Genomic DNA, 46,732 nt, shown 5'->3' on the forward strand with positions numbered 1-46,732 from the left:
GCCTGCTCCAGCTCGACTTCACCATTTTGACCATCACCTGAGATGGAGTGCTCCACTTCCAGCTCGGAGAAGAAACGGGTGTCTTCGGTAAACTCATGGCCGAAGAAGAGCACGAAACGGTGGAAGTCGAACTCTTTCTTATCCTCGCCCAGCTTGTTGTCTATGTTGTTGTAGTGCAGCTCACCATAACCGCCGATAGTGGTGGCGGTTTTTTGCGGCGTGGCATCTACCACCTCGGCGGTCTGTTCAACCCGCTCAGCGGTTTGCTCGACACGCTCGGCAGTTTGTTGCTGACGCTTTTCGGTTTCTGCCAGACGGCGCTCCAGATCCTTGAGGACCTTCTGCTGCTGTTCGATGATTTTGCGCAGCTCCTGAGTCTCGTCCGAGGCGAATGCCTGCGGGCCGCACAGGGCTGTCAGTAGCGCACTGGCAATGAGAGTTTTCTTGATCATCTTGGTTCCCGTTGTGATGTTACTGTTGTTGAAATCGGGCGAATTCTAGCAATTGATTTAATAAATGCAAACGATTTGCATTTATTGTTGTGATCAAAATTAACAAATGTCAGCGTCTGTAAACCGAGTTGTTATTGTTGAGGTTTTGCCTGAAAAACTGGCTTTACAAAGTAAGCTTTTGATCTTTTAAGCAAAGTAGTAAGGCTGTATTTGAGTTATCCAGCAGAGCTTGGAACCATTTTCGGATAAAGTCGCTGAAGTGCGATTGCTTGATTTTTAAACATTTAACCTTGGCTGGAAGTCAAGGCCAACAGATCGGGTGAGTTATTTGTCAAAAGGCGGTTAAACTGATAAACCTTTTTATTCCGGTTAGCCTTGGCTTTGTGAGTGTTCGAACAAGATGTTTCTAGTTGATTATTTTAAAAGAGAAAATAACCAAATAACCATAGGCCGCAAGCAGGCCAGTGATTTTGCCAAGGGAGTAGCAGGGGATTTCAATCCTATCCATGATGAGGATGCCAAGCGTTTTTGCGTTCCAGGCGATCTTCTGTTTGCCCTGGTGTTGAACGATTATGGCCTTAGCCGCCGGATGCTGTTCAAGTTTGAAGGCATGGTCGGTGACGGCGTATGTCTGCATTTTCCTGGTGACCAGGGGGCCGAGCTGGCGATAGAAGATGAGCGCGGCAAACGCTACCTGAATGTCCATCGCGATGGTGAAACGCGCCACTGCGAGCGGCAACTGGAGTCATTTGTCCGCAGTTATGTGGCTTTTTCCGGTCTCAACTTTACCCATGTTTTGGTGCCTTTGATGCGCGAGCATCAGGTCACCATTAATCCGGCGCGGCCCTTGGTTATCTATGAAAGCATGGGTTTTGAACTGGACACCCTGGAGTTTGAGCAGGTTAAACTGGAGCTGATTAACAGCAATCTCAAAGTCGATGGCAAACGCGGCGATGTGACGCTGGATTTCGCGCTTATCAGTGATGATAAACAGGTAGGAACCGGACGTAAGACCTTGGTACTCAGTGGCTTACGTCCTTTCGACGAGGCGGCAGTGGAGGCCATGGTCAGTGAGTATCAGGCGCGCCGCGATGGCAGCTGGAATGGCGGCGGCTCGCAGACAAACGCCTGAATTCAAACTGCGTTGGCTTCTGAGTCCTGTGCCAGCTCACTTTCGACTCGATTACGCCCAAGCTGCTTGGCTTGATAAAGAAGTTTATCCGCAGTATCAGTCAGTTGACTGAAGCTTTGGCAGCCGTCGACGTCCAAAGCCACTCCTTGGCTAACGGTGAGTCTCAGTGGCTCGCCATTTTCCAGGGTGAATATGTGCTCGGCCACGCTTTGCCTAAGGGTTTCGGCAACAGACACAGCGTCATTCAAGCCGGTATTGGGCAGCAATAACATAAACTCTTCACCGCCAACCCGAGCCAGCAGATCATCCTTCCGCAGCAAGGCTTTCATCACCTTGGCCAGTTCGATCAGCACTCGGTCGCCGTTATTGTGGCCATGAGTGTCATTAACCTTTTTGAAACTATCTATGTCGAGCGTGATTAACGCCAGCGGGCCATGTCTGCGCTGGACTTTGGCCGGCAACAACAGTGATTTCAGTCGAAAAAGCAGTGTGCGCCACTTAGGTTGCGACTCCTGGCTTTGCTCCTCTGAAGCTTGATGGTACAGCAACCAACCTGCCAGATAACGGCGGTTATAGAGGCCGGTGAGGCTGTCAGTCTTGGCCAGCAGTCCCCACTTCAAGCGTGAGCGATTGAGCCAGAGAATGATGATAGTGGCCAGTAACAGCAGCAACAGGATGATGCTGCTGATGATATTGAGTTGATTCAGGGTCGTGCGGTTGGTTTCCAACTCCAGTTTTTGCAGTACGTTGTTCCAGTTGAGATCCTGGTTTTCAAATTCGAGACGTTCTAAGTTAAACAGTAACTGCTGGCGATCCAGATTACTGACCAACTCCTTGGAGCTGTATACGGCGAAGCGTTGCTGGTACTGATCCAATACCTCGTAAGCGCGCTTGAAATTACCCAATCCGGCAAAGCCTTCGGCGCTGACCTTTAACAATTCTATCTGGGAGCGTAACAAGGCTTTTTCCTTGGCAAAGCTGATAAGCAGAGGGTCGACATAGACGGCCATTTCGGCGTACTTATGCTTGTTGAGTAACTCTTGGGCCTTGAGCAGTTGAAAGCGGCTGGTATAGAGGGTTGAAGTCTCGCGATATTGCAACTTGTCGGCCAGTTGCAGGTGCTTTGCCATGGAAGACTCATCCCCGGAATCCCGGTACTTTAGCGCCAGTTCTACATTGATGCGAAAGCGATACAGGCCGTATCCCAATACTCTGGCCAGTTCCAGCGCCGCTTGATATCTATCTATGGCTATTTCAACCTGTCCCTGCTGCTCGGCCAACTGAGCCAATTCCAATTGCACCAGCATCTGATTGTAGGACATCCTTCTGTCCTTGAAGAATTTGAATGCTTTCTTAAGCAGTTTTTCCGAGCGCTCAAAGCCGTTGAGGCGCACCAGAAGGTGGCCCATGCCAAAGGAGATCCGCTCCAGCAACTCTTTGTTCTGGCTCTGTTCGGCGGCGTCCAATGACAGCATCAGGCTGGCATAGGATGCATCCAGCTTGCCTTGCTGTTCAAGCGCCTTACTTTTTAGTAGCAGGGCTTCAGCCTGAACCACTTTATCGGCCGAATTTTGCTGACTATCTATTATTTTTTGCAGTTCGCTGATGGCCTGCGTGACCTTGCCGGATTGCAACATCACCTGTACCAGTCTCAGTTCCAGCAGGGTATGTTCGCTGGTTCCCGGAACCGCCAGTTTCAGGCCCTCTTTGGCGGCTTGCTCGGCGGCGGGGATCTCATGCAGCAGCAGAGATACTGTCGCCTTGGTCAGATAAAAACGGGTCAGCAGGGGCTTGGGCAGGTCTTTGAGTTGCCCGCTTTCCATCTCGTACAGTTGAGCCTGCGACCGTTGCGGCAGTGAATAGAGCTGGCTTTCGGCCCCTTTAAGCAAGCGGGAGAATTGCTCTGCGTTGGTCGCCGACAGAGCAGGGCTGGCCAGTATCATTATTATTGCTATCCATGGCAGGCAGAAGCGTTTCTTCATACTTTTAGTGCTCTTTGAACCGAAAATGTCTGATAAAAGTGATATTGGGGAGGGATTATCGCGTTGGCGGCTTGGGTTTGTCTAATTATTCGCGGGTGACTACTTAAGTTTGGGAATTGTCCGATGGAGCCGGAGTGCCCGAAGGAGCTAGGTGATCAACAAATGGCGGAAAGGCGGGTTGTCGTAAAAACAGCGCCGATAACCGCAAATTTTGTTTGGCTATCGGCGCTTGTGGATCAGTTTTCTACTAGCGTTTGATAGGGGCCGTCGTTGGCAGGGCTGTTTTCAGTTTGCTGATCCAGACGGCTTATTTTGACTTCGGCTATCTGGTGCTGATTCATCTCAGTGACTTCAAAGCGCCAGGGCTCTATAGTCAGCACACTGCCTGCTTCCGGGATCCGGCCAAAGCGTGCCAGTAACATGCCCGCGAGGGTCACATACTCGTGATTATGGCTTTCGAGTTCATCGTAGCCCAGGAGCTTCCCTAACTGATGCAGGTTAATGCTGCCGCGAGCGCGCCAACCATCGCCATCGATGCGGATCTCTTCGGCCTCATCTTCCTGGGGCAGTTCGCCGACTATGGCTTCGAGAATGTCGTGGCCGGTGACCAGTCCCAATAGGGCACCGAATTCGTCTGTGACCAACGCCATGTCGGCCTTGGCGCGCTTTAGCTCTTCCAACAAACGGAACACGCTGATGCTTTTCGGCACTATCACCGGCTTGTGGCCGGGGCGCAGACTCTGCAGTGGCCGTTGTTGCTCTATGGCGGCCAGCAACTCCTTGGCACTCACCAGTGCCACGACCTTGTCTATATCGCCGTCACACAGGGGATACTGGCTGAATCTGTCGCCATGCAGTTGTTGTTTTATCTGCTCGGGGCTGTGGCTGAGGTTAACCCAGCTTATTTCGGCTCGCGGCGTCATAATGCTCTTGATGCGGCGCTCCGCCAGAGTCAGCACCTCGCCGACCATGTTGCGCTCGTCTTCAGCAAAGCACTTGCTCAGGGCACGCTCGTCGTTTGGCTGTTCTTCATCTTCGTCAATTTCTTCAAACTGTTTCTTGCCGCCCATCAGCTTGAAAATAGCGTTGGCTGTCCTGTCCCTCAAGGGTTTACGGGCTTCACGTTGTTCGAACCTGCGTTGCCCCAACTGGTTGAAGAACTCGATCATGATGGAGAAACCTATGGCGGCATACAGATAGCCTTTTGGAATATGGAAACCAAAGCCTTCGGCTACCAGGCTGAAACCTATCATCAACAGGAAACTGAGACAGAGCACCACCACGGTTGGGTGGGCATTGACAAAGCGAGTCAGCGGTTTGGAAGCCAGCAACATCACAGTCATGGCTACCACTACGGCTGTCATCATCACCCAGAGTTCATCCACCATGCCGACCGCGGTGATGATGGAGTCGATGGAGAATACCGCATCCAGCACCAGTATCTGGGTCACAACTATGCCAAAGCTGGCATAGGCGACTTTCTGGCCTATTTCCGGCTCTTTGGACTCCAGCCTTTCATGCAGTTCACTGGTGGCCTTGAACAGCAGGAATAGACCACCGGATATCAGGATCAGATCCCGTCCGGAAAAACTGAAATTGGCAAGGCTGAACAAAGGTTGGTTGAGGGTGACCAGCCAGGACACCACGGCCAATAGGCCAAGGCGCATCAATAAGGCCAGCGACAGGCCTATGACCCGGGCTTTGTCTCTTTGATGTTGAGGGAGTTTTTTAACCAGAATGGCAATAAATACCAGGTTGTCTATGCCGAGAACTATCTCGAGGATGATAAGGGTAAAGAGTCCGATCCATATGTGTGGGTCGAGCAAAAGTTCCATAGTGGTGAACCAAGGGCCTCAAAATGGGTTTAACTTGGGCCTATTGCAGCACAACTTGGGCGAAATGCTGAATTAATTTTGGTTAATCCTTTGCCGGTGCTGCAGCGCTTGAATGAGTGTCAAAAAACTGCCTTTGAGTCATAAAATTTACGCATTGATAGTTGCTTAAAAAGTTGATTATAAAGGTTTTATCTTTCCATGGCAGACTTTAGAATTAACCCGGAATAACAAATGGGAAACATCTGTGATGGCAAGAAAAAAACCTCTGTTGCTGCACTCGATATTACTGGGTAGTTTACTGCTTGGCGCTTGCGGCGGTGGTGATGATGAAAGTGGCTCCGGGTCAAGCGGTGATAATCTGCAGCCGCCTGCTGGCGTTAATCAAGCGCCTAAGGGTGACGATATTCAGCTGGCTTATGACAGCTTGCTGCAGAGCATTACGGTCAACTGGCAAGGTTATGTGTCAGATCCCGATGGCGATCCCTTGCAGGCCAGCATTGCCGAGCAGGGCAAGCTGGGGCAGTTCAGTCTCGATGGCGATATGCTGAGCTACAAAGCAGATAAAAATGCCAAGGGCAGCGATCAGGGGCTATTGCAGGTCAGTGATGGCCGTGGTGGCAGCGTCAGCCTCAAGTTGGCAGTTTTTGGCGTGGACGGCCAAAGCCCTCTGGAGCGAGCGCTGGCAAGCGGTGATGCAAGCGGGCTGGACCCGGATACTCTGCTTGAGGCGATTGCCGTGCAGATAATGCAGCGGCGCTCGAATGAGCAAGCTCTGCGGCAAAGGGTATTTGCCGATATGGCGCTGGCTTATGCTCCAGGCAACCGAACTCAATTGTTCAATATCATCGAGCCGGAAATCGCCACACCTCTGCTACGTGCCAACACGGGTCAGGTATTGGCCGTCGCCGGTGAGCAGTATACCGGGCGCTTTGCGGCCTTTGGTACCCATCTGTTTGCCCGTTTCCATGCCGGTGAACTCACCGCCATGGAGCCAGCCAATGATAATCTGCTGGCTTGGTTGCTGAACAGAGCACAAGTGGCAGAATTGCAGCAACCATTGACCGTGTCCTTGAGCTTTCTTGGTGGCCAGGAGAGTGCCAGTCGCAGTTGGCTGCAAGGGCGGTTTCCCAATTGGACCATCAAGAGTTGTAATCAGGTCGCCACTTTGGAAGCCTGTATCGCCGATGCCCAGTTGTTAATCAGTGGCTGGCGCGCGGCCGATACCGATGCCGGGCAGGTAGCCGGCGTCTATTCCCGGGCGCTGGCATCGGGCAAGGCACTCTATTATCAGCACAACTGGTATGAAGCGACCAATGCGGTGGCCGACGCCATTGCCGGAACCATGGGAGTCAGTTTGCCCTATGGCGGTAACTTCTGGGCCAGCGCCGCTGCCGATTGGTCTTCGGCCACGGCCATGGCGGCCGCTTTCCCGCTGCTTGGCAGTGAGCAGCGCCTGACACAACACTTTATTGATGATGACTTCAACTTTGACTGGTCCGGCTGTGAAACCTATGTGGGTAAAGTGAGCTGTGACAAGGTCAACGGCTTTGAGTCTGAGTTTCTTGCAGGTGCCAGAGCGCTTAAAAATTCACTTAATCAACTGGATAGCCGTGGTCAGATGTTGTTCGGCAACGAGGGGCGCAGGCTGCTGAAACTCTTTGTGTTGCTTGGCGATCTTTACCGTGCCGACATAGCTTATCCCATGGATAAGGACACCACGCCGCAAGGGCGTTTTCTGGCGGCCTATCTGGCCGACCACTTGGCGCTGTATTTGAGGGGGAATAATCCAGCGCAGCCGGATTTGGGCAATTTCAGCGATCCTTTGCCGCAAACGCTGACGCTTGAGAACGTCAGCCTGGAAATGGCACTGGGCAAAGAGAGTGGTTATCGCGGCAGCGGTTTTTACTTGTTGCCCGGCCAGAGTGTGCGTCTCGAGCGCAAAGACACACTGCCGCTGACGGTCAAGGCCTTTATCAATACCCAGAGAACCGGCTCAACCCGGGAATTCAATAACCAGGGATACCAGCGCCCCAAATTTTTGCGCTCGGTCGAGCTGACCTTGAAACCCGGGCAACCTCTGACCCTGAGTAGCCCTTATGGCGGGACTTTGATGCTGCAACTGCCGGCCGGTGAGGGCGTGGTGAGTGTTGAAGCGCAAAATGTACTGGCCTATCCCTACCTCAAGGATTTCAACCAAGCGAGTGGTTATTTGACGGCGCTTGAAACCAACCCGCTGAGCTGGGCCGGGCTGCGCACCGACTTTGTCGAAGTTAACTCCCGCAAACATATGATGAAACAGTTCATCTATGCTGAGCCGTACCGCGGCGATGTGGAGCAGGCCCTGAATGATGTTTGGCGCTATATGATCAAGGGGACCTACGATCTGGCCGGCTTCAGTGGTGAAGGACTGGCGCTGGCACCCAGCGTGGCCGCCCGCTGCGCCCTGCTGGGGTGGGATTGCCAAAATGAACAGATCCATGCCAAACCCAAGGTGCAGCACATCAATGTCGATGAGGCGGCACACTGCGGTGGCGGCTGCTCGGGTAACCCCTATGATCAAGCCTGGGTATTGAGTCCCTTCGGCTGGGGCGAGAGTCACGAGATAGGCCACAATCTGCAGCGGAACCGGCTGAAAATCTATGGTGGCCGCTCCGGTGAAGTCTCCAATAATATTTTCCCGCTGTACAAGGGTTGGCAACGCTTTAAAGATAGTGGTGAGCGGATCGCCAGCTGCGATCGCCAGTCGCCTCAAACCACGTTCGAGTGGCTGAAACAGGCGCAAAACAGCAGCGATCCTGTGACCTCTGTCTACGAAAAGCTCTGGAGTCAGACCGGCACTTATGACAACGCCGGGCCCAGGCTGGATTTCTATCTGCAGCTGGCGGCATTGGCCGAAGAGCATGCCGGTTTGGATAACGGCTGGCAGATTTTCACCTTGCTCTATCTGCATGAGCGTCTGTTCAGCCATGCGATTGCCGACGTCGCTCGCTGGGGCGAGATGAGGGATGCACTGGGCATGAGCAGTTATATCTATGCCCCGAACCTGGATGGCAACGACTTTATGCTGCTCAGCCTGTCGAAGTTGCTGCAACTGGATATGCGTCCCTGGTTCGATCTCTGGGGTGTGCGCTATCAGGCCCAGGCCGCCAACCAGGTAGCTGCCTATGGTTACCCGGCCGCCGAAGCCGTGTTTTATCGCCTTTCGAGCCAATGTGCTGAGCTGGCGGTGCCCAAGCTCACTCTGGATGCCAATTGGTAACTGAGAGGAAAGGGCGCTTTAGCGCTCTTTCCCTCTTTTCGGAGGCGTTGCGGTTGGGGCGTGATTCAGCCGCGGCTTTTTCCCCCAAGCACTTTGAAGCATATTAAAAATCAGGCATAGTGCACTTTGGTCATTTGCGCGAGACTCAAGGATGACTGTGAGAACTTTTCTTTCTCGATTAGGATGTTGTAGCCAATGAGTTTGTCTGTTTATCAGTTGAAATCCCGCTTTCAGGGCCTACTGAGGCCACTGGTTACCCGTCTGTATCGGCGCGGCGTCAGCGCCAATCAAGTCACAGTGTTGGCGGCGCTGGGTTCTATACTGCTGGGAACCCTGTTGCTTATCTGGCCTCATCCTTGGCTCTTTGCTCTCATCCCTATTTGGATGCTGAAAAGAATGGCGCTCAATGCCATAGATGGCATGTTGGCCCGTGAGTTTGGGCAGCAATCCCGTCTCGGCGCCTATCTCAATGAGCTCGCCGATATCGTTTCGGATGCGATACTCTATTTGCCTTTCGCCTTGCTCGGTGGTGTGGAACCTGCGCTGGTGATCGCCCTGACCTTACTGGCCGTTGCCAGTGAATACGCCGGGGTGCTCGGCCTGATGGTGGGGGCAGAGCGCCGCTATGATGGCCCCATGGGCAAGAGTGATCGCGCGTTTGTCTTCGGTATTCTGGGGCTGGCTGTCGCCTTGGGTTGGTTGACGCCATTCTGGCTCAATTTGATCCTGTCATTGGTGCTCCTGTTACTCTGTCTGACCATATTCAACCGGGTAAAATCCGGTTTGAAGCAGGCCGAGCGCGCAAGTTAAGTTGGTTATCAAAGGAATGAAATATATGGATAATGCCGCAAGGGTACCCGAGGAACACTTTTTTACTACCCATGATGGATTCCAGCTGTTTTATCGTTTTTGGCCGGCGCTGGAAACCAATGAACAAGAGGAATCCGGGGCCGTGTTGCTGTTCCACCGTGGCCATGAACACGGTGGCAGAATGGCGCACCTGGTGGATGAATTGGCGCTGCCTGAGCAGGCTTTTTTCGCCTGGGATGCCCGTGGTCATGGGCAATCACCGGGCGCCAGAGGCGACAGCCCCTCCTTTGGTACCAGTGTTCGCGACATTCAGACCTTTGTGGAACACATAGAGCGCAAACATGGTTGCAGCCAAGAGCAGCTGTGTGTGGTGGCCCAAAGTGTCGGCGCCGTGCTGGCCAGCACCTGGGTGCATGACTATGCGCCTGCTATTCGCGCGCTGGTGCTGGCGTCGCCGGCCTTCAGCGTCAAGCTCTATGTGCCTTTTGCTATCCCTGGGCTCAAGCTGCTGAGGAGCCTCAAGGGCAACTTTTTCGTCAACAGCTATGTTAAGGCCAAGCTGTTGACCCATGACCCCGCCAGACAATACAGCTTTGAGACTGACCCACTGATCGCCAGACCGATCTCGGTCAATGTGTTGTTGGGACTCTATGATGCCGCCGAAAGGGTGGTGGCTAATGCCCAGGCGATTACTGTACCGACTCAGGTACTGATCTCGGGCGCCGACTATGTGGTTCGGCGCAAGCCGCAGCAGCAGTTTTTTGAGCGCTTGGGTTCCCAGCGTAAAGAATTGCACCTGTTGCCCGGGTTTTATCATGACACCCTGGGAGAGCTGGAGCGGGCCGACCCGATAGCCAGGATCAGACGCTTCCTGCGGGCCAATATCGCCTCGCCGCAGGCGGCAGTGAATTTGTTGCAGCAAGATAAATTCGGCCCGAGCTGCGCCGAGAGTGAATCGCTCGCCGCCCCTCTGCCCGAGGCTTCCTGGCAGGCCAAATACTGGCAAGCCACCCGCGCGGTGATGAAGCTGGGGGAGAAATACTCAGAGGGCATCGCTCTGGGTTTCGAGCGCGGCTTCGACTCGGGCAGTACCCTGGACTATGTCTATCGCAACACCCCCTCCGGCAAGGGGGAGTTTGGCCGTTTTGTCGACAAACAATATCTCAATGCTATTGGCTGGCGCGGCATACGCCAGCGTAAACGCCATATCGAAGAGTTGCTGGCGCAGGCGCTGTCGACGTTGAGAAAGGAAGAAAAGCCGCTGCATTTGATGGATGTGGCCGCCGGACATGGCCGCTATCTGCTGGAGAGCCTGGCGAACAGCGATATCAAGCCCGATTCTGTGCTGCTGCGTGATTACAGTGATATCAATATCCGCGACGGCCGCGCCCTCATCGATGAGCTTGGCCTCAGTGACATAGTGCGCTTTGAAAAGGGCGATGCCTTCGACTTTGATTCGCTGGCGGCGGTCGAGCCCAAGCCAACCCTGGCGGTAGTCTCCGGCCTTTACGAGCTGTTTGGTGACAATGAGATGGTGTCTCGCTCCCTGGCGGGTATTGCCGCGGCGCTGGCGCCAGGAGGTCTGCTTATCTACACGGGCCAGCCTTGGCATCCGCAGCTGGAATTCATCGGCCGGGCCCTGACCAGCCACAGAGACGGTCAGCCTTGGGTGATGCGTCGCCGCAGTCAGCAGGAGATGGATCAACTGACCAAAGCCAACGGTTTTCACAAGTTGACTCAAAGAGTGGATGAGTGGGGCATATTTACCGTGTCTATGGCGCGTAAGGCCGACTGATGCCTGAGCTGCCCGCCCGTCGACGCGAGGTCGGCACCATTCGCCGGGGCCTGCTTTGGCTGGCCTTGTTGGCGCCGTTTTTCTTTGCCAGCTATGGTTTTGCCAATTGGTATGCCTCGCAGCAAAGTGAGGTTCCCAGTCTGGTGTTTTCCTGGGAACATGCCATTCCGCTCTGGCCCTGGACCATAGTGCCTTACTGGTCGATAGATCTTCTCTACGGCCTGGCGTTTCTGCTCCCCTTCAGCCGTAAGGGGATAGACAGACTGGGGCTCAGGCTGCTGAGCGTACAGCTTCTGTGCATCGGCTGTTTTCTCATCTGGCCCCTTAAATTCAGTTTTGAGCGCCCGCCGCTCGACGGCGTTTTTGGTGGTTTGTTCGATCTCCTGATGGGGTTTGATAAGCCTTTCAATCAGGCGCCCTCTTTGCACATCGCGCTCTTGGTGGTGCTCTGGAGTGAATACAGTCAGCGGGCCAGTGGCCCCTGGCGTTATCTGCTCCACGGCTGGTTTGCCTTGATTGGCCTGTCTGTGCTGACGACTTGGCAACATCATTTTATCGACCTGCCCACAGGGCTGGCGGCCGGTCTGTTCTGCCTCTGGCTGTGGCCACGAAATTCGTTCAGCCGCTTGAGTTTGGCGAGGGAACCTTGCAGGCTCAAGCTGGCAGCGGCTTATGGCGTGGGCGTCGTCTTGCTGCTGCTCGCGGCCTTGCTCTGGCCCATGAGTCTCTTTGGCATGCTGCTGTTTTGGCTGGCCTTGGCGCTGGCCATGGTGGCGCTCAATTATCTCCTGTTTGCCGCCGCGGGTTTTCAAAAGAGTGAGTTGGGCCATCCCAGCTTCGCCAGTCGCTGGCTGTTATTACCTTACCGGTTGTTTGCCTGGCTCAATATCCGTTTCTGGACCGCTGGCAAGGTAGCGGCGCAAGAGGTGCTGCCCGGGGTTTGGCTTGGGCGCATGCCCACCATGAGTGAAGCGCAGCAATATGATGCCATATTGGATCTCTGCGCCGAGTTGCCTTTCCCCTATTCGGGCAAGGCTTTGCTGACACCCGCCCGGGGGATGACCGAAGGCAGGCTCAAATGGTATCAGCCCATGCCCATGCTGGATTTATGCTTGCCGGATGAACAGGACTGCCTGGAAGCGGTCAGGCGGCTCGAGTGTTTGCGCACCTCAGGTACTCTACTTGTATGTTGCGCCTTGGGTTATGGCCGTAGCGCCTTGGTATTGGCGGCCTGGTTGCTGCTGAGCGGTCGGGCCGGCAGTGCCCTGGATGCCGCAAAGATGATTGCCACCGTTAGGCCCAAGGTGGTTTTCAAGCCAGAGACTCTGGCTTACCTGGAGCGGCTCAAGTCCGGTTTTTGCCCGCCAGAGGTGCAACATGCCTGAGTCGCAGCAGCGGGATCTGGCAAAATTGGTGGCCACTTTATTGGGCAATGCCGCGCCGCTGCGCTGGTTTAGTGCGGTTTTGATGTTGGCACCTTTGCTGCTTCTCTGGGGCGGCAAGCTTCAGGGATGGCCGGAACTGCTCAGTGCCCTGTTGATGGTGCTTTTAGGACTGGCCGGACAGTATTTCGGCCTCAGAGTGGCGCTGGATGCCAAGCTGTTTGCCGCCCTGGCAGGGGAGCATTCCTGCGAACGTTTGGATCACAGCATGCAGCAGCTCGGCTGGCTCAAAGAAGAGCAGGCCGGTCGCAGCATGCTGCTGCGCGCCCAAGGTGCGCAGGCGCTGCTAAAGCGTCTGTTCCTCTGCTTTGCCGGGCAGGCCGCCGCATTGGTGTTGTTACTCGTCTGGCGCTTTTTCCTGTAAGAGGAGTTTACCCTTATCTATGGATACCCTAATCGGCTGGCTCGCGGGATTGACTGCCTTTGGGATCACCTCGGCGGCCAGGTTGGTCACCGGTGCCCGCGCCCTGTGGCTTGGCTGCCGCGCCAATCACAATCAGCGGCTCTACTTTGCCAATCACAGCAGTCACGGTGACTTTGTGTTGCTGTGGGCATCACTGCCTGCCTTGCTGAGACGCAAGACACGTCCGGTTGCCGGCGCCGAGTATTGGCAAAAGACGGCGCTGAGGCGCTTTATTATTCAGCGGGTATTCAATGCCGTGCTTATTCCAAGAGAGAGCCATGGTGAGGGCAATCCCTTGGCGCCGGTGGAAAAGGCGCTGGCAGAGGGTGACTCGCTGATCTTCTTCCCGGAAGGTACCCGTAATCTGAGCGAGGCGCCATTGTTGCCGTTCAAGAGTGGAATCTATCATCTGGCGCACTCGCGCCCGGATCTGGAACTGATCCCCGTGTGGATTGCCAACCTCAATCGCGCCATGCCCAAGGGGCGTTATCTGCCGTTGCCGCTGCTCTGCACTTTGAGTTTCGGCACGCCTATCAAGCTGCAGCCGCAGGAAACCAAGGTGGCCTTTCTCGAGCGTTTGCGTTTGGCACTATTGGCGATGTCACGGGAGGAAGTATGAACCAGACACTGTGGTTGTTTGCCGGTATAGGCCTGTTGCTGGTGGTAGCGACCCTGATAGGTCGTTTGCTGGCCTGGCGTAAGGGCAACAACGCCGTTATTGCCAATCTCAATGCCAGAATCGATGCCTGGTGGATGATGGTGCTGGCCATAGGTATCGCTTTCCTGTTCGGGCTCTATGGGGTGATATTGCTGTTTGCCCTGGTATCTTTCTATGCGCTCAGGGAGTTTTTAACCCTGACACCGACCCGGGCCAGCGATTATCCTGCCCTGGTCGCCGCCTTCTATTTTGCCTTGCCGGTGCAGTATCTGCTTATTGCCATCCATTGGTACGGCATGTTCAGTATCTTTATTCCCGTGTATCTGTTCCTGCTGATGCCGATTCTGGCAGCACTTGGCGGCGATACTACACGTTACCTTGAGCGTACCGCCAAAGTGCAGTGGGGGCTGATGATAGCCGTCTATTGTGTCTCGTCAGTGCCGGCGCTGATGACCTTGAAGATAGAGGGCTATGAAGGGCGTAACTTGCTGCTGATCGCCTGGCTTATTTTGGTGGTGCAACTCTCCGATGTGCTGCAGTATTGCTGTGGCAAGCTGTTTGGCAAACGCAAGGTGGCACCCAAGCTGTCGCCCTCCAAGACCCTCGAAGGCTTGGTCGGTGGGGTGTTGCTGGCGACGCTGGTGGGTACTTCGCTGTTTTGGATCACCCCATTCACCCCCTGGCAGGCGGCAATCATAGCTTTACTGGTGAACCTGCTCGGCTTTGCCGGGGGACTGGTGATGTCGGCCATCAAGCGTGACCGCGGCGTCAAGGATTGGGGCCATATGATAGAGGGCCACGGCGGCATGCTGGATCGCATGGATTCTGTCTGTTTTGCCGCGCCGGTTTTCTTCCATGTGGTGCGCTATTGGTGGGTGTGACCTTTCTATAAAGTCGAAGACTCATAGCGGATAAATGCGCTTTTTGTTGTTATTTGTCGGCAGTAAGCTGGGGCTATTCCAAAGTGAAGGAGCCCAATGATGAAAATATTGCAAATACTGCCGGCGCAACCCACCTCTGACGGCGATGGGGTCAATATCAGCCGGGTCGCCGATTTTCAGGCTCTGGCGTTGGATCCCTATCTGATGCTGGATGAGATCCGCTCCGACGATGAACGCGATTATCTCGGCGGTTTTCCGCCGCATCCCCACCGCGGTATGGAAACTTTTACCTATATCCGCAAGGGCGGTTTTGAGCACAGGGATCAACTGGGCAATGTCCGCGCCATCCGCGAAGGCAAGGTGCAGTGGATGAGTACCGGCCGCGGCGTGGTCCACTCCGAAATGCCGCTGGCTGATGCCAAAGAGGGGCTGCATGGCTTTCAGATCTGGCTCAATATGCCGGCCAAAGACAAGATGCGGCCGCCCAGGTATCAGGACAGCGCGGCCGATGAACACCCGCAGCTTGAAACTGACGGCGCCAGCCTGAGACTGCTGGCCGGTGATTGGCGTTTCGCCGGTACTGAAGCCAGTGCTCCCTTGACCGGGTTGGCCGGCGATGCGGCGATTGCCGATTTAACGCTGGCGCCTGATGCCCAAGCCGAGTTGGATCTCAGTCATCTGGGGCGACTGGCGCTCTATCTGCACAGTGGTGAATTGCAACTGCCGGATGGCAAACAACTGGCGGCCGGTAATATGTTGCTGCTCGACAGTCGTTATCCTCTCGAGCTGCAAGCCGGTTTCAAGGGCGCGGGCCTGCTCATTCTGGCCGGTAACCCTATTGGTGAGACCGTGGTGCAGATGGGGCCTTTTGTGATGAATACCCAGGCGGAGATCCTGCAGGCCATTCGTGACTACCAAAACGGTGATTTTGGTGAGATCCCATCCGGTTCCGTTTAACTGATAGGCAACAGACGGCTGCTTTACTGCAGCCGTTTGCCATATTGCATCAGCTCTGCAATATCTTGAGTGGCAATCCCAGCATATCATCTCCGCTACCCGCCAGATGCCAGATAACCCCTACCAGGGCCGCCACGGTTAACAGATACCAGATAAGGGAAAACACTTGCCCATACCTGTCCAGCGGCAACAGATGGCTTTGATGACGCTGTTTCCACTCAAACAGAATCTCGGCGCTGCCTATCAGCAACAGGAACCCCAGCAGCGCTAGCCCCAGGCTGTAGCTGATAAATACTCCGATGGCGGCACCGAGAATACAGGCGATAAGGCCGATGGCGCTGTTCATTGAAAAGCTGATGCTCTTGAGAATATGTCCGCCGTCCAGCGGCAGAATTGGCAATAGGTTGAACAGATTGAGTAAGGCGTTGAAGGCCGCCAGACCGGCAAAGAAGGGATTGCCAGTGATCCAGTAGGCCACGAGTGCCGCCAACGACATCAACAGGCCAAAGGTTGGCCCCATGATGGAGATCACCACATCTTGCCAGCGGGTGTTGATCTTCTCATCGGATAAGGCCAGGCCGCCCATAAAGGGAATGAGGTAAATACCTTTGGTTTTCATACCAAAATACTTCATCGCCCGGATATGGCCGTATTCGTGAAACACCAGACAGGCAATAAGGGCCAGGGCAAACTGCAGTGAAAACAGCCAGGAATAAGCGGCAATACTGGCCCCGGCCAGTACGACTTTGATTACCTTGGCACTCTTGAGCAGCTTAAAGCCCAGAGACACCAGCCCCACCAGACTCAGTTTCTGTTGTTTCACCGGCGCTATGTCTGGTGTTTGCCGCTCAATATCTTTGCTATCGCGCCTGCCTTCAATCGTGACTTGCTCATCGATGAGCAAACGATAGCTCAGCTCAAAGGGTTGCCAGTTGAGCTGGGTTTCCAGGCGTACCTTGATGCTGCTGCCATCGGTGCGACTAAGACTGAACTCATGGCTGCCGCTGCCTTGGTCATTGGCGCTGGCGGCTTGTTGCGAGACCAATTGGTTATCCCAAAAGAGTTGTTGCCAACCTGCCATGGAACCTTCCAGCCTCAGAGGCTTCCCTAAGCAATCTATTTTCAGAAGTTGCAAATCTATGACTCCGGTGAGAGAAAACGCGCCGATTATACCCGTGGGCGCCGGGCTTTGTCAGAGATTGTCGAGATAACGCACCATCTCCAGCCCTTGTGGAAAAGTGATAAAGGCTAATTTGGCCACGCAGCAACTGCCGAGCGCGGCGGCGTGCTTTTGTACCAACAGCTTGAGATCTTTGAGTTCGAGCCGAGACTGGCTCGGGCCTATTTGCGGCAATGAAGCCAGTACAGGTTCGTCACAGCGAGTGGCCGGAAGTATGGGATAGCATAAGCCGTCGGAATCTATCAGTTGGTCGCCCTGGCAACTCAGGTGTTGATGTAGGCAGATATACTCCAACCAGTCTCTTTCATTCTCAAGGAACAGGAGTTCGTCTGAATCTGCCGGTTTTAGAATGGCGGGCCAGGTGGGCTGTGTCATAGGATATCCAAGCATAAGCTGTTGCCGATACCATAACACAGTGACTTGGTGTTGCTATGATTTCTTCCCGGTCAGATTGAACCATAACCGTGCGGCTTTGAGCTTAACCGCGATTGCTGTAATCGAAGTGGATTTCTCCATTTTGGTTTTCAATCACGCAGGGGCCGTGTTCCCTTTGAGTGCGCTGCTGGGCCGGGCCTATATGAATTTCCACATTGGAGTAGACATGCTTCAGGGCTTCGACAAAGTAATGGCGATAGTAACCTTCGGTTTCTGCTTTCAGTAGATCGAGTTCGGTTTCTTCCCGCAGCCGCTCATCATCGACACGATGTTTCTCCTGCAGCATCATTTTTACCTGTTCGACCATGGTAGGATCTGTTTGCCATTCACTCTTGGGCGGCAGTTTTCTCAGCCGGGCTTCCATTTCCAGCCCGGCCACTACCAGAACCCTAACACTCTCTTCGAGTTCTTTGAGGTTTTGGCGGTATTCCCCCAAACGCATGGCGCAGAAGAGCTCTGTCTTGGTATCGGCTGTGGCGCCTATGGCAACTGCCTTGATGCCTTTTTCTGCCTTGGCTATTCCGCCCACCAGGTCTCCGCGACGGCCGTTGCCATCGCTGACTATCAGTTTGCCATCGGTGCAACTGTGGCTGTGCAGCAGTTGCTTGGTTACCAGAATATCGCCTTGGCACTGAAGATCGGAATATTGCACAAATTGGGCCGAAATTTGCCCCTTGGCTCTTATTTGGGTCGACAGCTCATTGGTGCGGATCTGCCTGCCTATGATGCCTTTGCTGACAGTGATATCTCCCTCGGCCGTCAGGGATGCCGAGTCGACAAAGCCCATGACTGTGATATCGCCGCTGCTCGTGACTTGCATCCCTTCATGGACGTCGCCACTGATAAGAATACTGCCTTTAAAGTCGACGTTGCCATAGCCCACGTCGACATCTTTTATCTGCAGCACATCATCTACCTGCATGCCATTGCGGATTTCCACCGGCTGACCGGCAACTGTGGCGATAAGCTTATTGCTGTCCTTGGCGCTGAGTTCTGTACCTTTACCTATCACCATCTCCAACTCTTTACCTGGCTTGGCCGGTAGTACTTCACCGAAGACATTGTAGCCAGGGGTACCTTGGGTGGCGGGGATCTTCTCCATTAAAAGATCGCCGCTATTGACCATGATGACGGCGCCCAGGTTGCGCATATCCACAGTGCCATCCTCACGTTCTTGCGGATGCAATAGGCGTTCACGGGCCAGGGGCACTTTGCGGTCCAATTTGGCATGGTTGCCATTTACCGCCGCCTTGCCGCAGGCAATGATGCCTTCTATGGTTTCACCGGGTTTACTCTGCTTCAGGCGTTTGAGCATGGTTTCTATCTTGATTTTCGACAGCCCCATGCAGATCTTATCTTCCTTGAGACGGCGAAGGATATCCGGCAGGGTGATCTCCTTCCCCCCCCAGGCGGCGGTAAGGGTCATTGTGGCTTGCATCTTGTCCTTACTGGGCTGGAGTGATATCTGGCCGTCACGACGCTCGGCTATCTGAAAAAATTGCTCGAATTGGCCATCTTCTTCGGCATAGAGCTTGTTGATCTCTTTGACGGCTTTAACAATTTGACTGTCGAGGGGGTAAAGTTTGGCAAAGTCAGGTAATGCCAGCAGATGACGAATGGCTTCCTCGGTAACGGGACCATGGGTTTTGGGGATGAGCCTCAGCTCGGCAAATTGCATGTTACTGCTGAGTTCAACGAGATCCGGCGCCAGCATATTAGAGTATCCAGGTTAGTTATACCTTTCCTTTGGAGCTTGAACATGTTTGCCACTCGAGTAAGAAACTGTTTGTCCATGGTGCGGGGTGTGCCATGACATAACAGGAAAACAGGGGCTCTTATCGACTGAGTCAACTCCTGTGCGGAACGGTACTATTATTATTTTTCCGACTGCTATTGAGTATAACAACATAAGCTCGCCGAAACGAAGCCTGTCGTTAACATCCCATTAGCAGTTATTCAAAAGATAATAGCCCTGAATACTTATAAAAATCTTTGATCTCTTAGCGAAAAGTTACCAAAAATTTTCGGCGCTACTTTTTGTCACTGGTATTCCGGTAAAGCTTGTATTTGTTGTTTTCGGCGATGACATTCACCTTGCCGAAATGGGCCGCGATTGTATCGCTGTAAGGCAGGTGGCGGTTGGCTACTATCTGCCATACTCCTCGCTCTGTGAGTTTTTTGGTACTGTCGGCGATAAAGCTTTCGGCAATATGGGTAGTTGCCGCCAAACCATCATGAAACGGTGGGTTGGAGATAATGGCATCGAACTCGCCCTGAGTGGCGCTCAAGCCATCTGATGGATAGACTTTGGCGCTAAGGCCATTGGCCTTAAGGGTCAGCTCACAGGACAGCAGCGCCATGGCATTGATGTCGACACATTCAAGGCTCAGCTCCGGCTGGGCCTTGAGCAGGGCGGCCGCAATCACTCCGGCGCCGCAGCCAAAGTCCAATACCCGGCCCTTAAGCTTAGGCAGATGAGACAGCAACAGCTCAGTACCCAGATCCAGCCGTTTTTCACTGAATACTCCGGCCATATTGCAGATTTGCACATCCCCTTGGGGAGTAGGCAAGCTGTAGTGGCTGACATAGGTCTCAATATCCAGCGCAGTTGGGCTGGTGATGGCCTCGGCGGCAAACAATAGGCAGTGACGGGCGTTGTCCAGTTTGGCAGCATTGCTGAACCAGCGACTTTGCTGCTTGGCAAACGACTTTATCCCGCCTTTGTTTTCCCCTATGACCAGAAGTTGGCCTCCCGGTTGCAGGTGCAGCGCCGCCAGCTCCAGCAGATAAGCGAGCAGCGGCTTGGCCTTGGGGTAGTAGACAACAACGGTCTCGAACCTGTCTGTATGGGGCAATTGGTGGCCAAAGTAGCAATGAAGCGAGGCTGTGGCTTGCGATTTAAGCTGTTGGAAGTGATTGAAGTCCAGCGCCAGGGCATCGACTCTGGGGCACAGCTTCAAAAGCTCTCTGGCGCAGCTATCGCTTTCATGGTTGAGCAGCAGCAGGCTTTGGCCTTCAAATAGCGCACTGTTGCGCAGCAGTAATTGCGATGGCGGTGTCAGCAACATAGGAGAACTTCCAAGGATAAAATCTGCCGCGCATTATAGCCAATCAGTGGTGGCAGCGGGCAAGAGTTATAGTCGGCAAAGACAAAAAAAGCGGCCGCAGCCGCTTTTACCAGGCCAAGCCTTATTTGGCGGCGTGTTGCCCCTTGGGCAGTAGGCTGCTCAGTTTGGAGGCGATATCCGTGTTGTCCTGGTTGCCGATAAACAGCTCGGCGCCCGGGCCTGCGGCAAACACCTGCACATCTGTGCCCGTATGGCCACCTGTGGTCCAGCCTGTGTTGGAGCGGCGATCCACTTCCTGTTTGATAGCGCTGGCCAGCGTCTCTTTGCCTTGCATTCTGGCCTTGGCCAATTGCTCCAGCAAAGCGGGTTCCAGCTCAAAACCCAGGCCTTGAGCCAGCGGTGCTTGCCAGTCTTCTGCGGTCAACGCCGCGGCGGCCAGAGTGTCGATACTGGCAGAGAGCCCCTTGAGTACCTCTGGATTCCAGGCATATTTGCCCTTGCTGCCGATGGAGAGACCGCCGGTATTGTGATCTGCGGTGGCCACCATCAGGGTATTGGGGTTTTGGCGTACGAACTGCTCGACCACTTCCATGGTACGGGCAAATTCATCCATCTCCGCCATAGCGGCGGCGATGTCGTTGTTGTGACCTGCCCAGTCGATCAGACTGCCTTCGACCAGCAATACAAAGCCGTTGTTGTTTTGTGACAAGAGCTCCAGTGCCTTGCCTGTCATGGTGCTGAGGCGATGGCCGTCCTTGTCATCCAGCACCCAGGGCAATTGCACTTCGGCAAACAGGCCCATTACCTTGGGTTGTGTGATACTTTCAAGCGCGCTGAACTCCTGCAAAATTTGATAGCCCTTGGCATCAAACTTGGCCAGCAGTTCCTGATCAAAGTATTTCTGGCCGCCACCCAGCATTACATCAGCATCCGTCTCCAGATACTTGTTGGCCAGCTCGACATAGTGCTTGCGACTTTCGCTGTGAGACAAAAAGGCCGCCGGTGTGGCGTGATTTATCTGGGAAGTGACCGCCACTCCTGTGCTCATTCCCCGTTGCTTGGCCTTTTCCATTATGGTCGGGATCGGCTGCTTCTGGGTGTCGACCGAGATGGCACCATTATAGCTTTTTACCCCGGTTGCCAGCGCGGTTGCCGCGGCGGCGGAGTCGGTGACATAGCCACTGACTCTGGCGGGGTAGGTACTGGCCATACCGACCAACAGGCGATCGAATACCGTCTGTTCTATCTCTTCGGTATCCGGGTTGTCTTTGAAATATCGGTAGGCGCTGGTATAAGCCGGCCCCATGCCATCACCGACCATGATCACGATATTTTGGGGTCTGGAAGGGGCGGGATTGGGCAACTGATTGGCATCGACTGCCAGTGGCAGCAGCAATGACAGTCCCAGTAATGCGCCCGTGAGTTGGCTCAGTTTCATCAGAGTCTCATCCTTGTTGTTTTTGTTGCAGTCTTTGCTCAATGGCATTCATCAGCATGCCGGTGATATTGACATCGAAAGCCGCTTCAATCTCTTTGATGCAAGTTGGGCTGGTGACATTGATTTCGGTGAGCTTATCCCCAATCACATCCAGACCGACGAAGATCAGGCCGCGCTTTTTAAGCTCTGGCCCCAGGGCTCTGGCAATGGCCCAGTCACTTTCTGACAGAGGCTGGGCAACACCGCTGCCACCGGCTGCCAGGTTACCGCGGGTTTCGCCCTTCTTGGGGATCCGCGCCAAACAGTAGGGGACAGGCTCGCCGTCGATGACCAGAATACGCTTGTCACCCTTGGTGATTTCAGGAATAAATACCTGCGCCATGGCATAGTTTTGGCCGTAGTTGGTCAGGGTTTCTATGATGACCCCCAGGTTGGGGTCGTCCTGCTTGACCCTGAATATAGATGTGCCGCCCATGCCGTCCAATGGCTTGAGGATCACATCGCCATGCTGAGCATGGAAAGCGCGTAACCGCTGCGGATCGCTACTGACCAGTGTGGTGGGGGTGAATTGACTGAACCAGGCGGTAAACAGCTTTTCATTGGCATCACGCAGGCTCTGTGGCTTGTTGACTATCAGTACCCCGGCCTCTTCGGCGCGCTCAAGCATGTAAGTGGCGTAGATGTATTCGGTATCGAACGGTGGATCCTTACGCATCAGAATCACATCCAGCTCCTTGAGCGGCGTGTCGGTCGCTTCACCCAACTGGTACCAATCAGTGGGATCTTCCTGAACTTTGAGTGGCCGCATCTTGGCCCAGGCTTCGCCCTGCAGCAGCGCCAGATCCTGCATCTCCATATAGAAGAGCTCATAGCCGCGGGACTGCGCCGCCAACAACATGGCGAAGCTGGAGTCTTTTTTGATGTTGATATCCTTGATGGGGTCCATCACTATGCCGAGCTTGATCATGATGCCTTTCCTTTATTCGTTACGCCCACCGGGCGGAAAATGGTTAACCCAGATCGCCGAATCTGAGTTGCAATGCGGTAATGGCGGTTAGCGCCGCGGTTTCGGTGCGCAGTACTCTGGGGCCGAGCAGAACTTCGGTAAATGCCTGGGTTTCTGTCATGGCAATTTCCTGCTCCGACAAGCCGCCTTCCGGACCTATCAAGAGTCGCACCTTGTTGTTTGGCAGCTCAAGGCCATTGATGCCGTGAGCGGCTCTGGGATGCAGATTGAGTTTCAATGCTGTTGTTGGCTCGGCGCACCAAGCGGCCAGCTCCATGACTGGTCTCACTTCAGGAACCCGGCTACGGCCGGATTGCTCACAGGCGCTGATAACAATTTTTTGCCACTGCTGCAGTTTCTTTTCTAACCTATCGCCGCTGAGTTTAACGCCGCAACGCTCTGAAAACAGTGGCGTGATGGTGTTAACCCCCAACTCTACCGATTTTTGCAAGGTGAAGTCCATGCGATCGCCGCGGGAGATCACTTGTCCCAGGTGCAGATCCAGAGGGGACTCAGAGGGATTGTCCATGGCAGACAGCACGTTCACATCCACGGCCTTCTTTCCGGCGCTGACGATAGTGGCCGGATAGTCTTTACCATCGCCATTGAACAGGCTTATCTGCTCGCCGCTGGACATCCGCAGCACTCGGCCGACATGGGCGCTGGCATCATCATCCAATGACAGGACTTGCCCCGCAGTTATTGGACCTGGGTGATAAATTCTCGGCACTCTCATGCTCTGTGTTCCTTAGGCTTAATGTGTTCTGCCACTGAAGGCACTTTGGCTGCAGGCAGCCTGCACCCATGGATTGTGATTACCCTGAGAGGTAGCAATCGCCTGATCTCGTTGGCATTCAATAGTATCAACTGGATAGCTTTTGTCCCAAGCCTTGAATAACTTTAATTGGCTGGAGGCTATCTTGAGCCCATAGGTTTGTTGCATATAAAGGTAGGTTCGGGCGATGCGCCCCCTTGCCTGCGCCGGTGGCTCTGCCTTACGGCCTTTAAAGTCGACTGTCATCTGACACTGGCCATATTGGTTTGGCTTGGCGTTCCACTGGCTGAACCTGAAGTTGGACCTATCGCCGTTGACCTCACCTACGGCGGGCACCAGATTATGCAGGTCGGCCTCCATGCGCTTGAAGGTCTTGTCGTTACGGCTGCAGTTCTTGCGGCCGCCGTTTTGCCAGCACTGCAACTGATGGCCAAACTCCCAGGCAGGCACTATGTGCTCCCATTCGATGCGGTTGGCACGGGTCTGTTGTTTGCGGATTTGATAGCCGCAACTTTCCAAGTCAGGCTGCCATTTCTTGCCTTCCATTTTGATGGCGCAGCCACAGTAGAAACTGACCGCCGGCAGGGTTTGGCTGTAGATAGTCCTGGCGCGTTTTTTTGCTTCGGGAAAACTGCTTGGATGGCTGGGCGAAGCCAGCACAGATGAGGCTGCCAAAAGCAGCGGCAGGGCCACAAGCGGCCGCTGAAGGAATGAAATCACTCTGTTCCCTAAAATCATAGCTAAGGATGCCGACAGCCGATACTTCAGGTGTCAGACTTGGAATTGTTGCAGCAGATAGTAAAAGAAGCCGCCAGGCTTGGCAACTTGGCTCAGGATGGCTGAGGGCTTAGCAGTTGGCCGCAGCGGCGGCATTGATATTTAGCCTGACCCCGCATGACCTTGTTATGGCGGCGGATGCTTAGCTCCACCACGCCGCAGCCACACTGATAGGGTAGGGTTCTGGGTTTGACCGAACTGATATCCATTGAGTGAGTGGTACGCGGTGCCAGACCGTAGATCCGTCGCATCAAGCTCTGCCACTCCTTACCATGAGGTCGGGTTTTGCCATGCAGTTGGAAGCAGAGCAGGTGACAGATCTCGTGTGGAACCACCTCATGGGTGAAGGTGTGCAGGTTTTGCTCCAGCAGTACTGGATTGAAACGCAAGCGGTTCTCGGTTGGATGAGCGGTACCGGCGCTGCGGCCTCGCAGGGCAAAGCTGACCGAGGGGCGCTTTAGTGCATGCCCCAGCGCGGCCTCCGCCTTGAGATAGCAAAGCTCTATTGCATCGAGCACTGCCTGCTGCGCTTCACTAGCGGCAGCTTCAGGCTGCGGTTTAGACGCTTGGTTGTATTCAGAGGTGTCGGCGTTTTTAAGGGATCTGAACAACTGACTCAGCATGAGAAAACTCGAATTGGCATGAATTGGTGGCAAATAAGCAGAGGCGCAACCGCGCCTCTATGAGTAAGGAATTATAGGCTTTTGGCAGCCGCTGTCAGCATGGCTTTGACCTGCTCGACAATTGCCGTTTCGGTATCGGCTTCAAAACCGGCAATTCTCGGGGTGTGAATATGCCCGGTGGGAATGCGGCTGCCGAGTTGGTTCTGCAACAGGATAGCCCGGTAGGAGATTTCGTTGGACAGGTAACCGCCGCCAGAGCCCTCCACCGAAATGCTGTTTTGCAGTTCGCTCAGGCTACTTGCCTGAAACTCGCCCCGGGAAATAGTGCTGACGCTATGGTTGTCGTTGACCTTCCAGCGGCCATTTATACTTTGCATGGCCGCTACCGGCAGGGAGAACTCGACAAACTCAGGGCCATTGAGGGTATCGTTATCCAGCTTGGGGGGCAGAGGGCGCTGTATACTGGCGCCGGTGAAAATATTGCGGTTGTCCGGTGCTTCGGCGCTGCGGTTGCGGCCCGGGAAGCGCTCCAGATCGAAGTCGCTGCGCCCCATACTGACAGTGACCACCATGTCGACACTCTTGTCGCGATAAACCGGGGTCAACAGCGACTCTATGATGCCCTCATCAAAGTCGGCGAAACGCACCGGGATCATCACAGTCTCTATCTGCGCCTGACGGCCGTTAACCGAAAAGCGGTAACCATCCAATGCCAAAGCGACCAGACCTGAAGGGTTGCTCTGCTCTATATTGCGGTCGAGAAAGAAGGGGTCGAATCCGGTCAGCAGTATCTTGATGCTGACATCATCCTTAAAGTCGATATCGCTGAAACCTCGGGATGACTTTTCCACCGCCTTGGTGAGTATCTGCCGTTGCCAGGAGGCGATATTGAACTTGGGCGATTGTTTGCTTAGCTCTGCGCGCATTTGCAACCGGCTCCAATAAAGGGAGCGATCGTCGCTGTGACCTGACTGCACATCTCTGACTGCCTGTTGCCACAGGCGTTGCCCCTGGTGCGCCACCATCTGGGTAACCTTGAGCTCATCGGTATGTTGGCGGTATTTGGTTACCAGATCATCAGTCAATGCCTGATAGCGCTGGACCACTTGAGGCATTTTTTCGTTGGCGGCAGGCAGGCGATCCTCTTCGACACCGGCCTGAGCCGACAGAGAAACCAGAGTACCCGACAGCAGGGCTATGGCCAGGCTGGGCTTAAACATGGCAGTTCCTTTCGCTTATAGAGTTGTAAAGTAATGCGTTTGTTAAGTATGCAACACTCGTCAGCAACTGGAAAGCTATCTGTTACCTTGCCAGATTGTTGCCACAATTGAGCAGGGCTTTGCCAGACCATTATTCACTCCAGGGCTGTATGCTTGTTGCTTTGGCCGCCGGGAATAAAAGGGGAATGAGATGAATAAAGGTTTGCACAGAAAACGCCTGAGTAAGCGTTTGCTGCTGCCCATGTTGCTGTGTTTATTGGCTCAACAAACGCAGGTTGTGGCAGCGGCGCAGACCAAGGTCAGTGACGTCGGCTCTGAGGTCACGGCCGAGGGGTGGCAAGAGGTACGCCGCTGGGACAAACTGTTCGAATCCGCAGGTGTTAAAGGCTGTTTGCTGCTTTGGGATCAAAAGCGTTCTTTGGGGCTCTCCAACAATCTAAGTCGCGCCGCCGAAGGTTTTATTCCGGCTTCTACCTTTAAGATCCCCTCCAGCCTTATTGCGTTGCAAACCGGGGCAGTGCGCGATGAAACCAGTCGTTTTAGCTGGGACGGAAAGGTTCGTGAAATTGCTGCCTGGAACCGGGACCAGAGTTTTCGCACCGCAATGAAGTATTCTGTGGTGCCTGTGTATCAGCAGTTGGCAAGGGAGATAGGCCCCAAAGTGATGGCAGCTATGGTGCGGCAGCTGCAATATGGCAATCAGGATATCGGCGGTCAAGCGGACAGTTTCTGGCTCGACGGCCAACTTAGGATAACGGCGTTTCAACAGCTGGATTTTCTGCAGCAACTGCATGACAACAAGTTGCCTGTGTCCGAGCGCAGCCAGCGAATAGTCAAACAGATGATGCTGACCGAAGCGAGTACTGACTATATCATTCGTGCCAAGACAGGCTATGGTGTGCGGCATACGCCGGCCATAGGTTGGTGGGTCGGTTGGTTGGAGTTGGACGACAACACTGTCTATTTCGCCATTAACCTGGATCTGGCCTCGGCCGGCCAGTTACCGTTGCGCCAACAACTGGTGAAACAGGTGCTCAAGCAGGAACAGCTACTGCCTTGAGTATGGCTGGCACGGAATATAGAGAGCCAAAAAATAAGTCAGAGAAGGCCGACTTGTGTGCTGTGTTATTGATTCCTCAGCCTACTTTCATCTGCAAAGATTGGCTACATCATTAAAGATTGCAGTGACTCCTGACTGTTGAAGCGTTTGGTGAAAAAGTCCAGAAACACACTGATATTGGTCGCCAGTTGCCGACGGGAGGAGTAGACGCCATAGACCTTGAAGGGCTCTATGGGCCATTCCTGCAGCAGCGGCACCAGGGCGCCACTGGCCAGTTCGTTCTTGCATACCGAATGGGACAACATGGCGATGCCAAAATCATCCAGCGCCAGTTGCTTGACCATGATGGCACTGTTTACCCGAGTGCGGCGCCTGAAGCTGGCCATGGTTTTGCGGCTACCCTTTCCCAGCGGCCAGATGGGGGCCGAACGGGAGGTACCCAGCAAGATACCATCGTGGCGGGCCAGATCTCTCGGGGTTGCCGGCGTTCCTTTGGACTTGAGATAGCCAGGGCCTGCCACCAGAATCGGCTGACGTTCAAACAGGAGCCGGGCGACAAGATCCGAAGGCTGCAGCGGGCCATACTTGATGGCGATATCATAGCCTTCGCCTACCAAGCCCACATCGGCATCGGTAAACTGTACATCCAGTTCGACCCCAGGATAGAGACGCATAAAGCCGCTGCAGAGATTGGCGATTAACTCTTGGCTGAATGAAACCGGGATCGCAATCCGCAATGAACCGGAAACATCGTTATGGGTATTCTCGATTGTGGCTTTTGCCGCTTCCACTTCGTTGCAGATGCTGTCACAGTGTTGATAAAAGAGCGCGCCCACCTGAGTGAGGCTTATTGAGCGGGTATTTCGTTGCAGCAGACGTACCCCAAGCTGTTGTTCCAGTTGGGCGATTTTTCGGCTAATGGTAGATTTTGGCAGGCCGGTTTCACGGGCCGCCTGAGAGAAGCCTTCTGCTCTGACCACTGCTGCAAATAGGAGCATCCCATTCAAATCTGGCATGTTTTTATTACTGTCTCAAAAATGGAACATAGCGTCTAAGGCAGTTTAATGGCATTTGACGGGATAACAAAGGTATATTTACTGGCTAAAAAATTTCAGAGGCTTAGCAGAGGATCGATAGATGACCAGCAAGAAGCAGCCCGCAAACACGACTCAAGCCCAGACTCCGGATCCCCTGTTTTTGCAGGCGGAGCATTTGGCTAAAGATTTTTCGCTGTTCCCAGAGCACAGCAAACAGAGCCTTTCAGAAGAGATAAAGGGTCTGTTGGATGACGATGCCATCCAGAGTAACTTAAAGTCATTGGCGCAGTTGGATGTGGATGGCTATGTTGCCAAAGTTATCCAGCCTACCCAGGACAAGAACCGCCCAGGTGCCAAAAGGATCATTGCCGATCTGAAAGGCAAAATGATCGCCGAGAGCCACAACGGCCCATTCTACAGCGCCGAAATAGAGCTGAATTTTGGTGGTCGTAACCGCCGCATCGGCTTTATCGCCCAGGAGCGCACCACGGCCAACGGTGCCTGGATGCCGGAGCACCACCTGCAGGCCTGTGAGGCGATTCGCCATTTTGCCGAATTGTCCATGCCCATCGTTTACTTGATTGATACCCCCGGAGCCGATGCCGGTGAAGTGGCCAACAGCCACAACCAGGCGCATTCTATTTCCAAGGCGATCGCCGAAAGTGCCAACGTCGATGTGCCGACTCTGGGTATAGTGATTGGTGCTGGCTACTCGGGCGGGGCTATTCCACTGGCGGCGGCCAATATACTGTTGTCGCTGCGTGATGGTATTTTCAACACCATTCAGCCTCAGGGCCTGCAGAGCATTGCCCGCAAGTACAACCTTTCATGGCAGGAGTGTGCCAAGTCTGTGGGCGTGTCCCCGGAAGAGCTTTACACTTCAGGTTGTATCGATGGCATTGTGGATTTCTCTCCTTATGATCGCGATGAGCGTCAGCACAATCTGCGCCGCGCCATCATCAGCGCCATCGAAGCCATTGAGCGCGCTGCGGTGCAGTTTGTAAAAGAATCCGATGACCTGCGCGAACATTATGATCGCAGCCTCAAGCGTTTCCTCGAGCCTTCCAAGAGCCTCAAGGCGTTGGAGTCCAACGCGGAAATGTCGGTTGCTATCAGCCCGACCATGCACCTTAACCTGTTCGGCAGCGCCTACCGTTATTTGCGTTATTTGACCCTGCGTAGCCGTATTCACTCCATCTCAATGGATCAGTATGGTCGCCTGTCCAAGGTGAGTGTGCCGGAAGGGGATCTGTTGGCCCGGATCCAGAAAGAGCAGGAGAAGGTGTTCCAGGCTTGGCTGTCCAGTCCGGATAAACTGGTTTACGACGAAGAACTCAACAAACTGTGGAGTAACTTCATCTCCAAGCGTGATGATGTTTCCACCGAGCGCAACATGCTGACCCGTCTGATCCTGGGTGAGCCGAAAGAGAACTACAAGAAGGCCCGTAAGGCGCTGTTGTTCAACATTGGTTGGTCTTTGTATCACCGCTGGAAGAGTAATGCCGCCAACAACTTCAAGGGGCTTATCCACTATCTGGAAACTCTGCCGGCAGAAGTGACCCAGGCGCCTTGGCCTGAACTGAACCAACTGACAGTATTGGATGTCGTGGTCAATGAAGAACTGCGTGAAGACTTCATTTGGCAGTGTTACAACATCCTGATCTTTAACGCGCTGTACGACAATGTCGTGGGTAACCTGGCCTCTATCGCCAAGGAAGCCATGATGGCCAAGAGCCTGTCGCGTCAGTCTGTTGATGGCTTGCTGCACAAGTCTATCGACCGGGCGATTTCCACTCAGGATACCGCCAACGACAAGAGCAAGTTCTACAAGTGGCTGAAGTACTTCATGTCACAGTCCAACCGCGCTGAACTGCTGACCAAGACTGAGCAGTGGAAGAGCGTGGGTTTCCCACAGCTGAACGATTCGCTGTTCGTTATCCTGACTTACTTCTTCGAACGTCTGTTGCCGGAATACTTCGACAGTGAAGAGGATAAGGGCAAGTACACAGGTGCCATCAACCCGGTGCGTATCGGTCGTCGTAAGGACTTCTGGAACCGTTTGACCATGGGTTACCAGGATCTGCTGATCCAGAAGGTGCTGCGTGACGAGAAGAAAGCCGGCAATATGACCTGGGAAAATATCATCGCCAAGTTCTTCAAGAACTTCGATGAGCTCAACGGCGACAAGATGTCGGCCAACTTGCTCAACTTCCCAGGCTTCCGTCTCTCTATTGAAGATGCACTCGACAAGGGCATTCGCCCCTGCGGTTTGATCACGGGTCTGGCAGACTTTGAACATGGCGGTAAGGCGCTGCGTGTCGGGGTTGCCGTATCCAACACCGCCTTCCAGGCCGGTGCCTTCGATATGGCCAGTGCCGAGAAGTTCTCCGCCCTGCTTATTGAGTGTGCCAAGCGCAGGCTGCCGGTGATCTGCTTTATCAGCTCCGGCGGTATGCAGACCAAAGAGGGGGCTGCTGCGCTGTTCTCCATGGCCGTGGTGAACGATCGTATTACCCGTTTCGTGCGTGACAACGAACTGCCTGTGCTGATGTTCGGTTTTGGTGACTGTACCGGTGGAGCTCAGGCATCCTTCGTGACTCACCCTCTGGTGCAGACTTATTATCTGTCCGGTACCAATATGCCGTTTGCCGGTCAGATGGTGGTACCTGCTTATCTGCCATCCACTTCGACTCTGTCCAACTACCTGTCCAAGGTACCCGGAGCGATGAATGGCCTGGTCAACAATCCATTCAGCAATCAGCTCGATGAACAGCTCAAGAGCATAGATCCTCTAATGCCTATGCCTAACGCTGAGATAAGTGATGTGTTGACCAATGCTCTGTCGACTCTGGTGGTTGAAGTTGAAGAGGTCAGCGAAGAGATAGTTCAGGACGATCCTCGTGCCCTGATGAAGCCTATCGACAAGGTGCTGGTACACGCCCGAGGCTGTACAGCGGTGAAACTGATCCGCAAGGCACACGATAATGGCATTAATGTGGTACTGGTGGCGTCCGATCCTGATATGACTTCGGTTCCCGCTGACATGCTCAAGGAAAACGACAAGCTGGTTTGTCTCGGTGGTAATACTTCCGACGAGTCCTACCTGAACGCTTACTCAGTGTTGAAAGTGGCCGAGTATGAGCAGGTAGACGCGCTGCACCCCGGGATTGGCTTCCTGTCGGAAAGCCCACAGTTTGCTGCCCTGTGTGTGAACAACGGCGTGAACTTTGTTGGTCCAAGTGTGCACTCGATGACAACCATGGGTAACAAGTCCAACGCCATCAAGACCTCTCAGGCGCAGAATGTGCCCGTGGTACCAGGCTCTCACGGTATTTTGACCAATGCCGAGCAAGCGGTTAACGTGGCCAACGAAATCGGCTACCCAGTGCTGCTCAAAGCGGTACAAGGTGGTGGCGGTAAGGGTATCCAAGTGGTTAAGCGCCCCGAGGATATGATTGGCCTGTTCCAGAAAACCTCCACCGAAGCGGCTGCCGCTTTTGGTAACGGTGACCTGTACCTGGAAAAATATGTGACTTCCCTGCGTCACATTGAAGTTCAGCTGCTGCGTGACAAGTTCGGCAACACCAAGGTACTGGGTCTGCGTGACTGCTCGGTGCAGCGTAACAACCAGAAGGTGATTGAAGAGTCCGGTTCCACCATGCTGCCTGAAGAACTCAAGCAGAAGGTGATGGAATACACCCGTGCTCTGGGTGATGCCACCGACTATATGGGCGCAGGTACCGTTGAGTTCATCTATAACCTGGATGCCAACGAAGTCTACTTTATGGAGATGAATACCCGTCTGCAGGTAGAGCACCCGGTAACCGAAGCGACTTCCGGTATTGATATCGTCAGCGCCCAATTCGATGTGGCAGCCGGTCGCTCCATTGAAGATCTGCAGCCGCAGGAAATCGGTTATGCGATGGAAGTGCGGGTGACAGCCGAGAAGGCGGCACTGGACAGCCAGGGCGTTCTGCAGTTGGTGCCAAACCCGGGGCTTATCACTGAGTGCGTGATGCCTGAGCGCGATGATGTGGAAATCATCTCTATCGCGGCCGATGGCAAAGAAGTGTCGCCATACTACGACAGCCTGATTGCCCAGATCATCATCCGTGGTGAAAGCCGGGACGATGTGATTGCCAAGATGTATGACTATCTGGATCAGGTGGTCATCAAGGGTATCGCCACCAACATCCCGCTGCTGAAGCGGATCCTGGCCGACGAGACCTTCCGTGAAGGCGTGTATGACACCAACTATCTGCCGCGCCTGATGGCCGAGCTGGATATCCCTGCCCTGATCGCCGAAATGGAAGCCGCTGCCGAAACTCAAGGTGTGGATACCGAATCGCTGCGTGTGGGTGAGTCCAACGAGCTCAAGGTGTTGGCTCAGGGCGCGGGTATCTTCTATACCTCTCCGGCACCGGGCGAAGCCGACTTCGTCAAGGAAGGCGATATAGTGACTGTCGATCAAACGCTGGCACTGACCGAAGCGATGAAGATGTTCTCTCAGGTGACACTGGCAGGCTTTAACCGCAAAGGCGCCGAGCTGTATCCAGAGGACAAGAAATACCGCATCGAGCGGATCCTCAACAGTAATGGTCAACAGGTGTCCCAAGGCGATTTGCTGTTTGTGGTTTCCCCAGTGGAAGACTGAGGTTACAGATAGTCAGCTCAGGTAAATCGTGAACTGTTAAGCCTGAGCCTTTGCAGTTTCATTTATAAAGTTAAAAATCCGGTGGCTAACAGTCATCGGATTTTTTTATTTAACTCTCAGCATACCTTACACAATTGCCTAAGGTCTTGCTGAAAGCTTGTCTGCCATTGGCTTGTTTCCCATCATGCTGGTTTAAGTTCCTATTTGCGGGACATAGACATTAAATGACAACCAATATGATAAAAATCAATATGATAAAAAAATGCCAGCCGCCCTAAAGCTGACTGGCACTTGCCAAATGGTCAATAGTTGATGAATGAAGAAGAATGAGTTTAAAATTCCCGGGTACTTAAACTATCAGTACCCTTTGAAAACTATGTCAATACAGTTTAGAACTTGTAATCCAAGGTCAAATATACTTGCTGGCTGTCATTAATTTCGATGCCGTTCTTTTCATAGTCCTGGGCCAGGTAACGATAGCCAAGGTCTGAGGAGAAATGTTCACTCCATTTGTACTGGACACCGACTTGACCACCCCAGACGAAATCTGTTGAAGATTTGCCGGCAATCTTGTTGTCATTGGCGCCCATACTGACACCGGCGAACAGATTGACATCTTTATGCACCGGCAATAGGTAATCATAGGATACCAGCCAGCTGTATTGTTCCTGTTTGTAGTTGTTGGCGGCAACGCTGAACTTATCTTCCATGTAACCAAAAGTACCGGTAATACGGTGTTGCTGTTCAATCAGCATACCTATACGTGCCTGATAGCTCATGTCTTCGGTGTCTTTATTGACTGCACCCTCAATTTCATCAGCCTGGTAGCCCAGACCTGCCCCGGCGAAGTACTCTATCTCGACTGCTTGTGCACTGCTACATACCAATGCTGCTCCTGCAGCCATCATCATTATTTTGTTCAGTTTCATCATAGACTCCTAAGACTGCTAAGTCGTTTTATTAAAATGTTTATCGGGTTGATGAGTCATACTTTAAGGTAAGTTAAGCGCTTACAGAAGCCCGCAACTATGTGTCTCTTTGTCTCAAAAAATAGAACAATAAGAGCCTTGTCACAGAGATAGCTTCAGATCTTGTGTGATAACTATTAGGGGAGGGGATGATGCTGAGATTGCCGCCGCTAAAGTCTCTATCTACTTGATTATATTGTGTATTTTGGATTGTCCAAGTTGGAGTTGTTAGGCCGGTTGTGCACAAGTCCCATGCGTGCGTAGCGTCGGTTTACCGGCTTGGATGTAAGGTGTTTTAAGCCGTCGAAGCTCCAAGCTCATTCATATAATTTTATTATTTAACAGTTGGTTAGATTTTGTTTGGCGATTTGGTGAGTGCATGTTTTTACCCTTCCTGAACCTGAGCTGACTCATTGCCAATAATCCTTCGGGATATCCAACACCGCTGATATAGATGCTGATGTTTTCGCGGCCTTTACACCAGCCCTCAGGGCGAAAGCCCAGAGGGCTGTGATTGGAGACAATAACGGATTTTGGGAAGCGCTTGTTTTAAAGAGGAACAATGGGCAGCAATCAGGGGCTCTGATGAGAAAAGGCGAGAGCCCCTGAACAGCTCAGTTGTTCGCTTAAGAGCTTCTTTTACTCAGGATCATAATCCAACACCGGGGCCAGCCACTTCTCGGCTTCGGCCACTGTCATCCCTTTGCGGCGGGCGTAGTCTTCCACCTGATCTCGGCCTATGTTGCTCACCCCAAAATAGCGTGATTGCGGGTGCGCAAAGTACCAGCCGCTGACCGCCGCCGTGGGGTACATGGCAAAGCTTTCGGTGATCTTGAGGTCGATACACTCGTCTGGCTTAAGAAGCTGCCAAAGCAGGCCTTTTTCCGTGTGGTCCGGGCAGGCAGGGTAGCCGGGAGCCGGGCGTATGCCCTTGTACTTTTCACGAATAAGCGCCTCGTTATCCAGGTTTTCTTCTCTGGCATAACCCCAGAACTCCTTCCGCACCCGCTCGTGCATCCGCTCGGCGAAGGCTTCGGCCAGGCGGTCGGCCAGACACTTGAGCATGATGGCGCTGTAGTCATCGTGGGCCGCCTCAAAACGGGCAATATGGGCGTCGATGCCATGGCCGGCGGTGACCGCAAATCCACCCATATAGTCGGCCACGCCGCTCTCTTTGGGAGCAACAAAGTCAGAGAGACAGAAGTTGTGGTTGCCCACCCGCTCCAGCTGCATCCGTAGATGATGGGTGGTCAGCAACACTTGGCTGCGAGAGTCATCTGTGTAGATCTCTATATCATCGAAGTTGACGCTGTTGGCGGGAAAGAGGCCGATAACCCCCTTGGCGGTGAGCCACTTCTCTTGGATGATTTGCTCCAGCATCGCCTTGCCGTCGGCATAGACTTTACGGGCCTCAGTACCGACGACTTCATCATCCAGGATCTGCGGGAAATGACCGTGCAATTCCCAGGCGCGGAAAAACGGCGTCCAGTCGATGCGCTCGAGTAAGTCCTCCAGCGGATAGTCGTCAAACACCTGGATCCCCGGGGTGTTGGGCTTCACCGCTTGGTAGTTGGCCCAGTCGTGGCTGCAGCGGTTATCCCGTGCTACCTGCAAAGGCACTATCTGTTTGCGCTTGGTCTGCGACAGGCGCTTTTGGCGCATCATTTCATATTCGCGGTAGGTTTCGTCTATGGTGGCCTGGCGGGTTTCATTGTTGATGAGCTTGCTGACCATAGGCACGGCGCGCGAGGCATCGGCGATATAGATGGCGCCGTGGGGGTAATGGGGCGCTATCTTTACTGCGGTATGGATCTTGGAGCAGGTGGCACCACCGATAATCGCCGGCAGGGTCAGACCTTCGCGCTCGAAGGTTTTAACGTTGTGCACCATCTCATCCAGGCTCGGGGTAATGAGCCCGGACATGCCTATGATGTCGACCTTCTCGGCCTTGGCAACTTCGATGATTTTCTCCACCGGAACCATGACACCCAGATCTATCACTTCATAGCCATTACAGGCCAGCACCACCCCGACTATGTTCTTGCCTATGTCGTGAACATCGCCCTTGACCGTGACCATCAGCACCTTGCCGTTGCTCTGGCCTTCGACTTTTTCGGCTTCGATATAGGGATTGAGATAGGCGACCGCCTTTTTCATCACCCGGGCGGACTTGACCACTTGCGGCAAAAACATCTTACCGGCGCCAAAGAGATCGCCCACCACGTTCATGCCGTCCATCAGCGGGCCTTCAATCACATCCAGCGGCCGCTTGGCCTGCAGGCGCGCTTCTTCGGTGTCGGCGTCTATGTACTCGGTGATCCCTTTCACCAACGCGTGTTCCAGGCGTTTGTTGACCGGCAACTTGCGCCATTCGAGATCTTCTTTCTTGCCTGCGCCGCCCGGGCCACCTCGATACTTCTCGGCGACTTCGAGCAGCTGCTCTGTGTTACTGGAGTCGGCAACCGGGCAGGGCAGGTTGAGCACCACGGCCTCTACCTTCTGCTTCAGCTCAGGGTCGATATCATCATAGATGGCCAACTGACCGGCGTTGACTATGCCCATATCCATCCCCGCCTTGATGGCGTGATAGAGGAACACGGCATGAATGGCTTCCCGCACCGGGTTGTTGCCGCGGAAGGAGAAAGAAACGTTGGACACCCCGCCGGAAATCATCGCATGGGGCAGGTTGGCCTTGATATCTGCAATGGCGCCGATAAAGTCCACCGCATAGTTATCGTGCTCCTCTATGCCGGTGGCGATGGCGAAGATATTGGGGTCGAAGATAATATCTTCCGGCGGGAAGCCCACCTTATCCACCAGCACCCGGTAGGCGCGGGTACAGATCTCGGTTTTGCGCTCCCGAGTGTCGGCCTGGCCCTGTTCGTCGAAGGCCATGATGATGGCGGCGGCGCCGTAGCGCTTCACCAGTTTGGCCTGTTCAATAAACTTGGCCTCGCCCTCTTTGAGGGAGATGGAGTTGACTATTCCCTTGCCCTGAATGCACTTGAGCCCGGCCTCAATCACCTCCCACTTGGAGGAGTCGATCATCACAGGCACCTTGCTGATATCCGGCTCTGAGGCGATAAGGTTGAGGAATTTCTGCATCATCTCGACCCCGTCGAGCATACCCTCATCCATGTTGATATCTATGATCTGGGCGCCGTTTTCTACCTGGTCACGGGCCACCTCCAGCGCGGTTTCGTACTGGCCTTCTTTGATTAACTTGAGAAACCGGGCCGAGCCGGTGACATTGGTGCGCTCGCCCACATTCACAAACAGGCTGTTTGCATCTATGGTCAGGGGTTCCAGTCCGGAGAGGCGACATGCTACCGGCAGCTCAGGCAGCGGCCTTGGTGCATGAAGGCTAACAGCTTCAGAAATCGCCTTGATATGCGCAGGCGTGGTGCCGCAGCAGCCGCCGACAATATTGAGCAGCCCCTCTTCGGCCCAGGGGCCTATCACGCTTGCCATCTCTGCCGGAGTCTCGTCATAGCCGCCGAATTCATTGGGCAGGCCGGCATTGGGGTGCGCCGAGACAAAGCACTCGCTGATACGGGAAAGCTCCTCGACATAGGGCCGCAGTTCTTTCGGGCCCAGGGCGCAGTTGAGGCCTATACTCAGCGGCTTGATATGTCTGAGAGAATGGTAAAAGGCCTCTGTGGTTTGCCCTGTCAGGGTGCGGCCCGAGGCATCGGTAATGGTGCCGGAAATCATCACCGGCAACTTTTGGTCCAGTTTCTCGAACACATTTTCGATGGCAAACAACGCCGCCTTGGCATTGAGAGTATCGAAGATGGTTTCCACCAGGATGATGTCGGCGCCACCGGCGATCAGCGCCTCGGTGGATTCGCTGTAGGCCAACACAAGATCGTCGAAATGTATGTTGCGAAAGCCGGGGTCATTCACATCCGGGCTGATGGAGCAGGTGCGGTTGGTGGGGCCGAGCACCCCGGCCACATAGCGGGGAATACCGCTGGCGGCGGCCACTTCATCGGCCACTTCGCGGGCGATTCTGGCGCCTTGGTAATTGATCTCCGCCGCCAGGCTCTGCATCTCATAGTCGGCCATGGCAATGGTGGTGGCGTTGAAGGTGTTGGTTTCTATGATGTCGGCACCGGCCAGCAGGTATTCCCTGTGAATGGTCTTGATGATCTCGCTCTGGGTCAGTACCAGCAGATCATTGTTGCCTTTGACATCGCAATGCCAATCTTTGAAGCGCTCGCCGCGGTAATCGGCTTCTTCCAGCTTGTAGTCCTGGATCATGGTGCCCATGGCGCCATCTAAAATCAGGATCCGCTCTTTGAGGGTCTGTTTGAGCTTGAACTCTGTCTGGCTTGGGGAGTGCTGGGAAGTCGCCATAGGGTTACCTTTCATACCTGTCTTATTGCTGTTTTACATTCGCGGATGTTTGGCATCCGCGACATCATCTCTGCCGACCTGACGCCCGGGACACTATCTGGCATGATAGCCAAAGGCGTGTGTGGGCGCGGAAAGTTATTTTGGACATTTATACGTATAGACGTCCATAATATACGGATTCCGGCGGCCTGCGGCAAGGTTAAATTGGCCCGGTAACCACCGGGACTCTGACGGGAGAGGTGTGTGGCTGAACATAGGCAACTGAATATCTATCTGCTGCGGCACGGTGAATGTGAAGGCGGCGAGATTATCCGCGGCCGCAGTGATGTGGCCCTGAGCGATGAGGGCAAAGCGCAGATGTGGCGTAGCTGGCGGGCTATCAGTAGTGAGCTGGAGCAGTTGCCGAGTGCGCCCGAACGCCTGGCGCTGCTGAGTTCTCCGGCCCTGCGTTGCCAGGCCTTTGCCGCCGAGCTCAAGGCCGATATGCCCGACTATTTCCCGGCGCCGCTGCAGCAGCATGACTGGCTCTGGGAGCTGGACTTCGGTGACTGGGACGGCATGAAGGTGGCGAGTGTCTATCAGCAGCATAGCGAGGCGGCCGAAGCCTTCTGGCGTGACCCAGTGGCCAATACTCCGCCGGGCGGGGAATCGCTGCCAGCCTTTCGTAGCCGGGTGTTGGATGGCTGGCAGACTATGGTGCAGCGCTGGCTTGCGAGAGAGGTTAGTTGTTCCGAAAGCTCTGATTCAAGAGACTCTGGTTCAAAAGGCTCTGGTTCAAAAGGCTCTGGTTCTTCAGCAAGCGCCGATGCGGCACTGATCTTGACTCACAGCGGGGTTATCCGGCTGCTGCTGGCCGAGATTTTGCTGCCGGGGCAGATGCCGCCTGCGGCAGTGTTCAACGCCTTGGAGCTACCTTATGCGGCCTGGGTCAGAATAACCCTCTATGCCAGCCGTGATGCCAGCGGTGATGCCAGCGGTGAAAATGACCAGGAATGGCAGTGTTTCTGCAAGCTCCACTGGCCGCAATAGTGCTGCGCTATTGCGCCGGGCAATTGTGCCGGGCGATAAAACCGGGATAATAACCCCAAATGGCCGCCAAGTGCGGCAGCAGCCAGGGTGTTGGCGCCTTTGCAGGTGAACCAACCCAGGGAACCGGGAAAGCCCGGACTGTGCCCGCAACTGTGAGTCGCCTTTGGCGACGAGTCAGGAGACCTGCCCAGGCTGATAAATCAAACCAGAAACCCGGGCGGGTAAACCGGGGGAGCGAATAGATGATTCTTCCACTGCAGCCTGAGCCTTCTGCTGGTCACAGGCTCAATGTCGGGGGGCGGTTATGAGCCTGGCACTCAAGGTGCAACAGCTTAGCTGGCTTCCCGGTGGTCACAGCGTATTGGCCGATGTGGGTTTTGAGCTGCCAAGTGGCAAGATGCTCGGGCTCATAGGCCCCAATGGTGCCGGTAAGTCGAGCCTGCTGCGCTGCCTCTATCGTTATATCCGCCCGGATAGCGGCCAGATCCAGCTGTTTGGTCAGGATATCCATAGCTTGTCAGCCAAAGCCTTCGCCAAAGAGGTGGCTGTGGTGCTGCAGGATACCCCGGCCCAGTTGGCACTGGATCTGACTCAATTAGTGGCCATGGGACTGACTCCCCACAAGGGTTTGTTTGATATGCCATCGGCGGCCGACAAGGCCCAGGTGCAGGCGGCATTGGCGCAGGTCGGGTTGCAGCACAAGGCCGCAGAGCCTTTCGCGCAGCTTTCCGGCGGAGAGAAGCAAAGGGCCTTGATTGCCCGCGCCATAGTGCAGCGCCCCAAGCTTTTGATCCTGGACGAGCCCACCAATCATCTGGATATCCGCTATCAGATCCAGATCCTCGAGCTGGTGCGCAGCCTGGGGGTCACGGTGATCGCCTCGATTCACGATCTCAATTTGGCCTCGGCCCTGTGTGACGAACTCTTGCTGCTGGATAACGGCCGCCGTATTGCCCACGGCTCGCCCCAGAGCGTATTGACCGAAGACAGAATTGCCGGTGTCTTCGGTGTTTGCTGCCAGGTGGGAAAGCATCCGCAGTTGGGAAGGCCGCTGATCCACTACTTTTACGGCTATCAGTCGCCAGAGCCTGGTCACGGCAAGGCTGTAAGCTCGGCGGCGCTCGCCAGTGGCGAGGTTCAAGGCGCTGCGATAGTCGAGCCAATGGCAGGGCCTGCCTCGGCCGAAACCTGTGTTGCTCACAAGGAAACTGACCGGCGCCCACGCTCGGTGGGAGGTGGCGCATGAATGCTTCCGTGGCCGCACCGGGGCGCTCGCTTATCGGCTGGTTTCTCAGGCCCTTGCCCAGACTTTACTGGTGCTGGCTGCTGTTGCTGCTCGGCACTGTGTTGACACCCTTGGCCGCCGCCGGTTTTGGCGCCGCCGATATCAGCCTCTTCGATGTGGCAAGAGTGATTGGCAAACACCTGCTGGGCGTGGGTGAGCCTTCTGCCATCAGCGAGCGTATCGTCTGGGATCTGCGCCTGCCGCGTATCTTGCTGGCCTTTATCGCCGGCAGCGGTCTGGCATTGTCGGGTTATGTATTGCAGGCGGTGACCCGCAACCCGTTGGCCGATCCTTACCTGTTCGGTATCAGCTCGGGCGCCAGCTTCGGCGCGGTGGTCTCGGTCGCCCTGGCGACCGGCCTTGGGCTGAGTTCGGCCATCTCCGGGATATCGCTGCCGCTGGGAGCCTTTATCGGTGCCAGTTTGGCTGTGCTCATGGTACTGCTGCTCGCGGGCAGGAATATCGGCAACCAGATAGAGAGAATGTTGCTCTCCGGGGTCGCCATCTCCTTTATGTTCAGCGCCCTCACCAGTTTGATCTTGTATTTTTCCACCCCGCAGGCCACCACCTCCTTGCTGTTTTGGAGTCTGGGCAGTTTTGCCCGTGCCAGTTGGGATGGGCTTGGACTGCCCACTCTGGTGGTGCTGGCGGCCTTGCTGGTGATCCTGGCCTTCAAGCGCCAGGTGCTGGCGATGCTTGCCGGTGATGAAACCGCTCACACTCTGGGGATCAGGGTGCAAAGGCTCAGGGTTTCCATGCTGCTGTTATGCTCGCTTATTACCGCCACTCTGGTGGCCCACTGCGGCGGGATAGGTTTTGTGGGGCTGATGGTGCCTCATATTGTCAGGTTGTTGCTGCCGGGGCAGCATCCCATGGTGCTGACGGCACTGGCGGGCGGCCTGTTTATGGTTTGGGTCGATGTGCTGGCTCGCAGCATACTGCCCACCCAAGAGCTGCCGGTGGGGGTGATCACCTCGGCCATCGGCAGTCTGTTTTTCCTGATGGTGCTGCGTAAACGCGGCCAATAACGATAAGAGAGGGAAGGATGTACCAGGTTGCAGCAATCAATCACGCGCTGGATGACGCGATTCAGGCCCGCATAGACAACAAGACCAAACCCCTGGGCGCTTTGGGTGAGCTGGAGGCTTTGGCGCTGCAGTTGGGGCGCATTCAGCTCGGTTCCGCCACTGATGAGTTAGTCATCCGCCGCCCCGTGATGCTGGTGTTTGCCGCCGACCATGGTATTGCCGCGGCCGGGGTGTCGATTGCTCCCAGCGAGGTGACCACCCAAATGGTGCTTAACTTTGTTGCCGGCGGCGCCGCCATCAATGTGTTTTGTCGCCAGACCGGCTTCGAGCTGGAGGTGATTGACTGCGGCATTCTCAGCCCCTTGGGGATCCCCGAGGTTACAGAGCAGCGTCTGGGCGCCGGTACCGGGCCTATCCACAAACGCGCCGCTATGACTCTGGGCGCTGTGCGTCAAGGGTTTGCCATGGCGCGCACCTTGGTAAAACGCCATATCGATGCCGGCAGCAACCTGCTGGCGCTGGGGGAGATGGGAATAGGCAACACCTCTTCTGCCGCCGCCGTGATGGCTGCTCTGACAGGCTTGCCTGTGAGTGAATGTGTTGGCCGCGGCACCGGCATAGATGCCGCGACGCTTAAGCGCAAATGCCTGCTGATAGAGCAGGCACTGCTGCTGCACCACTGCGAGCTGACCGAGCCACTCAGTATCCTCGCCTGCCTCGGAGGCTTTGAAATAGTGCAGATGACAGGGGCCATGTTGGCGGCGGCCGAATTTGGCGTGCCCGTGCTGGTGGACGGTTTTATCGCGTCGACAGCGGCGCTGGCGGCTGTGCGTTTGGCGCCGGGGGTGAGGGATTATCTTATTTTTGCCCATGAGTCTGAAGAGCGCGGCCACAAGTTGCTGCTCGAGGCCATGTCCGCCAAGCCCTTGCTCAGGCTTGGGCTCAGGTTGGGCGAAGGCTCGGGCGCGGCGCTGGCGCTGCCTTTGGTGCAGGCGGCGGCCAACTTCTACAACCAGATGGCCAGCTTTGGTGAAGCCGGGGTCGACAAGGTGGTAGAGCCTGCTACCCAAGAGGTGCTCTGATGGGATTCTGGCTCGGGCAGCTGCGGCTATTTTTGATCGCAATAGGTTTTTTCACCCGTATTCCTGTACCCAGCGCCCTGACGGTGGACAGCGACAGCCTCAACAAGGCCAGCCGCTACTTTGGCCTGGTGGGCGTGGTGGTGGGTTTGATCTCCGCCTTGGTGTTACTGCTGGCCGCCGGCATATTGCCAAGCTCCATCGCCATAGTGCTGGCGATGATTAGCAGTGTGCTGGTTACCGGCGGTTTTCATGAAGATGGCCTGGCCGACACCGCCGATGGTTTCGGCGGCGGTTGGCGGGTAGAAGACAAACTGAAAATCATGAAAGACAGCCGCCTTGGCAGCTATGGCGCCTTGGCATTGGTGTTGGTGTTGCTGCTCAAGTACCAGTTACTGCTGGAGTTGGCACTTTACGACATCAACCAGGCGGCGCTGGCCCTGGTATTGGCGCACTGTGTCAGCCGGGTGACGGCGGCCAGCATTATCTTTAGCGAAACCTATGTTCGCGACGAGGGCAAGAGCAAACCTTTGGCGCAGCAGCAGGGGTTCAATGAGCTGGGTATTTTGCTGCTGACTGGAATTGTGCTGACGGCACTGCTGTCCACCACGCTGCTGTTCTGGCTGCTGCCGACCATGTTGTTGCTGCGTTGGGCCCTAGTGTTCTGGTTCCGGCGCCAGATTGGCGGTTACACAGGTGATACCCTAGGGGCGGCGCAGCAGGTGAGTGAGCTGGCGGTTTATATGCTGTTGCTGGCCTTGGGGGGCAGCCCGGCATGATCCATCTTATTCTGGGCGGTGCCCGTAGCGGCAAGAGTGGTTACGCCGAGCGGCAACTGGCCGACTTGTGCCCGGCCAATGTCCGCCCCTGGTATCTGGCAACAGCCGAGGCCGCCGATGAGGAGATGGCCCGGCGTATCACCCACCATCAAACTGAACGCCAAGGCGGCAGCCTCGAATGGCAGTTGGCCGAGGTGCCGCTCGATTTGACCAAGGCGCTTGTGCAGCGCTCAGGCTCTGGAGCGCCGGTATTGGTAGACTGCCTGACGCTTTGGCTCAGTAATCAGCTCTGCTTAGGTGCCGATATGGCTTGCGAACGCGCGGCCTTGCTGCATGCGGTAGCCGGGTTTGACGGCGATCTGCTGCTGGTGAGCAACGAAGTCGGCTCCGGCATAGTGCCGCTTGGGGAGCTGAGTCGGCGTTTTGTCGATGAGGCCGGTTGGCTCAATCAGGCGCTGGCCGCCAAGGCCGACAGAGTCACTCTGGTGGTCGCAGGTTTACCGCTGGCGTTAAAGCCTGTGAGCTCTGATAGCAGTGGCTCCCTGGGCTTGAGCGTTTCGGGTACAAGCCCGGATCAGCGGGGTAAGGTATGAGTAATCCAGTACCCCATAATGGCGCAGAACTTAAAGCTGAATTGTCGGCTCTGGCCCGGCCTGGCCGCAGCCTTATGGTGCAGGGCACCACTTCGGATGCCGGTAAGAGCACCTTAGTGGCCGGACTCAGTCGTGTGTTTCATCGTCATGGTCAGCGAGTGGCGCCCTTCAAGCCGCAAAATATGGCGCTTAACAGCGCCGTCACCCTGGATGGGGGTGAAATTGGCCGGGCCCAGGCGCTGCAGGCGGTGGCCGCCGGTCTTGAGCCGAGAATCGACTTCAACCCGGTATTGCTGAAACCCAGCTCGGATACCAAGGCGCAGGTGATTATTCAGGGCAAGGCGCTGACCAGCCTGGAAGCGGCCGCCTTTTTCGGCCCCGAGAGTCGTGACTATAAAGCCGCTGCCATGCAGGCGGTGTTGGTATCCTGGCACAGGGTGCAGCAGGAGTTTGACTGGCTGCTGGTAGAAGGCGCCGGTAGCCCGGCCGAAATCAATTTGCGCCAGGGCGATATTGCCAATATGGGCTTTGCCGAAGCTGTGGACTGCCCGGTGATCCTCATCGCCGATATTGACAAGGGCGGGGTATTTGCCCACCTGGTCGGTACCTTGGCCCTGCTGTCCGAGAGTGAGCAGGCGCGGGTAAAAGGCTTTGTGATCAATCGTTTTCGCGGTGATATCTCATTGCTGCAGTCCGGGCTGGATTGGCTCGAGGCTCACACCGGCAAGCCGGTATTGGGCGTATTGCCCTACCTCGATGCCCTGCATCTGGACGCCGAAGATGCACTGGTGCAAACAACTGCTCAGTCTCAGGGGGGAACTACCGAGCAGCCGACAACAGCTCAATCAGCACGAGCTCAATCTGAAGCAACTCAATCTGAAACAACTCAATCTGAAAGAACTGGGACGCGACTGCGAGTCGGCGTCTTGGTGTACCCCAGGATCAGCAACCATACCGACTTTGACCCGCTGCGGCTGCATCCGGATATCGAGTTTTGTTATATAGGGCCGACCCATCAGGGTGAACTTCCAGGGCTGGATCTCCTGCTGTTGCCCGGCAGCAAGAATGTGCGCGCCGACCTGGCTTTTATCCGCCAACAGGGCTGGGATAAGGGCATAGCCCGCCATCTGCGCTATGGCGGCAAGCTTATCGGTATCTGCGGCGGCTTTCAGATGCTGGGGCAGAGCATTGCCGACCCCTTGGGGCTGGAAGACTTGCCCGGTACCAGCCAAGGGCTGGGCTACCTGCCGCTCACTACCGAGCTGCAAGTCGAAAAACAGCTGCTCAATGTCAGCGGTAGCCTGAGGCTTGGGCAATCATCGGCGTCAGTCTCCGGCTATGAGATCCACTGCGGAGCGTCGCGGATCCCGGACAGATGCATGCAGCCATTGTTGCTTAATGAGCGAGGCAGTGACGCCAACCGCGTCAGCGCCACTGAGCCTGCAAAAACCACAGTACCTACACAAATCGCAGCAGTCCGCAGCGAAGGCCTGCTGTCTGAGGATAATCAAATTCTCGGCAGTTATTTGCATGGTCTGTTTGACAGCCCAGAGGCCTGTGAGCTGCTGCTCGCCTGGGCCGGGATGACGGCGCCACAGGGCCATGCCGTGGATATCAATCAGCAGCGCCAGCAACAGCTGGATCGTTTGGCCGATGTGCTGGAGCAACATCTGGATTTCAATAAAATAATCAACATATTCAAAGAGGAAGGCCAGGGTGACCGATAATAATCAAACCGATATCAAGGCAGAGCGTCATAAACAGCGGCAGCAGAAAGTAAAAGCGGCGGTGGATGCCAAAATCGCGGCCGCCACCGAAGAGAAGGGCATACTCCTGGTCGTGACAGGTAACGGCAAGGGCAAGTCCACCTCCGGCTTTGGCACTCTGGCCCGCGCGGTCGGTCATGGCAAGCAGGGCGCCGTGGTGCAGTTTATCAAGGGCACCTGGGAGTGCGGTGAGCGAAAGCTACTGGAAGGTGCCGGGGTCAAGTTCGAAGTCATGGGCACAGGCTTTACCTGGGACACCCAGGACAAAGCCAAGGATATCGCCGCCGCCGAAAAGGCCTGGGCGGCCGCCGAAAAATGGCTTCAGGATGCCAGCATAGACATACTGCTGCTCGATGAACTCACCTATATGGTCAGCTACCACTATCTGGATCTGCAGCGGGTGATAGATGCGTTGCAAAATCGCCCCCCCATGCAGCATGTGATCATCACCGGCCGCAACTGCCACAGGCAACTGATTGAATTGGCAGATACTGTCAGTGAGGTGAATAGCGTGAAGCATGCGTTTGAGGCGGGGGTTAAAGCGCAGCCTGGTTTCGACTACTGATATTTCTTCTATTTCTTCCTGTTTGCGACCGTGGCGTTATTGTCTGCGTCGGCTCACCCAATCACATACTCATTGTATGCTCATGGGCTGAGCTTCCTTGACGGCTTAGCCACAGCCGCAAACAGTTTGAAATGGGTGCATTGGTTTTAGGGGCTGAAGTGACTAGTCGGCTTTGTCAGCCCTCGATCAGACTGCAGTGCTTTACTTTTTGTGCGACCGTGGAGCTATTGTCTGCGTCGGCTCCCCCAATCACATACTCATTGTATGCTCATGGGCAGAGTCTCCTTGACGGCTTAGCCACAGCCGCAAACAGTTTGAAATGGGTGCATTGGTTTTAGGGGCTGAAGTGACTAGTCGGCTTTGTCAGCCCTCGATCAGACTGCAGTGCTTTACTTTTTGTGC

The 46,732-nt window shown here is 54.9% G+C and carries 35 protein-coding genes and 1 riboswitch (1 of these 36 only partly in view); of the genes, 19 read left to right on the plus strand and 16 right to left on the minus strand.

Annotation, left to right across the window (positions count from 1 at the left end; genetic code table 11):
• Positions 1-452 carry the start of a porin gene (locus RC73_RS07970; protein ID WP_039034144.1) on the minus strand. Its footprint begins 769 nt before the window's first position, so only the first 452 of its 1,221 coding nucleotides appear in the window; its start codon is at positions 450-452; the stop codon falls past the left edge of the window.
• A gap of 400 nt (positions 453-852) precedes the next feature.
• Here RC73_RS07970 and RC73_RS07975 point away from each other — a divergent pair, with 400 nt between their 5' ends.
• The gene (locus RC73_RS07975) at positions 853-1,584 is read left to right on the plus strand and encodes a DUF3581 domain-containing protein (RefSeq protein WP_052248069.1); all 732 of its coding nucleotides are present in this window, start codon (positions 853-855) and stop codon (positions 1,582-1,584) included.
• A 2-nt stretch (positions 1,585-1,586) separates the two neighbouring features.
• Here RC73_RS07975 and RC73_RS07980 read toward each other — a convergent pair whose 3' ends face one another.
• Entirely contained in the window at positions 1,587-3,527 is a 1,941-nt protein-coding gene (locus RC73_RS07980; RefSeq protein ID WP_052248070.1) for a GGDEF domain-containing protein, read from the minus strand.
• A gap of 275 nt (positions 3,528-3,802) precedes the next feature.
• Positions 3,803-5,401 (minus strand): TerC family protein, encoded by a 1,599-nt coding sequence (locus RC73_RS07985; RefSeq protein WP_052248071.1) that lies wholly within the window; start codon positions 5,399-5,401, stop codon positions 3,803-3,805.
• Positions 5,402-5,648: 247 nt separating this feature from the next.
• On the opposite strand from RC73_RS07985, the gene RC73_RS07990 reads away from it, so the two are divergent.
• The 8 genes from RC73_RS07990 to RC73_RS08025 all read left to right on the plus strand — a co-directional run bounded on the left by RC73_RS07990 (position 5,649) and on the right by RC73_RS08025 (position 15,606).
• Entirely contained in the window at positions 5,649-8,660 is a 3,012-nt protein-coding gene (locus RC73_RS07990; protein WP_039034145.1) for an ImpA family metalloprotease, read from the plus strand.
• Between the two features lie 195 nt (positions 8,661-8,855).
• Positions 8,856-9,470, plus strand: coding sequence for a CDP-alcohol phosphatidyltransferase family protein (locus RC73_RS07995; RefSeq protein ID WP_039034146.1), 615 nt, complete (start codon positions 8,856-8,858; stop codon positions 9,468-9,470).
• Positions 9,471-9,495: 25 nt separating this feature from the next.
• Positions 9,496-11,265, plus strand: coding sequence for a bifunctional alpha/beta hydrolase/class I SAM-dependent methyltransferase (locus tag RC73_RS08000; protein ID WP_039034147.1), 1,770 nt, complete (start codon positions 9,496-9,498; stop codon positions 11,263-11,265).
• A complete protein-coding gene (locus RC73_RS08005; RefSeq protein WP_039034148.1) occupies positions 11,265-12,650 on the plus strand; it encodes a phosphatase PAP2/dual specificity phosphatase family protein in 1,386 nt (461 codons plus the stop codon). Before RC73_RS08000 ends, RC73_RS08005 begins: the two co-directional genes overlap by 1 nt.
• Positions 12,643-13,071, plus strand: coding sequence for a hypothetical protein (locus RC73_RS19845; RefSeq protein ID WP_052248072.1), 429 nt, complete (start codon positions 12,643-12,645; stop codon positions 13,069-13,071). The genes RC73_RS08005 and RC73_RS19845 overlap by 8 nt, the downstream gene beginning before the upstream one ends.
• Before the next feature lie 19 nt (positions 13,072-13,090).
• Positions 13,091-13,729 (plus strand): lysophospholipid acyltransferase family protein, encoded by a 639-nt coding sequence (locus RC73_RS08015; RefSeq protein WP_025889733.1) that lies wholly within the window; start codon positions 13,091-13,093, stop codon positions 13,727-13,729.
• Positions 13,726-14,649: a phosphatidate cytidylyltransferase gene (locus RC73_RS08020; RefSeq protein ID WP_025008904.1), complete on the plus strand. Its 924-nt coding sequence runs from the start codon at positions 13,726-13,728 to the stop codon at positions 14,647-14,649. Before RC73_RS08015 ends, RC73_RS08020 begins: the two co-directional genes overlap by 4 nt.
• Before the next feature lie 99 nt (positions 14,650-14,748).
• Positions 14,749-15,606: a pirin family protein gene (locus RC73_RS08025; RefSeq protein ID WP_039034149.1), complete on the plus strand. Its 858-nt coding sequence runs from the start codon at positions 14,749-14,751 to the stop codon at positions 15,604-15,606.
• Between the two features lie 49 nt (positions 15,607-15,655).
• Here RC73_RS08025 and RC73_RS08030 read toward each other — a convergent pair whose 3' ends face one another.
• The 10 genes from RC73_RS08030 to RC73_RS08075 form a co-directional block, all read right to left on the minus strand.
• Positions 15,656-16,687 carry a site-2 protease family protein gene (locus RC73_RS08030; protein WP_222116194.1) on the minus strand — a complete coding sequence of 344 codons (1,032 nt, stop codon included), beginning with the start codon at positions 16,685-16,687 and terminating at the stop codon, positions 15,656-15,658.
• Between the two features lie 111 nt (positions 16,688-16,798).
• A complete protein-coding gene (locus RC73_RS08035) occupies positions 16,799-17,161 on the minus strand; it encodes a DUF4144 family protein (protein WP_052248073.1) in 363 nt (120 codons plus the stop codon).
• Positions 17,162-17,264: 103 nt separating this feature from the next.
• Positions 17,265-18,935, minus strand: a complete 1,671-nt coding sequence (locus tag RC73_RS08040; protein ID WP_039034152.1) for a DUF342 domain-containing protein — start codon at positions 18,933-18,935, stop codon at positions 17,265-17,267.
• Positions 18,936-19,251: 316 nt separating this feature from the next.
• Positions 19,252-20,286, minus strand: a complete 1,035-nt coding sequence (locus RC73_RS08045; RefSeq protein WP_039034181.1) for a class I SAM-dependent methyltransferase — start codon at positions 20,284-20,286, stop codon at positions 19,252-19,254.
• A 124-nt stretch (positions 20,287-20,410) separates the two neighbouring features.
• Positions 20,411-21,727 carry an alkaline phosphatase gene (locus tag RC73_RS08050; protein WP_039034153.1) on the minus strand — a complete coding sequence of 439 codons (1,317 nt, stop codon included), beginning with the start codon at positions 21,725-21,727 and terminating at the stop codon, positions 20,411-20,413.
• 7 nt (positions 21,728-21,734) lie between these two features.
• Positions 21,735-22,694, minus strand: coding sequence for a glutathione synthase (gene gshB, locus RC73_RS08055; protein WP_039034154.1), 960 nt, complete (start codon positions 22,692-22,694; stop codon positions 21,735-21,737).
• A 43-nt stretch (positions 22,695-22,737) separates the two neighbouring features.
• On the minus strand, positions 22,738-23,469 hold the full coding sequence (gene rsmE, locus RC73_RS08060) for a 16S rRNA (uracil(1498)-N(3))-methyltransferase (protein WP_039034155.1): 732 nt from the start codon (positions 23,467-23,469) through the stop codon (positions 22,738-22,740).
• A gap of 18 nt (positions 23,470-23,487) precedes the next feature.
• Entirely contained in the window at positions 23,488-24,225 is a 738-nt protein-coding gene (locus RC73_RS08065; RefSeq protein WP_233962965.1) for an endonuclease, read from the minus strand.
• 113 nt (positions 24,226-24,338) lie between these two features.
• The gene (locus RC73_RS08070; RefSeq protein WP_039034157.1) at positions 24,339-24,908 is read right to left on the minus strand and encodes a SprT family zinc-dependent metalloprotease; all 570 of its coding nucleotides are present in this window, start codon (positions 24,906-24,908) and stop codon (positions 24,339-24,341) included.
• A gap of 71 nt (positions 24,909-24,979) precedes the next feature.
• Positions 24,980-26,128, minus strand: a complete 1,149-nt coding sequence (locus RC73_RS08075) for a pyroglutamyl-peptidase I family protein (RefSeq protein WP_039034158.1) — start codon at positions 26,126-26,128, stop codon at positions 24,980-24,982.
• A gap of 190 nt (positions 26,129-26,318) precedes the next feature.
• Here RC73_RS08075 and RC73_RS08080 point away from each other — a divergent pair, with 190 nt between their 5' ends.
• A complete protein-coding gene (locus RC73_RS08080) occupies positions 26,319-27,188 on the plus strand; it encodes an OXA-55 family carbapenem-hydrolyzing class D beta-lactamase OXA-962 (RefSeq protein WP_052248074.1) in 870 nt (289 codons plus the stop codon).
• Positions 27,189-27,292: 104 nt separating this feature from the next.
• Here the strand turns inward: RC73_RS08080 and RC73_RS08085 are convergent, their stop codons facing one another.
• Positions 27,293-28,204: a LysR family transcriptional regulator gene (locus RC73_RS08085; RefSeq protein WP_025008920.1), complete on the minus strand. Its 912-nt coding sequence runs from the start codon at positions 28,202-28,204 to the stop codon at positions 27,293-27,295.
• Between the two features lie 121 nt (positions 28,205-28,325).
• Between RC73_RS08085 and RC73_RS08090 the strand changes: the two genes are divergently transcribed.
• The gene (locus RC73_RS08090) at positions 28,326-32,879 is read left to right on the plus strand and encodes an ATP-binding protein (protein ID WP_039034159.1); all 4,554 of its coding nucleotides are present in this window, start codon (positions 28,326-28,328) and stop codon (positions 32,877-32,879) included.
• A 389-nt stretch (positions 32,880-33,268) separates the two neighbouring features.
• Here RC73_RS08090 and RC73_RS08095 read toward each other — a convergent pair whose 3' ends face one another.
• Positions 33,269-33,811 (minus strand): porin family protein, encoded by a 543-nt coding sequence (locus RC73_RS08095; RefSeq protein ID WP_235369978.1) that lies wholly within the window; start codon positions 33,809-33,811, stop codon positions 33,269-33,271.
• 675 nt (positions 33,812-34,486) lie between these two features.
• Complete coding sequence (metH, locus tag RC73_RS08100) at positions 34,487-38,206, minus strand: methionine synthase (protein WP_039034184.1); 3,720 nt, start codon at positions 38,204-38,206, stop codon at positions 34,487-34,489.
• 243 nt (positions 38,207-38,449) lie between these two features.
• Between metH and RC73_RS08105 the strand changes: the two genes are divergently transcribed.
• The 8 genes from RC73_RS08105 (at position 38,450) to cobO (ending at position 46,330) form a co-directional block, all read left to right on the plus strand.
• Entirely contained in the window at positions 38,450-39,235 is a 786-nt protein-coding gene (locus RC73_RS08105; protein ID WP_039034160.1) for a histidine phosphatase family protein, read from the plus strand.
• A 68-nt stretch (positions 39,236-39,303) separates the two neighbouring features.
• A riboswitch (cobalamin riboswitch) is annotated at positions 39,304-39,440 on the plus strand.
• 99 nt (positions 39,441-39,539) lie between these two features.
• Entirely contained in the window at positions 39,540-40,481 is a 942-nt protein-coding gene (locus tag RC73_RS08110) for an ABC transporter ATP-binding protein (RefSeq protein WP_082014275.1), read from the plus strand.
• A complete protein-coding gene (locus RC73_RS08115) occupies positions 40,478-41,548 on the plus strand; it encodes a FecCD family ABC transporter permease (protein WP_093982376.1) in 1,071 nt (356 codons plus the stop codon). The genes RC73_RS08110 and RC73_RS08115 overlap by 4 nt, the downstream gene beginning before the upstream one ends.
• Positions 41,549-41,565: 17 nt before the next feature.
• On the plus strand, positions 41,566-42,630 hold the full coding sequence (gene cobT, locus RC73_RS08120) for a nicotinate-nucleotide--dimethylbenzimidazole phosphoribosyltransferase (RefSeq protein WP_039034161.1): 1,065 nt from the start codon (positions 41,566-41,568) through the stop codon (positions 42,628-42,630).
• The gene (locus RC73_RS08125) at positions 42,630-43,406 is read left to right on the plus strand and encodes an adenosylcobinamide-GDP ribazoletransferase (RefSeq protein WP_039034162.1); all 777 of its coding nucleotides are present in this window, start codon (positions 42,630-42,632) and stop codon (positions 43,404-43,406) included. Before cobT ends, RC73_RS08125 begins: the two co-directional genes overlap by 1 nt.
• Positions 43,403-43,999, plus strand: coding sequence for a bifunctional adenosylcobinamide kinase/adenosylcobinamide-phosphate guanylyltransferase (gene cobU, locus RC73_RS08130; protein ID WP_052248076.1), 597 nt, complete (start codon positions 43,403-43,405; stop codon positions 43,997-43,999). Before RC73_RS08125 ends, cobU begins: the two co-directional genes overlap by 4 nt.
• A gap of 74 nt (positions 44,000-44,073) precedes the next feature.
• Positions 44,074-45,726 carry a cobyric acid synthase gene (locus RC73_RS08135; protein WP_082014278.1) on the plus strand — a complete coding sequence of 551 codons (1,653 nt, stop codon included), beginning with the start codon at positions 44,074-44,076 and terminating at the stop codon, positions 45,724-45,726.
• Positions 45,716-46,330 (plus strand): cob(I)yrinic acid a,c-diamide adenosyltransferase, encoded by a 615-nt coding sequence (cobO, locus tag RC73_RS08140; RefSeq protein WP_025011252.1) that lies wholly within the window; start codon positions 45,716-45,718, stop codon positions 46,328-46,330. The genes RC73_RS08135 and cobO overlap by 11 nt, the downstream gene beginning before the upstream one ends.
• Positions 46,331-46,732: the final 402 nt, after the last annotated feature.

Origin of the sequence: Shewanella sp. ECSMB14102 (assembly GCF_000813075.1) — a bacterium.
Classification (GTDB): Bacteria; Pseudomonadota; Gammaproteobacteria; order Enterobacterales; family Shewanellaceae; genus Shewanella; species Shewanella indica.

Coding starts and splice junctions, on each gene's coding strand:
- RC73_RS07975 (WP_052248069.1), top strand. CDS start 853: ATGTTTCTAGTTGATTATTTTAAAAGAGAAAATAACCAAATAACCATA.
- RC73_RS07980 (WP_052248070.1), bottom strand. CDS start 3,527: ATGATACTGGCCAGCCCTGCTCTGTCGGCGACCAACGCAGAGCAATTC.
- RC73_RS07985 (WP_052248071.1), bottom strand. CDS start 5,401: ATGGAACTTTTGCTCGACCCACACATATGGATCGGACTCTTTACCCTT.
- RC73_RS07990 (WP_039034145.1), top strand. CDS start 5,649: ATGGCAAGAAAAAAACCTCTGTTGCTGCACTCGATATTACTGGGTAGT.
- RC73_RS07995 (WP_039034146.1), top strand. CDS start 8,856: ATGAGTTTGTCTGTTTATCAGTTGAAATCCCGCTTTCAGGGCCTACTG.
- RC73_RS08000 (WP_039034147.1), top strand. CDS start 9,496: ATGGATAATGCCGCAAGGGTACCCGAGGAACACTTTTTTACTACCCAT.
- RC73_RS08005 (WP_039034148.1), top strand. CDS start 11,265: ATGCCTGAGCTGCCCGCCCGTCGACGCGAGGTCGGCACCATTCGCCGG.
- RC73_RS19845 (WP_052248072.1), top strand. CDS start 12,643: ATGCCTGAGTCGCAGCAGCGGGATCTGGCAAAATTGGTGGCCACTTTA.
- RC73_RS08015 (WP_025889733.1), top strand. CDS start 13,091: ATGGATACCCTAATCGGCTGGCTCGCGGGATTGACTGCCTTTGGGATC.
- RC73_RS08020 (WP_025008904.1), top strand. CDS start 13,726: ATGAACCAGACACTGTGGTTGTTTGCCGGTATAGGCCTGTTGCTGGTG.
- RC73_RS08025 (WP_039034149.1), top strand. CDS start 14,749: ATGAAAATATTGCAAATACTGCCGGCGCAACCCACCTCTGACGGCGAT.
- RC73_RS08030 (WP_222116194.1), bottom strand. CDS start 16,687: ATGGCAGGTTGGCAACAACTCTTTTGGGATAACCAATTGGTCTCGCAA.
- RC73_RS08035 (WP_052248073.1), bottom strand. CDS start 17,161: ATGACACAGCCCACCTGGCCCGCCATTCTAAAACCGGCAGATTCAGAC.
- RC73_RS08040 (WP_039034152.1), bottom strand. CDS start 18,935: ATGCTGGCGCCGGATCTCGTTGAACTCAGCAGTAACATGCAATTTGCC.
- RC73_RS08050 (WP_039034153.1), bottom strand. CDS start 21,727: ATGAAACTGAGCCAACTCACGGGCGCATTACTGGGACTGTCATTGCTG.
- gshB (WP_039034154.1), bottom strand. CDS start 22,694: ATGATCAAGCTCGGCATAGTGATGGACCCCATCAAGGATATCAACATC.
- rsmE (WP_039034155.1), bottom strand. CDS start 23,469: ATGAGAGTGCCGAGAATTTATCACCCAGGTCCAATAACTGCGGGGCAA.
- RC73_RS08070 (WP_039034157.1), bottom strand. CDS start 24,908: ATGCTGAGTCAGTTGTTCAGATCCCTTAAAAACGCCGACACCTCTGAA.
- RC73_RS08075 (WP_039034158.1), bottom strand. CDS start 26,128: ATGTTTAAGCCCAGCCTGGCCATAGCCCTGCTGTCGGGTACTCTGGTT.
- RC73_RS08080 (WP_052248074.1), top strand. CDS start 26,319: ATGAATAAAGGTTTGCACAGAAAACGCCTGAGTAAGCGTTTGCTGCTG.
- RC73_RS08085 (WP_025008920.1), bottom strand. CDS start 28,204: ATGCCAGATTTGAATGGGATGCTCCTATTTGCAGCAGTGGTCAGAGCA.
- RC73_RS08090 (WP_039034159.1), top strand. CDS start 28,326: ATGACCAGCAAGAAGCAGCCCGCAAACACGACTCAAGCCCAGACTCCG.
- RC73_RS08095 (WP_235369978.1), bottom strand. CDS start 33,811: ATGATGAAACTGAACAAAATAATGATGATGGCTGCAGGAGCAGCATTG.
- metH (WP_039034184.1), bottom strand. CDS start 38,206: ATGGCGACTTCCCAGCACTCCCCAAGCCAGACAGAGTTCAAGCTCAAA.
- RC73_RS08110 (WP_082014275.1), top strand. CDS start 39,540: ATGAGCCTGGCACTCAAGGTGCAACAGCTTAGCTGGCTTCCCGGTGGT.
- RC73_RS08115 (WP_093982376.1), top strand. CDS start 40,478: ATGAATGCTTCCGTGGCCGCACCGGGGCGCTCGCTTATCGGCTGGTTT.
- cobT (WP_039034161.1), top strand. CDS start 41,566: ATGTACCAGGTTGCAGCAATCAATCACGCGCTGGATGACGCGATTCAG.
- RC73_RS08125 (WP_039034162.1), top strand. CDS start 42,630: ATGGGATTCTGGCTCGGGCAGCTGCGGCTATTTTTGATCGCAATAGGT.
- cobU (WP_052248076.1), top strand. CDS start 43,403: ATGATCCATCTTATTCTGGGCGGTGCCCGTAGCGGCAAGAGTGGTTAC.
- RC73_RS08135 (WP_082014278.1), top strand. CDS start 44,074: ATGGTGCAGGGCACCACTTCGGATGCCGGTAAGAGCACCTTAGTGGCC.